Genomic DNA, 57671 nt, shown 5'->3' on the forward strand with positions numbered 1-57671 from the left:
GAAGCGGTTTTGCGTCGGATAATGCGAAAAGCGAAGGCCTTTTGACGCTCACTATGACAAGTGCGACTTCGGCCAAAGTTTGTCGAAACGACCAAACAGGCGGTCAAAAACGAAAAAAGCGGCTCGAAAGCCGCTTTTCCGTAACACTGTCAGGTGCCCGCAGATTAGCTGCCTGCACCGTTGAGAACGGTGACGGCGCGACGGTTCTGCGACCAGCACGAGTCGGCATCGCAAACTGCGACCGGACGTTCGTTACCGTAGGAGATGGTGCGCATACGGTTGGTCGGGACGCCACGCGAAGCGAGGAAGTCGCGGGTAGCAGCTGCACGGCGCTGGCCGAGAGCAAGGTTATATTCACGCGTACCGCGTTCGTCGGCATGGCCTTCGACCGTGATCGAGTACTGCGGATAACGCTGCAGCCACTGGGCCTGCTTGGAAAGCGTCTGCTGTGCATCGGCGCGGATCAGCGAAGAATCGAGATCGAAGAAGATGCGGTCGCCAACATTGACCGTGAAGTCCTGCGAGGAACCCGGCGTTGCAGCGCCTGCACCGAGACCCAGATCACCGGCATTGTTCGGAAGGTTCTTCTTGGACGCACAACCGGCAACGGCGAGCGACATGAAAAGGGCAATAGCGATCGGGCTACGTGCAATCGACTGGATACGGCGCATGGGCCGGAGCTCCTTAAGATTTGATGTTCCTGCGTAACCATCCAATAATCATATTGAGGTTAAGACAGGCTCAAGAAGTATGGTTAATATTTTCTTGCGGCCAGATGCAACCGGCGATTTCCGGCAGCAGTTCTGGTGTTAGCCCTTGGGGGCAAAATACGGCAGAAACACGGCTTCCTGGCAATGATTGTGGCAATTTGAGCATTTCCTGCAAAAGTGCGAAGCGGTTTTGCGTGAGGATAATGCGATAAAACAAGGAGATAGAACGGTTTCCCGTTTCCGGTTGAACCGGAACCGTTCTATCCATGAAAAAGGCGCGAAACCGGAGTTTCGCGCCTTCACTTTCCATAACTATCCGCGAATCCGCTATTCGAGCAGCGGCGACCAGGCCGGATCGGATGCGAAGTTCGGCGTCTGGATCTGGCGCTCGTTGCGACCAGTCAGGTCGATGGTGAAAAGCTTCGGACCGCCTGCACCCGCCGCCTTGCGGAAGAACATCAGCACGCGACCGTTCGGAGCCCAGGTCGGGCCTTCATTGTGGAAGCCCGAGGTCAGCAGGCGTTCGCCCGAACCGTCAGTTTTCATCACACCAATGGAGAACTGGCCCTGCGACTGCTTGGTGAAGGCGATGAGATCACCGCGCGGAGACCAAACCGGCGTAGAATAGCTGCCGTCACCGGCCGAGATACGGCGCGGATTGGAGCCATCAGCACCCATGACATAGAGCTGCGGACGTCCACCACGGTCGGAGGAGAAAACAATCTGCGATCCGTCCGGTGAATAGGACGCGCTCGTATCGATCGCCTGACTGTTGGTCAGGCGCGTGGTCGAACGATTGCGCAGGTCCATCGTATAGATATTGGCACTGCCGTCGTCCTGAAGCAGGCTCATCACAACCTTCTGGCCATCGGGCGAGAAACGCGGAGCAATGGTCATGCCGGGGAAATTGCCGACGAGTTCACGCTGGCCGGTTTCGAGCTGTAGCAGATACACCTTCGGCGAACCGCCTTCGAACGACATATAGGTGACTTCCTGACGGTTCGGCGAGAAACGCGGCGTCAGCGAAATGGCGCGACCGTCGGAAATGTAACGCACATTGGCGCCGTCCTGATCCATGATGGCAAGACGCTTGACGCGCTTCTGTGCCGGGCCGGATTCATCGACGAAAACAACACGCGTATCGAAGTAGCCCTTTTCACCGGTCAGGCGTTCGTAGATCGCATCAGCGATGATATGGGCGACGCGGCGCCAGTTGTCCGGCGTGGTGAAGAACTGCTGGCCGATCATCTGCTGGCCACCGAACGTATCCCACAGGCGGAACTCAGCCTTGAGACGGCCATCCGGCTGTTTGGTGATGCGGCCCGTGACAAGCGCCTGCGCATTGATGACCTTCCAGTCCTCGAAACGCGGAGCCGCGTCCGGATTGGAGATCTTCTCGATGAAGGCGCCCTTGTCGATCGGTGCAAAAAGACCAGACCGCTCAAGATCGGCCGCGATGACCGACGTGATATTCGGCCCGAGCTGATCAGCCGAAAGGAAATCGGTGATGGCGATCGGCAACGGTTCGATCACCCCCTTGTTGATGTTGATTTCCACGACGGCGCGCGCCGGCATGGTGCAGACAAGGCTTGCGGCAATCATACACGCGAAAGCCGAAAAGACCGTCCGGATCTTTGTATTGATGATGCCGATTTTCATGTCTTCTGGGACCTCTTTGTCCTTGCAGTAAGTTGGTTGGCGACCGGAAACCCGGTCAGAACATTTCGCTCGGGTCGAAGTTGACGATCACTTCCGACCATGAATCATATTTGTCGACTGGCAGATTGTACGGCGCGCAGCGTGCGACAGCGCGCTTGGCGCTCTCGGCTGCTGCACGACCAACACCGTCACCGCCGCCGCCCGATGTCACTTCAGGGACACCCTGAATGGAGCCATCCTGATTCAGCTTCATCTTGACGGTCACGACCAGTCCCGGCGCGTCGGCCACACCGGCAGGCACGTTCCAGCATTTGGAAATCGCACCGCGCAACGCATCCATTTCGCTCTGGCTGAGCTTGGAGCCGCCAGTATTCTTCTTGCCGCCCAGCGATGCCTGATCGGTGGAACGCTTGGCTCCTCCGCCTGCCGCCTTCTGCTTATTCAGAAGGGCAGCAACCTCATCGGCAATCGCATCATTCTTCGATTTCGAAGTCTGAGCGGCGTTCTGCGTCGGCTTCTTATCTTCCGTCGGTTTGCGGTCCGGCGTCTTTGCTGTCTGCGCCTGCGGCGGCTTCGGCTTGGCGTCGGGCGCTGGCACCTTGTCCGGCAGCTTCGGCGTTTCAGCGTCAGGGGTTTCCGCCTGTTTCTCAATGGCTTCCGCCACCGGATCAGGCTTCACTTCCTGCTTTTCTTCCGGCTTAGCCTGAACTTCCGTCGCCGGAACCGGCGTCGGCTTGGTCTCAGGCTTCTGTTCCGGTTTCGGATCAGGCTTCGGTTCCGGCTTTTTTACCGGTTCCGGTTGCGCCTTGGGTTCTTCCGCCGCCTCGATTGGCTTCGCCTTTGCATCGGGCTTTGGCGGCGTCTGGGTATCGATATCCTGATCGCCAAAATTCTCGGCGTTTGGAACAGTCTGCGGTTTGGTTGTCGGCACAGGAGCCGACTTTTCCTTCATGGGCGCAGTCTTTTCGCCCTGCTGGATTTGCGTCATCGACTCGATCGGTACGATATCAACCGGGAACGATTCCGAATCCTGCACGTCGAAAGCCTTCGGCGAGGAAAACGAAACCACTGCCAGCGCGACCGCAACGGCATGCAAGGCAACAGAAGATGTCAGGCCAGCCTTCATGATGGCGTCAGCTATCCTGCTCCTGGAGGGTCACAAGGCCGATATTTTTGAAACCGGCGGCGGAAATGCGGGCCATGACTTTCATGACGGTGCCGTAATCGGCAGCCTTGTCACCACGCACGAAAATGCGCTCTTCATAGCCCGTCTTGGCGATAGCCTGGAGTTTCGGCACCACTTCATCGATCGGAATTTCGGTTTCCTGCAGGAAGATCTTGCCTTCGCTGTTAACCGAAACAGTGATCGGCTGCGTATCGGCATTCATCGCCTTGGCCTGCGTATCGGGCAGGTCAATCGGCACGCCAACCGTCAGCAGCGGCGCGGAGACCATGAAGATGATGAGGAGAACGAGCATCACGTCGACGAATGGCGTCACGTTGATTTCGCTCATCAATGCCTTCTTGCGGCCGCGCCTGCGGCGCCCGCCCGACTGCATTCCCTGATTTCCTACCGACATGCCCATTGCAAGATTCCCGAAGGCTGAAACTACTCTCGATGCTTGAAGCCGCTTAATTACGCGGCGTCAGCTTCTCATCAATTTGGCGCGACAGTATGGCGGAGAATTCATCCGCAAAACCTTCCAGCCGTCCGCCGATCTTGCCCGCATCCGCCGACAGCTTGTTGTAGGCAATAACGGCAGGAATAGCGGCGAGAAGACCGATTGCCGTTGCCAGAAGCGCTTCGGCGATACCCGGCGCCACAACGGCAAGGCTGGTGTTCTTGGAAGCGGCGATTGCCTGGAACGAGGTCATGATACCGACAACCGTACCGAACAGACCGATGAAGGGGGCTGCAGAGCCGATGGTCGCCAGAAAGCCCAGACGCGAGTCGAGCTTTTCACTTTCGCGCGCCAGCGCGACATCCATGGCCTTGTCGATACGCATCTGCAGGCCAATGGGCGAGCGAGCGCCCTTCTCGAATGATTTCTTCCATTCACGCATCGCGGCCATGAAGATGGACGCCATGCCGGTGGTACGGCGTTCGCCAAGATTGCGATAGAGTTCCTCCAGCGACTGGCCGGACCAGAACGTCTGCTCGAAGCGATCAATCGCGCGCCGTGCCCGTCCGTAAGCAATCGTCTTGTCCACGATGATAGCCCAAGTCCAGATCGAGGCGAACAGCAGGCCAAGCATAACCAGCTTGACGACCCAGTTCGCCTGCATGAACAGGCCCCAGAGGGTAACATCGGCGGCGGGGGCCGCTAACGCAACATTTTCCATCGATCTACCGTCCTCGAATCCAAACGCCCGGCCACATGACCGGGCGGTATCGCAAATCCGTTACTCAACGTCTGAAAACAGACGCTCCAAACCTGCGCAGCTTTTCAACTTGAAGCCGTACCTGCCCGACGAGCGGCCGACACTTCGCACCGCAACCGCCATTCCGGATTTCAACTTTAAATCCATCACGCGCTTGTTACGGTTAATTTTGGTGAAAGGAAGGCGCTGCGCTTCAAGCCTGCCTCTCCACCGATTCCGTCAGGGTGATTAATGGAATATTATGGTTAAAGATGCGTTAGCATTCGCCCAAATAGGTATATTTGCCGCTAGCGCATCGAATTCCGCACGAACATGCCAGTGAAGACAGTCATTGGAGCGGTCCTGGGACTCAGTTCTTGCGGTTGTTGGTGAAGGCTTCCCGCCATTCGTCGGGAATGCGGCGCGGATGACCTTCTTTGGTTATCATCACGGCCTCTACCTTCGCCTCCGACAGCAGACGCTCACCGCAGGTAATTTTCTGCGCCATGATGACCCGCGCGCCGCGAATTTCGCTGACGCGGGTTTCAATCAGAATAAGGTCATCCATCTTCGCGGGCGATTTGTAATCGATCTCCATGCGGCGAACGACCCAGACCATTTCTTCACCAAGCGCGCCCTCAGCCAATTCGATATGATGAACGTCCTGCAAACGCAGGAAATCCGTGCGTCCACGTTCGTAGAATTCCAGATAGCGACCGTGATAAACGAAGCCGGAAAAATCCGTATCGGCATAATAGATGCGCGCATAGAGCAGATGCGCGCCGTCTTTCAGTTCGCCAGACACAGCAGCCTGCGCCAATTGTTCCTGTCGTTCCATCATTCGTCTTCCATGAAGAGGCCGTATTGCGACTGCTGGATGATTTCAGCAGGCGCGGGCAATCCGAGATGCTGCCAGGCGACAGCCGTCAAGACGCGACCGCGTGGCGTGCGCTGCAGGAAACCCTGCTGGATCAGATAGGGTTCGATAATGTCTTCAATTGCGTCACGCGGCTCAGACAGGCCGGCGGCAATGGTTTCGATCCCCACCGGACCGCCGCCGAAATTGCGTGCGATAATATTGAGGTAACGCCGGTCGAGTTGATCCAGCCCGCGGTTGTCCACTTCAAGGCGTGACAGCGCCTCATCAGCGATCTTGCGATCGATGACATCGGCGCCGGCGACCAGCGCGAAATCGCGCACACGGCGCAACAACCGTCCGGCGATACGTGGTGTGCCGCGCGAACGGCGGGCGACTTCCAGCGCACCATCCGGCGAAATACCCATCTGCATGATGCGCGCACCACGCCGCACGATATATTCCAGTTCCTCAACCGTATAGAAATTGAGCCGTGTCGGAATACCGAAGCGGTCCCGCAACGGCGTCGTCAGAAGCCCGAGACGGGTCGTTGCCGCAACCAGCGTGAACTTGGCAAGATCGATCTTCACCGAGCGCGCGGCAGGCCCCTCGCCGATGATCAAGTCGAGCTGGAAATCCTCCATGGCCGGATAGAGGATTTCCTCCACTGCCGGGCTGAGACGATGGATTTCGTCGATGAACAGAACGTCGCGCTCTTCCAGATTGGTCAGCAGAGCCGCAAGATCGCCCGCCTTGGCAATAACCGGGCCGGATGTGGAACGGAAATTGACGCCCAGCTCCTTGGCCATGATCTGCGCCAGCGTCGTCTTGCCTAGACCCGGAGGGCCAACGAACAGGACGTGGTCAAGCGCCTCGCCACGCACTTTGGCGGCCTCGATAAAGACTTTCAGATTTGCGCGCGCTGCCGCTTGGCCGACAAAATCGTCAAGCGTCTGCGGGCGCAGCGTATTGTCTTCGTCTACGCGTCTGTCAGCATCAATGAGAGGGTTGCGGTCGCTCATGCCATCCTCCTCGCATGAACATATCGCTCAGGCAAGTAAATCACCGCGACAATTCCTTCAGACCCAGGCGGATGAGCTTGGCCGAATCGGCATTCTCCCCCGCTTCCTTCAAGGCCGCGGCGACGGCATTGGCGGCCTGATCACGCGAGTAGCCGAGATTGGAAAGCGCCGACACCGCATCGGCAACCGGCGCCGGAGCAGCGCCCGCGCCAAGTTCCTGCTTGAGTCCGATCGTGCCGCTCGCATCACCAGCGAAGGCAGGCGCCTTGTTCTTGAGTTCGGTCACGATGCGCTCAGCAACCTTCTTGCCGACACCCGGCGCGCGCGAAACCATAGCGATGTCGCGTAGTGCAATTGCATTGGCGAGTTCCGACGGCGACAACGTGCCGAGCACGGCGAGAGCCACCTTGGCGCCAACGCCCTGCACATTCTGCAACAGGCGGAACCATTCGCGCTCAAGCTGATTGGCAAAGCCATAAAGGCGGATCATGTCTTCGCGAACATAGGTTTCGATAAACAGGATGGCCGCCTCGCCCGCACCGCCCAGATTGCCGAGCGTGCGCGCCGAACAAAACACAACATAGCCAACACCATGCACGTCGATGACGGCATGATCCTCGGCAATTTCATCGATCACACCCTTGAGCTTACCGATCATGGCCACCTACGCGATAAGTTGTTGCAACCGGCGCGCACTTGCGATGCTTTGCCGGTGATGCGCATGACAAATGGCAATGGCAAGCGCATCGGCGGCATCGCTCGTATCGAACGATGCGCGCGGCATCAGCACTTTCACCATCATATGGATTTGCTGTTTTTCACCGTGTCCAACGCCGATTACAGCCTTCTTCACAGCATTCGGCGCATATTCGGCAACGGGCAGTCCAGCCTGCGCGGGCGCCAGCAAGGCAATGCCGCGCGCCTGACCAAGCTTGAGCGTCGCCGTTGCGTCCTTGTTGACGAAGGTGTGTTCGACCGCCGCCTCGTGCGGCATATATTCATGCAGGACTTTAGAAAGTCCTTCATGCAACTGGCAGAGGCGCGATGCGAGATCCATCTCGGCATTCGAGGTCACAGTCCCCGAACCGATGAAATGCAGTGAATTGCCCAACGATTCGACAATGCCCCAGCCGGTACGGCGCAGGCCCGGATCGATACCAATGATGCGAATCGTTTCTTTCATAAGCGAACCCTATCCTCAGACGGATTCACTTGACAGCAGAAAAGTGAACAAAAGAGAAACATGCGCCACGAAGGGCGCACATGATCAATCGTTATGAAGCGCCAAAAGCAGTTTTGAGCAATACGATCTGTTCGGAAACCGGATTGCCACGTGGAACGCCCTGCAGCGAAACCACTTCACCGTAAACTTCGCGATCCATACGGCGCACACGCGCCTGAAGGCGCATGGAACGTTCGACCAGCTCCATGAATGCTGCAGGCAGTTCGGACCAGCCTTGCGCGATTTCACCCGCCGATGGCGTATCAAGACGCACCTTGGCTTTCTCGGCTGCAACCTGCTGACGGGTCATTTCACCGTTGCGCGCCGCGCGCTGGAGCAGCAACCACGAAGCAACCTGCATCAGGCGCGTGGTCAGACGCATCGATTCGGCGGCATAGAGCGTCGCAGCCACACGCGAAAGATTGCGCGCATCCTCACGGCCTTCGCCGTCGAGATAGCTTGCCGCTTCCTCGACCATATCCATGCCTTCTGCATAGATCGGCTTGAACGAATCCGAGAAAACCATGCGCTCTGCGAGGCTGATCATATTGCTCGGCATCTGGCTCTGTTCGCTAATCACTGCTCTGCCACCTTGCATGACCGCCTGTATCGGCGGCCCATTCCGTTGCCGTATTCGTCCAGTGGGATATGCCAGACGGATACGAATGAAACCATTGAACCGCTGTTCGACCATGGGGGAGGCTGAGACGGAACAGCTGTGCTAAACAAGTCCACGATAAACTGCACCTTCATACACCGTCGCGCAAGTTTATGTTTAACATTCGGTTAACATTTTCAGAGGCTTTTGACGAAAGCTTGTAAATAGAACGGATTGGGCAGTTGTTCCGTTCCGCGCGCCTGCATGTGGAAATCGATATTCCCCCGATATGCAGCAAAAAGCGCACAAAAAAAGAGCCGCAATGGCGGCTCTCAGGAGTTTAACAGGGAGGCGTCAAACAGAGTGGCTAAACCACTCGGTAAGAATCCAGCCGAACTGGATGTAAACCATTTAACATTCTTAAGATTAATGAATGGTTAATTTCTGCGTAGCGCTGTGGATAATCTCACGCAATCCGGCACTTTTCACTCAAAGAAAAGCCGCCCGAAATGGGCGGCTGATCAGTAGTGGTTAATAGCGCTGCATCGCGGGTTTGGAGTTTGACGCAACCTGCATCTTGACGGGTTCGGCAGCAGGAACAGCGGGCTTTGCCGAAACGGGAGCCCCCTTCTTGCCCCAACCGATGGTTGGCAGCCATTCCAGATAATAGGCCAGTGCGAACTGCATCACGATGCCGGTTGCGATCAGCAAAGTGTCATAAGGCAGGCCGCCCGGGTTCACGAGCTTCATCACCTGCGCAACCATTGCCAGCAGCGTACCGGCAATGAAGACCGGCAGCGAATGCTTGCCGAGAACGGCGAGAGGATTATCCGGCGCAGTCCGGGCGATATTGTTCAGCGTCGGAACGACGGCGATGAGATAAGCAATCGCCAGCACGTGCAGCAGACGCGGACCCGACAGGAAAGTCTTGTCGAAGCCGGTAAGAACCATGGGCAAGCCCATCGACGCATCGATGCCCCAAAGCGGAATACGCACCCATGCCAGCGCCAGCACCAGATAGCCAACGGCAAGGCCGATCAGCAGCGGATGCTTCGGCAGCTCGCCACCGCGACGCACATGAATCACGCCTGCAATACCGATTGCAAACAGGAACTGCCACGACAGCGGATTGAGGAACCAGACGCCTTCGGTCGGATAATTTACCGGCGCAACGTGATAGAGGCCTGACAGGAACCAGACCGTGCCGGAAACACCGAGCATGAGCGGCAGACTGATGCGCGCCAGCAGAAGCAGGATCGGAGTCAAAACCAGCATCACGGCATACATCGACAAAATGTTGTTATAGCCGAGCTGGTGACCCATCGTGACGATGCCGAACAGCGCTTCGACCGGGTGCTTGACCAGCGGCGCGATGTTGATCTGCGTAAGCAACTCCGAACGCTTCAGGAAGATAGCGGCAGCGGCGAAAATGGCGATGGTCGCCATGGTCGTCATGATGTGCGTCGTATAGAGCACACCAGCGCGGCGCCACATTTTCAGCGACAGAAGCAGGCGATTGCCGGGAGCGAATTTAGATCCATAGGCAAGCGCCACGGCCATGCCGGAAATCAGCACGAAAGCTTCAGCCGAATCGGAGAAGCCCAGATTCTTGTGCGTGAAATGCTCGTAGATCGTGCCGGGCACATGGTTGATGAAGATCGTTAGCAGCGCGAGCGCACGAAACACGTCGATGCGCGTGTCGCGCATTTTCGTCGGTTGTGCGGGCATCGCTTCTCTAGCGGTCGCAATATTCATTTACCAGCCTGCCTATCTTTGAAGGAAAGTGCCTGCACTTGGGATTGCGAGCCTTTCCACTTTTCTTCGTGTCATTCCGGATGGGTGCCGGAACAGTTTCACACGTTCTGCCGGAGCGTTCAGCGCCCGGTCTTGGTGTGGCTTATATACGCGTTAATCCCGGCAGAACCGGGTTGGTTCCGATCAACTTTCGTTCCAGTGGATAACATTATGCCAGCCCGGACAGGCGCGGGCCCGAGAAGGTTTCGCCAATGAATACTTGCCGAAGCCCGGTTGCGTCGCATAAATGCGACAAAACAAATAGATAGAGCCCCGCTTCCGTTTCCGGTAAACAGAACGCCTCTATTGCCCGAATTCCATCACGTTTTTCCCGTTAGGCTTGGCTCATGAACACGCCCGCTCACCAGACTGAAACCGAACGCTGCCGCATCGTGCTGGTTGCGCCTCCACTTGCCGACGGCGCGGCCCTCGCAAAGCTTTTGATGGCTGCACTCTCGGGCGGTGACGTTGCAAGCGTCATTCTCGACACCGGCGATCTCGACGAAGCCACTTTTCAGGCCACGGCTGAAAAGGTCATCCCCGTCATTCAGGAAAAAGGCGCCGCCGCGCTTATCCTGAACGATACGCGCATCGCGGGTCGCGTCGGTGCAGATGGCGTTCATATCGAAGGCAAGGCTGCCGATCTGGCAGATGCGATCGAAAAACATACGCCGAAGATGATCGTCGGCACCGGCAATCTGCGCGACCGCCATGGCGCAATGGAAATCGGCGAGTTGCAGCCCGATTATGTTTTCTTCGGCAAGATCGGTGCGGATAACAAGCCGGATGCCCATCCGCGCAACCTGTCGCTGGCCGAATGGTGGTCGCAGATGGTGGAAATTCCCAGCATCGCGCAAGCCGGAAGCACACTGGAAAGCATCATCCCCGCAGCCGAAACCGGCGCGGATTTCGTTGCGCTCGGTCGGGCGGTCTTCGACGCCGAAGACCCTGCAAAAGCTGTCGCGGAAGCCAACCGGCTTCTCGATGAGAACGCGCCACGCTTTGAAAACTGATCCCTTCATCAAGGTCTTGCCGATGCCCATGAAGAACAAACTTCTTCTCGCTGCCATTTTGACAATCGCGCTGCCGGTCCTGCCTGCTCTGGCAGCGGGCGAGCCGGTGCACGGTCAAAAGAACAGCCATCAGGGTGATCGTCAGGATAAGAAAGCCGACAAGCCTGCCAAGCCGGTGATGCTGCCGCAACCGGCAACGACCGAACCGATGCCCCACATCGACCCAAGCCGTTTCGGCGACAAACCGGCAGACGAGGCTTTCGGTGCATTTCAGCGTGGCCTTTATCTGACCGCTTTCAATCTGGCCAAGCCACAGGCTGAAAAGGGCGACCCAGCATCGCAGACACTCATTGCAGAAATTTATGCGCGCGGCCTTGGCATCCCCGCCAACCAGAAACTGGCGGCGGAATGGTACGAGAAAGCAGCCAATAACGGTGTTGTAGAAGCGCAGTTCCGCTATGCCGCACTTCTGCTTCAGGGCACCTACGCCAGGAAAGACCCCGTCAAGGCAGAGGAACTGATGAAGAAGGCTGCCGAGGGTGGCAATGCCATGGCGCAGTTCAACTACGGCCAGATGCTGATGGAAAAAACGCCGGGCAAGCCGGGCATCGATCTCGCCTTCCCGTGGTTCGAGAAGGCGGCCGGGGCCACGCTGGCCGATGCACAATATGCACTCAGCCAGATTTATGCCAACGGTACCCCGACCATCCCCCGCGACGACAAGAAAGCGCGCGTCTATCTCCTGCTTGCTGCCGCACAGGGTTATGATACGGCGCAGTTCGATCTGGGCCGCTGGCTGATTGAGGGCCGCGGTGGCGACCGCGACTACGAACAGGGGTTTGGCTGGATGCGTCTTGGCGCACAGCGCGGCATGGTGATGGCACAGGCCTGGCTCGCCCGCCTCTATCGCGATGGCATTGGCACAGAAGGCGATCTCGTCAAAGCAGCGGCCTGGTATATTGTTGCCCAGCGCGCCGGTTTTCGCTCACCAGACCTCAACGACATGATGGACGGACTGGCTGATGACCAGATTAAACAGGCCATAGAAACCGCCAACAATCTGCGCGTCCGCTGATTTTTGGGCGAATTTTGAGGCTGGATTGGCTCTCTTTTCGCGCTCAGGCTTGCGCCAAGCGCCTTTTTATGGTCTTGAGACGCCGATTATCGTGGTTCGAGTATAAGGCAGGTGCGCAATCTCCGGAATAATGCCGGACGGTTGCCTTTTCGTCGTCATGCGTCGAACCGCACATGGTTTCACATTTTCATTCCGGATCAAGCTCATGAAGATCAATGGTAACGAAATCCGCCCCGGCAATGTCATCGAACATGCTGGCGGCTTGTGGGTTGCGGTCAAGACCAACGCCGTCAAGCCTGGCAAGGGCGGCGCTTATAATCAGGTCGAACTGAAGAACCTCATCAACGGCACCAAGCTCAACGAACGTTTCCGCGCTGCAGAAACCGTCGAGCGCGTTCGTCTGGAACAGAAGGATTTCTCGTTCCTCTACGAACAGGGCGAAGCGCTGATCTTCATGGACACCGAATCCTACGAACAGCTTGAGCTGGCCAAGGATTTCGTCGGTGACCGTGCCGCTTTCCTTCAGGACGGCATGATGGTTACTGTCGAACTCTATGAAGAAAAGCCAATCGGTATCCGCCTTCCGGATCAGGTCACGCTTGCCATCACCGAAGCCGATCCGGTCGTCAAGGGCCAGACCGCTGCTTCGTCCTACAAGCCGGCTGTGCTTGAAAACGGTATCCGCATCCTCGTTCCGCCGTTCATCGCATCCGGCGAACGCGTGATCGTTGATACCAACGAACTGACCTACGTCAGCCGCGCTTAATACGAAAAACGAGATTTGTGGTGCCTGAATCAGGCACCACTTTATCCATGTCGCAAAGTTTGCGACCGTTCTTTCTCAGATCGCTCAATTCCTCGACCTCCACCGAATGTGTTTCGGTTCGGATGTTCGACATTCTGTTTATGATTAACTGCTTGATCCCTTTCAAAATCCACGCTTCGGGATCGTGCTTACAAGGACAATGAAATGGCCCGCTCAGCCCTTCTCAACGTTATGGTACAGGCCGCTATGAAGGCCGGCCGCAGCCTCGCTCGCGATTTTGGTGAAGTCCAGAATCTTCAGGTTTCTCTCAAGGGCCCCGGCGACTATGTCAGCCAAGCAGACCGCCGCGCCGAACAGATCATCTATACGGAATTGAGCCGCGCCCGCCCGGATTATGGCTTCCTGATGGAAGAATCCGGCGAGGTTGAATCCAAGGACGGACAGCACCGCTGGCTGATCGATCCTCTCGACGGCACCACAAATTTCCTGCACGGCATTCCAGTTTTCGCAGTCTCCATCGCTCTCGAGCGTCAGGGGCAGATCGTCGCCGGCGTCATCTACAATCCGGCCATGGATGAGCTTTACACCGCAGAACGCGGCGGTGGCGCATTCCTCAATGACCGTCGCCTGCGCGTCGCATCACGCAACAAGCTGGTCGATTCCGTTATCGGCACGGGTATCCCGCATCTGGGTCGCGGCCATCACGGGCATTATCTGGTCGAACTGCGCAATGTCATGGCCGAAACCGCAGGCATTCGCCGCATGGGCGCTGTTGCACTCGACCTCGCCTATGTTGCAGGCGGCCGTCTGGATGGTTTCTGGGAAGATGGCATGCATCCGTGGGATCTCGGCGCAGGCATTCTTATGATCCGCGAAGCCGGTGGTTTCGTCTCGGACAAGAATGGCGGTCAGGACATTTTCGGCACCAAGACCATCGTTGCAGGCAATGAAATCATTCAGAAGGCATTGCTGAAAACGATCAACAAACCGATCTAAAAAAGACCTGCTGCTTTGTCGATCCAATGGTTTGTTTCACCTGGGTCATCTCCAGCAATCTAAAAACAAGGCCGAGCGCTTAAATGGCTCGGCCTTTTTATTAATTTAGAGCGTATCTATAGAAAATTATGCTACAGTTGGCCGAGAAACTTTCCCAGAGCCTCAAGTATATTCCCAAGAATATTCCACCAATTCATGCTTAGTCCCTCTCACAAAGTTGAGTGTACGAAGCAATAATTATCAAAATTAGAAAACTTAAAAATAGCAACTTATAATTTATTTATTACCATCAATTATATAGGTATATATAAGAAATAAATTATATTAAGATCACGGGATTTAATATTATAAACTTTTTGCTCTACGATATTCAGACCATCCCGCGAGCCTGACAGCACACTCCACAAATCCGCGTAATTTTCTTGTTCCAATGATTCCGCTTCACGAATTAATGAAGTAGGCTTCTTTTCAAACACGCGACCATGGAGCGGAACGCATGAGCGATTTGAGAGTTTCCCGGGACCGTCTGGACGAGGGACGCGATTACGACCCCTACCGCCTGTCGAGCCCGCGCATTGTCATTCTCTCCATGGCGATCTTCCTTATTATCGTGGCTTTTCTGGCCGCGATCCTGATGCGGCAGATCCATACGTTCTTCGTCACCAATCCCGGCCTTAACGGGCTCATTCTCGGCGTTCTTCTGGTCGGTATTCTGCTGGCCTTCGGACAGGTGTTGCGACTTCTGCCAGAGATTCGCTGGGTCAACTCATTCCGCGACGGTGACCGCGACGGCACCACGCGACCGCCCGTCCTGCTTGCACCGATGCGGGCTTTGATCGGCCGCCGCCAGTCGATGGCGCTTTCCACTGCCTCCATGCGTTCGATCCTCGATTCCATCGCGACACGTCTTGATGAAAGCCGGGATATATCGCGCTATCTGATCGGACTTCTGGTCTTTCTTGGTCTGCTCGGAACATTCTGGGGCCTTCTCGAAACGGTCGGCTCCATCGGGCGCACTATTCAGACCCTCGACCCGAATTCAGGAAGCACCGGCGATGTGCTGGATGCGTTGAAGGCAGGCTTGCAAGCTCCGCTTTCCGGCATGGGCACAGCCTTCTCGTCTTCGCTGTTCGGTCTTTCCGGCTCGCTGATTCTCGGCTTCCTCGACCTTCAGGCGGGCCGCGCGCAAAATCGTTTCTATACAGAACTGGAAAACTGGCTTTCCTCCGTCACCGATCTCGGTTCCGATATCGGTGCCGACCAGAACGGAGGCACGGAAGAAATCCGCGTTCTGGCCGACCGATTGCAGAACCTGCATGGCGGCGACGCATCCACGCAGCGCACCACGGCAGCGCTGGCCAATCTTGCCGAAGGCATACAGGGCCTCGTCAAGAACATGCGCAGCGAGCAGCAGATCATGCGCGACTGGGTGGAAAAACAAGCGGACGAGCAGAAGGCTATCCGCCAGACGCTTGATCGTCTCACCAAGGCCATCGGCGAGCGCTCGCACGACCGCAAATCCGATCGCACGGACAAGGCGGAGTAAGCAGCCATGTCCCTCGCCCGCAACCGCCGCTCCCAGAGGCATGTCGATTACTGGCCGGGCTTCGTCGATGCCCTGACGACGCTGCTGCTCGCAATCATGTTCCTGCTTACCGTCTTCGTGCTGGCGCAATTCCTGCTCAGCCGCGAGGTGAACAACAAGGATAGCGTTCTCGCACGGCTCAATAGCCAGATACAGGAACTGACACAGCTTCTGTCGCTGGAGCGCAGCAATTCGCAGGACATGCAGGACACCATCGCCAATCTGCAGGCTTCGCTGTCCAGCACGGAAAGCGAGCGTTCACGTCTGCAAAGCCTTTTGAACGAAGGCAGCGGCGCAGGTGCTGCCGCTGAAAAGCGCGCTGGCGAACTGTCCGAAAGCCTTGATGCCGAAAAGCAGGTCAGCGCTCGTGCACTCAGTCAGGTGGAACTGCTGAACCAGCAGATTTCAGCCCTTCGCCGCCAGATCGCAGCACTTGAAGATGCGCTCAACGCTTCAGAAAGTCGCGACCGCGAATCGAACGCCAAGATCGCCGATCTCGGTCGCCGCCTGAATGTCGCATTGGCGCAGCGTGTGCAGGAGCTGAACCGCTATCGTTCCGACTTCTTCGGACGCCTGCGTGAAATCCTGTCGGACAAGGAGAATATCCGTATCGTCGGCGACCGCTTCGTCTTCCAGTCGGAAGTTCTTTTCCCGACAGGCTCGGCGGATATCAATCCTGCCGGTCAGGACGAGATGAAGAAACTTGCCGACGCGGTGATCCAGCTCAATCAGGAAATCCCGGATGACATCAACTGGGTACTGCGTGTCGACGGTCACACGGATAATGTGCCTCTGACTGGCACGGGACGCTTCCGCGACAACTGGGAGCTTTCGTCAGCCCGCGCAACCGCAGTGGTCAAATTCCTGATCGCCAATGGCGTCCCCGCCAATAGGCTCGTTGCAGCAGGTTTCGGGGAATATCAACCGCTCGACGCCTCCGACACAGCCGATGCCCGATCTAAGAACCGGCGCATCGAGCTGAAGCTGACCGAACGATAAGAAGAAATAACGGGGGCAACGCCCCCCGTTTCACTTCGCAGCGAAGGCTCCAGCACCTGCCTCGAATTGCAGCTTGGCGAGACGGGCATAGATGCCGCCCTTCTCGACAAGGCTTTGATGTGTGCCTTCTTCGACAATATGGCCATGGTCGAGCACCAGAATGCGGTCGGCCTTGAGCACGGTGGCAAGCCGGTGCGCGACGACAAGCGTCGTGCGATCAGCCATCAGACTGTCCAGAGCCTTTTGCACAAGCATCTCGCTTTCAGCATCAAGCGCCGATGTCGCTTCATCAAGAAGAAGGATGGGCGCAGCACGCAAGATTGCCCGCGCAATGGCGATGCGCTGGCGCTGCCCCCCTGAAAGCGTCACACCGCGTTCGCCGACTTCCGTGTCATAGCCCTTGTCGAGCGCCATGATGAAATCATGCGCAAGGGCTGCCTTTGCCGCTGCCACAATCTCCTCGTCGCTCGCTCCGGGTCTACCGAAGGCGATGTTTTCGCGCACGCTGGTGGCGAAAATCGCCACATCCTGCGGCACGGTTGAGATGCGCGCCCGAACGGCCTGCGGGTCAGCATCAGGCAAAGCCACGCCGTCGATCAGGATCTTGCCTGACTGCGGATCGTAATAGCGCATGACGAGCGCGAAGATCGTGCTCTTGCCTGCACCCGAGGGACCGACAATCGCAACAGTCTCGCCGGGCTTCACAGTGAAGCTGACGCCATTGAGCGACGGTGCATCCGGACGCGTCGGATAGGAAAAATGCACGGAATCGAACACGACCTCACCGCGTGGCGGCACCGGCATGGCAACAGGTTTCAAAGGCGCGGCAATACCCGGCTGCTCGTCCAGAATTTCGACAAGCCGCTCCGTAGCCCCTGCCGCCTGCGCCAGTTCCCCACCCACTTCCGACAAGGCGCCGAAGGAGCTGCCTGCGAACACGGCATAAAGCACGAATTGACCGAGCGTACCGGCAGACATCGTGCCGGCCAGCACATCACGCGAACCGAACCAGAGCACCGCAACAATGCTGGAGAAGATCAGGAAAATGGCAAAGGCCGTTAGGATCGCACGCGCCTGAATGGAGGAACGCGCCGCCTGAAAGGCTTTTTCTACCGCGCTGCCAAAACGCCCGACCACCATATTCTCGTTGGTGAAGGCCTGCAGCGTGCGCATCGCGCCGATCTGTTCGCTGGCATAGGCATTGGCCTTCGCCAGCATGTCCTGCGTCATACGGGAACGGCGACGCACCGAGCGTCCGAAGGCGATCAGGGGCACAACGATGATCGGGATGGCAGCAATGACCAGCGCAGAAAGCTTCGGGCTGGTCACGACCATCATCGCCAGCGCGCCGACACCCAGAATCATGTTGCGCAGCGCGACAGAGGCCGTAGCGCCCACCACCGACTTGATCTGCGTCGTGTCCGACGACAGGCGCGAAACGATTTCACCCGACTGTGACCGGTCGAAGAATTCCGGCGAAAGCGCCGTCACATGCGAAAAGACCGCATTGCGCAAATCCGCGACCACTCGCTCGCCGAGCGAGATCACGAAGAAATAACGCAGGCCCGACGCCAGCGCGAGAATGAGCGCCAGCAACACGAGCATGCCGAAGTAATTATTGACGAAGATCGCATTCGAACCCGTAAAGCCATGGTCGATCATGCGACGCAGCGCGACGGGCACGGCAAGGGTCGTTACAGCGGCCAGCACCAGCGAAAAGAGCGCGCCTGCAACCAGGACCTTATAGGGTGCCAGAAACGGCAAAACTCTCTTCAGCGGCTTCAGCGTGCGGCGTTTGCGGCCATCTTCTGCAGTCAATTCGTGATTCATATCAATTTCAGTATCCCGGTCGGCCATTCTTGTGTTTGCGCCCTTGTTATTGCCGTGCGCCTGATGTATAGGCTCGCCAACCCTTTTGGAAGCCGTTGCCTGTAGGTAATGGGTCTTCATATCTGCCATTGGGCGAAAGTGCCGCAGTTTCGATAGTCAAGGCTGCGCTTTTCACCCCAGACTTTCAGGATTGAGAAGATGAAAGCCAATATCCATCCCGACTACCACACCATCAAGGTCGTGATGACCGATGGCACCGAATACATGACCCGTTCGACCTGGGGCAAAGAAGGCGATACGATGAACCTCGATATCGACCCGACCACCCATCCAGCCTGGACGGGCGGTTCGCAGACCCTGCTCGATCGCGGCGGTCGCGTTACGAAGTTCAAGAACCGTTTCGGCAATCTCGGCATCTAATCTGATATTGCATCTGGTTGAAAAGCCCCGCCTCGGCGGGGTTTTTTTATGCCTGAATTTCATTCATCAGGGCACAAAAAAACTCCCGGATAACCGGGAGTTTTGCATCATTGTTGTGAGCACGAGAAATCAGGCGCTCAGCTTTTCCATCACTTCGTCGCTGACTTCGAAGTTCGTGTAAACGTTCTGCACGTCGTCATCGTCTTCGAGCACGTTGAGAAGCTTGAGAACCGAACGCGCCTTTTCCTCATCCAGCTCGGTATTGGTCTGCGGCTTCCAGATCGTCTTGATCGATTCGGCTTCACCGAGAGCAGCTTCCAGAGCCTTGGACACTTCGCCGATATCTTCGAACGCGCAGATGATGACGTGTTCTTCTTCACCGGACTGCACATCGTCAGCACCGGCTTCGATGGCCGCTTCCATAACCTTGTCGGCGTCGCCGACGGAGGACTTGTAGACGATTTCGCCAACACGGTCGAACATGAAGGACACCGAACCGGTTTCGCCCAGCGCACCGCCCGACTTCGTGAAGGCTGCACGCACATTCGATGCCGTGCGGTTACGATTGTCCGTCAGTGCTTCCACGATAACCGATACGCCGCCGGGGCCACGGCCCTCGTAGCGCACTTCATCATAATTCTCGCCGTCGTTACCCGCGGCCTTCTTGATGGCGCGCTCGATATTGTCTTTCGGCATGGACTGCGCCTTGGCGTTCTGGATCGCCAGACGCAGGCGCGGGTTCATCGTGGGGTCAGGCAGACCCTGCTTGGCAGCGACGGTGATTTCGCGTCCGAGCTTGGAAAACATTTTCGACCGCACCGCATCCTGACGGCCCTTGCGGTGCATGATATTCTTAAACTGTGAATGGCCGGCCATGGCACCCCTGTTCTGTTTAAAATGCTGTGCACGGAGAAAGCGTCACGCATGAAACAGAGATCAAGCAGAGAAGGGCCACATGCCGGGCCACAGTGCTTTCCGTGCAGAATGGCGGCGTTATAAGGAATTCAGGCCCATTCGTCCAGCAAAAGCGCCGGTGCCCCCCGAATCTCTGTCAACAAAAGCAATATTGCTCGACCCGCCAGGCAAAGCGGATTATCTATAAATTCATGATTCAGCCCGCCCAGAACACCCCCAGCGAAACCATCGCAGCCCGTATCAGCCGCATTCTTGCCGACCGCATCATCGCCGGTGAGATCGAGCCCGGCACGAAACTGCGACAGGATCACATTGCCGAAGAGTTCGAGACCAGCCATGTGCCGGTGCGCGAAGCATTCCGGCGACTGGAGGCTCAGGGGCTTGCTGTTTCCGAACCTCGGCGTGGCGTTCGGGTTGCATCGTTCGACATCGGCGAAATCAGGGAAGTGGCGGAAATGCGGGCCGCTCTGGAAGTCCTGGCGCTGCGCCATGCAGCCCCGCACATCACGCAGGCAACGCTTGATGCCGCCGAACAGGCCACACTGGAAGGCGACAAGTCACGCGATGTCAGAAGCTGGGAAGACGCCAATCGCCGCTTCCATCGGCTCATCCTCGAACCATGCAAGATGCCGCGCCTGCTTGCAGCCATCGATGATCTTCACGCTGCCAGCGCCCGGTTTCTCTTCGCGACCTGGCGGTCGGAATGGGAAACCCGCACCGACCACGACCATCGCGCCATATTGCAGGCGCTGCGCCAGAACGATGTCGAGAGCGCAGTGACCATTCTCGCTCGTCATGTACAATGGATTGGACACCGTCCGGTCAAGACCGCATCGGGCAAGACGCGCGATTCGTTTGCGATTGTCGGTTGATCAGGCGCTTGCACAGATAAGCACCTCTTTTTCATCGTCGCCATTCTGGTCACTCGTGCAGATTTTCGTCTGCGCGACAGAGTCTCGGCGCGCGTCTCCCACAACCACGCGCCGTTCTCTTTGCACCACCTCTTGCGTTTATCGTCAGGAGCTTTAAGAAGATATAGATCGAATCTCAATTTTATCTATAATTTGAGGAAGCTATGACGACCATCACCCAGACGCGCCCATCCTTCAGCCCGCTCAATCTGGAATCCCGCTCCCCTGCGATGCGCCTTGCGGCCGTTGCGCTTGGTACGCTGGTTCTCGCCATCTCGTCGCAGATCGAAGTTCCGATGATTCCGGTTCCGATCACGCTGCAGACCCTGATCGTTCCGCTGATCGGCGCGCTTTATGGCTGGCGTCTTGGCATGGCCACGGTTTTGGCCTGGCTCGGCGAAGCCATGCTCGGACTTCCGGTCCTTGCAGGCGGCGCTGGTGGTCTTCCGCATTTCGCAGGCCCGACCGCAGGCTATCTCGTTTCCTTCCCGATCATCGCCGCGCTGACCGGCTATCTGGCCGAACGCGGCTGGAACGGTAACCGCGTCGGCCTCGCCTTCGTTTCGTTCCTTGCCGCCAATGTGGTCTGCCTTGCTCTTGGCGCGGCCTGGCTGTCCAGCATCATTGGCCTTGAAAAGGCTGTTGCCTTCGGCGTGACGCCGTTCCTCGTCGGCGCCCTCATCAAGTCGGCTCTCGGCGCTGCGATCCTCAAGGCCATCGCCCGCGACGGCAAGGCCTGATCTGCCAGGTGACAGTACGCCTGCGCGGCCATCACCTCCTTTGCATGCTGACTTTTGTCGGCAAAGGCTACAGCCCGGCTTTCGTCGAGAACTACGACAGGATTGCCGGGCGGCTGAGCGAAGGAGAAGATATTCTTCTCGTCGATGGCCCGGACGACATTTGCGCGCCCCTGCTCTGCGGGGGCGATTGCCATTGTTACGAAGCGAGTGTTCGCGAGCGTGACCGGCTGGCATTGGAGGCCGTAGGCAAACTTCTCGGCCAGACGCTTTCCACGCAGAACCGTTTCGGGCTCGACGCAGAGCGGCTTGCCGTAATGCGCAGCGCTTTTGCAGAAGGCACACTACGCAAAGCCTGCGAGCGTTGCGAATGGTCGAACCTCTGCACGAGAATTGCCACAACAGACCAGTTTCACGGCGTTAAAATAACGAGGCCACCCGCCTCAGGATGAGACGGGTGGCCTTGTTGTATCTGGCTTTTACTGTTGGCTTTTGCGCTTTCGCCGGGCCATCATATTGAGCGCCTCGACCAGCGCCGAAAAGCCCATGGCGGCGTAGATATAGCCCTTGGGAACGTGGAAGCCGAAACCGTCGGCAATCAGCGTCATGCCGATCATCAGCAGGAAGCCCAGCGCCAGCATGACGATGGTTGGGTTCGCCGCGATGAACCGCGAAAGCGGATCGGCTGCAAGCAGCATGACGGTAACGGCTGCGACCACGGCAATGACCATAATGGCGATCTCATCGGTCATGCCGACGGCGGTGATGATCGAATCGACCGAGAAAACCAGATCAAGGATCAGGATCTGCACGATGGCGGCACCCATGGTGAGCTGAGCCACCTTGCCACCGATATTTTCCTTGCCATCATCGGGATCGACCGTGTGGTGAATTTCCTTGGTCGCCTTCCAGACAAGAAACAGGCCGCCAGCAATCAGGATGATGTCACGCCAGGAAAAGCCATGACCGAACGCCTCGAAGATCGGATCCTTGAGCTGGACGATGATCGAGATCGTGAAAAGAAGCGCCAGGCGCAGGATGAGCGCCGCGCCAATGCCGATGCGGCGGGCGCGCGCCTGCTGCGAGGCGGGCAGCTTGTTGGTAAGGATCGAGATGAAGATCAGATTGTCGATACCGAGGACGACTTCCATCGTCACCAGCGTAACCAGCGCGGCCCAGCCGGCAGGGGTCGAAAGAAATCCCAGATACTCGGCAAAAAAATCCATTGAGTTGCGTCCCCTTGCAAAAAAACTCGTTGCAAGGAGATAGTAGTCTGGAAAATCCATTCAACTGGCAGAAAGCTGCCGGATTAAAATAGCGGCCTAATTATAGATAACATCATACTTCAAGCTAAAATAAGACGTTATCGCCAGAATACCGGAATAGTTTCCTCCAGATGCGCACCGATGCGCAAGGGAGCGGCCTTTTCTGCAAGCCCCGTGCGATCCGAAATCTCTATGCCCACACCGCAGACGGTAGCCGGACCATTCGCCGCTTCGAACCGTCCTTTGGGCACTTTCGACAGGAAGCGGTTGAGTGGCTCCTCCTTGTCCATGCCGAGTGAGGAATCATAATCACCGCACATGCCTGCATCAGACATATAAGCTGTGCCATTGCGCAAAATCTGGCAATCGGCAGTCGGGACATGCGTGTGAGTCCCGACAACAGCGCTGGCGCGACCGTCGACAAAATGACCGAAACACTGCTTTTCGCTCGTCGCCTCAGCATGGAAATCGAAGAACACGGCATCAGCCTGCTCGCCAAGGGGACAGGCTTCCAGAATTTTCTCGGCCGCGATAAACGGATCATCGAGATCGGGATGCATGAACACCCGGCCCATGACGTTCGACACGAGAACGCGGGCGCCATTTTTGGCGATATAAAGCCCCTCGCCTTTTCCGGCTGTGCCTTTCGGGAAGTTTGCCGGGCGCAGAAAGCGGTCTTCGCGCTTGGAGAAATCCAGCGCCTCGCGTTGATCCCATACGTGATTGCCGGTCGTGACGACGTCGGCGCCAGCACGAATGGTATCGTGGAAAATCTCCTCCGTAATGCCGAAGCCGCCCGCGGCGTTTTCGCCGTTGACGATTATGAAGTCCAGCTTCAGATCGGAAATCAGCCCCGGCAGCTTTTCATAAACTGCATTCCGGCCCGACCGGCCCACCATATCACCAAGAAAAAGCAATCTCATGGGAGTGCCTTATAAACCTGCGCCAAGCGAACGCAAGCCGCTCTCCGTCAGGATCTGGTTGAGCGCGATATCATGCGGCTCATTTGGCACATGCTCGACTTCCTGGCAGTCGAAGGCCATGCCGATCAGAAGTGGCTGCAATCCGCGTTCCGTGAACCGCGCCAGCGCGCGGTCGTAGTGTCCTGCACCATAGCCAAGTCGATGCCCACGCTGATCAAAACCTGCAAGTGGCATCAACAGGATCGCAGGATCGACAATCGGCGCATCTGCTCCCGGTCCCATCGTGCCGAAACCCGTCTGACGCAATCTGGCATCAGGCAGATATTCACGAAAGGCAATCGTTTCCTTGTCCAGAACAACGGGGAGGCAAAGCCGGGCACCCTTGGCGCGAAGCGCCGATAATAATGGGCGTGGGTCGATTTCAGAACGGATCGGCCAATAACCAGCAATCAAGGTGCCTTTGGGAACGTCAATTGCAGCTTCACCTTTTTTGGCTGCCGCCAGCGAAGCCTCGTAATGAAAGCGCGGATCAAGCGCATCACGGACCGCCAGAACCTTGCGTCTAAGCTCCTGCTTTTCCAGACCGGGGCTGCGCTCCGTTGCCGTCATTCCAAGCCACTCCCTGCTGCCGTTTTTCACCATGCAGTGGAACCGCAAAGAGCCAATCCGTCAAGTGACCCCGCCCGCGCCATACGCGACCTTCTCCGAGCGGTCACGAATGACCTTCAAAACAACGCCGTGGAAGTCATTGAGGAACAGTTTGCCCCACAGGTCACAGTAAAAATCGATCGGCGTGGCGATCTGATAATGGGTCGTCAGCGTGAGACGCGTGTGACCATTCGTGAGAGGCTCAAGACGATAATCACCCTGCGCAAGCTTCAGATAGGTGCTGTCGACCTTGATATGCGCTTCCACCTCGGGCGGTATGGAGCCAGGGCCGAAGCGGAAATCCCACGCCAGAAGCCGATTTTCTTCCCATTGCGTGACGATTTCCTGAAAATTGACGCCATGCGTCCACTGCAAGTCGCGTACCGCTCCAACACCAGTACCGTTCAGCCTTGCATCCACCGGCTGCGGCACGCCAAGAATGCCATGGCTGAATGTCCACGACAGTTCGTCCGGGCGCACATTGCGGATTTCAACCGTCTGCTGCCAGACGACTTCCGGCGGCGCTGCGATCTCGATCACCGTGGTTACAGCGCCATCATGCGGGATGTAGGACATCTGAAGTTCGGCTGGCAGAACGAGCAGCGGCAGCGCAATCACCAGCGTCGTGGTGCGACGCGAACGAAATTGCCGGATGATCCACAAGGTCACCGTCGAACCGAGCGCCGAGAACACCATGAAAAACGGAGCGGCCATGGCCACGCAAATTCCTGCTTCATGGAAAAAGACCATGCTGATAACGACAAGCCCGGCGATGATAGCCCATCCCATACGGACATGCCGCCACAGGCTTTTTTGCGCACGCGGGTCGGAAAGGCTCGAAGCAAGGCTGGCAACAGCCATCGGTAACAGCATCAGGCCCGCAATGACGGGCATCGCATCCGCATATTGGCCCGACCAGATCATGACATAGAGCAGAAGGCCGTAGACGAATGCGATGGGTACCGCGACGGCCAGTCTTTCCGATGAATCGGGCGATGCTGTTTCAGGAGATTTCATCAAGATGCGCAAATCGTTGGAGCTTTGCGCATGTTTACGAACAAATTGTCCGTTAGATCAAGCTCATAGCTATCCTGCGACAGCCAGAGGAAAAGAAAGCGGCGACCACGACGACCGATGGTAGTGATTGATCCCGGGAACCTACAAAGTAGGTGGGCGCCATATGCGAAAGCCCGCAAGCCTTCACAGGGACAGCTCCCTTAGAGATCAATAAGGCCCCGGGGATGCTGTTACACCTGTCGGGAAGCGCAGTTCGCCAAGGCCCAATATAGTACCTGCCCGATGGGAACGCCAGTGGCTTACACCGGCTTAACAGGAAAACTTTTCAGAAAAATCTGAACGAAGTTCAGCTGTTCCGTGGTGCGATGCGCGAAGCCACCTGCTCGATGCGCGACGCCACATCCGACAGCATGCCTGTCAAGGCAGCATCGTTGCTATCAGCGCGACCAAGCGCTTCATCACGTGCACGGCGCAGCGTTTCAACTTCGCTTTCCAGACCGTTGATACGTTTCTGCATCTCGGCCATTTCGTCCATCACCATGATCCCGGCCATGACGGTCAGGCGCAGATCGCCTATCTCCCCGAAGGACGTTTTGAGATGCGTGACATATTGATCGAAACGGTCGGCAAGCCCGGACAGGTGTTCTTCCTGTCCTTCGTCGCAGGCCATGCGGTAGGCCTTGCCATCAATGGTAACGGTTACGGTCGCTATGGTAGCCTCCTATCGGTCCAGAACGGCGCGGATTGTCTCCATCGCAGTCACAAGGCGGCGTGAAACCTCGCGATTAGCAGCTTCCAGCCGCTCGGCGCGCGCTTCCGACTGATCGAGTTCCTGGGCGAGACGGCTGCGATCCGCATTCATACGCTGCACCTCCTCCTCGGCCTCGGCGAAGTCGCCTTCTTTGTCCAGCCGCAGATCGACCGCTTGTTCAAGCGTATTGAGTGCCTTTTCCAGCCGTTCCAAGACTTGCCTGAGGGTCGTTTCGGGTGCCATCCATATCCTTTCCAATGCCAATTCGCGGGCCAACTTATGGGGATCGAATCGCGCCTGCGGGACGGGCATCTTTGAAAAGATTGTAATAATCACCCGCCCGATAAGCAACAAATGAGGGGCGCATCTAAACGTTCATGCACCGTTATCGGTGCAAAAACGGCTTTTCGGTGATTGTTCTACAGCTTTCCACACAACTCAATCGATTAGTCGCGGACAGTTTATTGCCCAAAAGTCATCGGTTTATTGACTCCTTATACGCAGGTGCTATGTGTCCCGATGCCTTCTGGAGCGTGATCCCGAAACGCATGAAGCCGTTTTGGACACGGATCGTGCTCAGGCAAAAGGCATCGCCGCAACCCCGTTAACCCCTCCCAAGGAAAGACGGCTGAGACCATGACCAATTCCGACAAACAAAACCAGATGGCCAACGCGATCCGCTTCCTCTCTATGGACGCGGTAGAGAAAGCCAATTCGGGCCATCCCGGCCTGCCGATGGGTGCAGCCGATATAGCGACGACGCTTTATACCCGTTTTCTCTCGCACGACCCGCAGAACCCGCACTGGCCGGATCGCGACCGTTTCGTGCTCTCCGCAGGCCACGGCTCGATGCTGCTCTATTCGCTGCTCTATCTTTCGGGCTACGAAGACATCACCATCGACGAGATCAAGAATTTCCGTCAGCTCGGTTCGCGCACAGCAGGCCATCCGGAATATGGTCACGCCGCCGGTATCGAGACGACGACCGGCCCGCTCGGACAGGGTATCGCCAATGCCGTCGGCATGGCACTTTCCGAACGTATCCTCAATGCACAGTTCGGCGACAGCCTCGTCAACCATTACACCTATGTGATTGCCGGTGACGGCTGCCTCATGGAAGGCATCAGTCAGGAAGCCATCGCGCTTGCCGGTCATCTGAAGCTGAACAAGCTGATCGTGTTCTGGGATGACAACAACATCTCGATCGACGGCCCGGTCACGCTTTCCGACAATACCAATCAGCCAGCCCGTTTCGCCGCTTCCGGCTGGAACACCATGGCTGTTGATGGTCACGATCAGGATGCGATTGCCAAGGCAATCGAACTGGCCAAGGTTTCCGACAAGCCGACGCTCATCGCCTGCAAGACGACCATCGGCTTCGGCGCACCAAACAAGGCTGGCACCAACAAGGTGCATGGCTCGCCGCTCGGTGCTGAAGAAATCGCTGCAACCCGCAAGGCGCTCGGCTGGAATGCTGAACCCTTCGTCGTTCCGGCAGAAGTGCTGGACGGCTGGCGCGTTGCCGGTCTGAATGCCGCCAGGAAGCGTCAGGAATGGGAAAAGCGCTTTGCTGCCGTCGAAGCGGACACCCGCGCTGAATTCGAGCGCCGGATGCGTGGCGACCTGCCTTCCAACTTCGATGCAACCATCATCGAATACAAGAAGAAGCTGTCCGCGGACAAGCCGAAGGTCGCAACCCGCAAGTCTTCGGAAATGGCACTGGAAGTCATCAATGGTGTCGTGCCGGAAACCATCGGCGGCTCCGCCGATCTCACCGGTTCGAACAACACCAAGACGAGCCAGACCAAGGCCATAACGCCGGAAGACTACGGCCAGCGTTACGTCCATTACGGTATCCGTGAGCACGGCATGGCAGCAGCCATGAACGGCATGACGCTGCATGGCGGGCTGATCCCTTACGGCGGCACCTTCCTGACCTTCTCGGATTATTGCCGTCCGGCTATGCGCCTTTCCTCGCTGATGGGCATCCGCGTCGTTTACGTGATGACGCATGACTCCATCGGTCTTGGTGAAGACGGCCCGACCCACCAGCCGGTAGAACAGCTTGCCGCCTTGCGCGCCATTCCGAACCACAATGTGTTCCGCCCTGCCGACGCTGTCGAAGCGGCTGAATGCTGGCAGATTGCCCTGCAATCGAAGAAGACGCCATCGACGATGGCTCTGACTCGCCAGAACCTGCCAACGGTCCGTACCGAGCATCGCGACGAAAACCTTTCGGCTTTCGGCGCCTATGAACTTGCTGCGGCAAGCAAGGATGCCAAGGTGACGATCTTCGCGACCGGTTCGGAAGTGGAAATCGCACTCAAGGCCCGCGACCTGCTGGAAGGCAAAGGCATTGCCACCCGTGTCGTTTCGGTTCCTTGCTTCGAGCTTTTCGAACAGCAGAGCGATGCCTACAAGACCGCGACCATCGGCAATGCGCCGGTCAAGGTGGCGATCGAAGCGGCAATCTCACTCGGCTGGGAACGCTTCATCGGCGAGAACGGCATATTCATCGGCATGAAGGGCTTCGGCGCTTCGGGCGAGATCAACGATCTCTACAAGCATTTCGGCATCACGGCAGAACATGCCGCTGAAGCTGCGGAGAAGAAGCTCAACGCCGCATGATTTTAAGAACGCCGGCGTCGTAAAAACGCCGGCGTTTGAGTTTCCATTCCAGTCCGGCCGGACGAATCCTGTTCGATTTGTCCGTTCCGACGGAGTTTTGAAGCACTGCATGTGCAGTACCCTATCGGGAGATTAAGAGAAAATGGCAGTTCGCGTCGCAATTAACGGTTTTGGCCGCATCGGCCGCAACATCCTTCGCGCCATCGTCGAGTCGGGCCGCACCGATATTCAGGTCGTGGCCATCAACGACCTCGGCCCGGTCGAAACCAACGCACATCTTCTGCGTTATGACAGCGTTCATGGCCGTTTCCCCAAGGAAGTTAAGGTTGCAGGCGACACCATCGACGTCGGCTACGGCCCGATCAAGGTTCATGCCGTTCGCAACCCGGCTGAACTGCCGTGGAAGGAAGAAGGCGTCGATATCGCTCTGGAATGCACCGGCATCTTCACCTCGCGCGACAAGGCTGCGCTTCATCTTGAAGCTGGTGCAAAGCGCGTCATCGTTTCGGCTCCTGCCGACGGCGCGGACCTGACTGTCGTCTATGGCGTCAACCATGACAAGCTGACCAAGGACCATCTGGTCATTTCGAACGCTTCGTGCACCACCAACTGCCTTGCCCCCGTGGCTCAGGTTCTCAACGATGCTATCGGCATCGAAAAGGGCTTCATGACCACGATCCACTCCTATACGGGCGACCAGCCGACGCTGGACACCATGCATAAGGATCTCTACCGCGCGCGCGCAGCAGCTCTTTCGATGATCCCGACCTCGACGGGCGCAGCCAAGGCTGTCGGCCTCGTTCTGCCGGAACTGAAGGGCAAGCTCGACGGCGTTGCCATCCGCGTTCCGACCCCGAACGTCTCGGTTGTCGACCTGACCTTCATCGCCAAGCGCGCAACGACCGTCGATGAAGTCAACAACGCGATCCGTGAAGCCGCCAATGGCCGCCTCAAGGGTATCCTCGGCTACACAGATGAGCCACTCGTCTCGCACGACTTCAACCACGACTCCCATTCCTCGGTCTTCCACACGGACCAGACCAAGGTTATGGAAGGCACCATGGTGCGCATCCTGTCGTGGTACGACAATGAATGGGGCTTCTCCAGCCGCATGGGCGATACCGCTGTCGCCTTTGGCAAGCTGATCTAAGCCTCCGACCATGTTTCGCGCCCTTCTCCCCACCGTTGCGCGCTGGCGTCCGCTGGAAGGAGAAGGGCTCGAACATCTCAATATCGGCCCCGCAGGCCGCACGATCCGTGCTGAAAGCGTGGTGATTGGCGACCGCGGAGACAATCCCTACGGCGTGCGCTACAGCATCGACTGCAACAGCGTCTGGCATGTCCTCCATTTCCTGATCGAAACTACAGCCGGGCACCGGCTGGAGCTTGTTTCCGACGGCGACGGTCGCTGGAGCACGATGGCTGGCGATGCATTGCCGGAGTTCGATGGCTGCATCGATATCGATCTGGCAGGAACGCCCTTCACCAACACGCTGCCCATCCGCCGCCTTGGCCTCACACCGGAAAGCGGCACCGTTCAGCTCGACATGCTTTACGTGCCGTTCGACAGTTTCCGTCCGCTGCGCGACCAGCAGCGTTATACCTGCCTTGAGGAAGGGCGGCGCTATCGCTACGAGGCCGCCGACCGCACCTTCACCGCCGAATTGCCCGTCGACGAGGACGGGCTTGTCACCGACTATCCAACCCTTTTCCGGCGCCTGCCTGTTTGAGCTCTCCTGCTCCACCGGCACCCGAAAGACAGTTCTGGGAGAAAGATCATGAGTTTCCGCACTCTCGACGATGCTGACGTCAAGTCCAAGCGCGTACTGGTCCGCGTTGACCTCAACGTGCCGATGGCGAATGGCGAAGTCACCGACCTGACCCGTATCGAGCGTATCGTTCCGACCATTGCCGAGCTTTCCAGGAAAGGCGCAAAGGTAGTTCTGCTCGCCCATTTCGGTCGCCCCAAGGGCGTTGCTTCGGACGAAAATTCGCTGAAGCATGTCGTGAAGCCGCTCTCCAAGGTGCTGGGACCCCATATTTCTGGCCGGAGTGTCCATTTTGCCGAAGACTGCATCGGCGAACACGCCAAGGCCGCCGTTGATGCACTGAAGGACGGCGATGTCCTGCTTCTGGAAAACACCCGTTTCCACAAGGGCGAGGAAAAGAACGATCCGGAATTCGTCGCGGCTCTGGCAGCCAATGGCGATCTTTATGTGAACGACGCGTTTTCGGCTGCCCACCGCGCCCATGCTTCGACCGAAGGCCTCGCACACGTCCTGCCCGCCTATGCGGGACGCGGCATGCAGGCCGAGCTTGAAGCGCTGGAAAAGGGCCTTGGCAATCCGGCTCGTCCGGTTGTCGCCATCGTCGGCGGCGCAAAGGTTTCGACCAAGCTCGACCTCTTGTCCAACCTGATCGAAAAGGTTGATGCGCTCGTTATCGGCGGCGGCATGGCCAATACTTTCCTGGCAGCGCAGGGACACGATGTCGGCAAATCGCTCTGCGAGCACGAGCTGGCCCACACCGCCCGCGAAATCATGGCCAAGGCCGAAACCACCAAATGCGCGATCATCCTTCCGGTCGATGCTGTCGTGGGCTGGCACTTTGCAGCCGATACGCCGAACAAGACCTATGGAGTCGATGCAGTTCCAAGCGACGGCATGATTCTCGATGCCGGGGCACTCTCGACCGATCTGATCGCCTCGGCCATCGATGATGCGGCCACGCTTGTCTGGAACGGTCCGCTCGGTGCGTTCGAACTGCGTCCGTTCGACACCGCGACGGTCAAGACCGCAAAACACGTCGCCGCCCGCACCAAGGCTGGCAAGCTGGTTTCGGTCGGCGGCGGCGGCGATACGGTCGCAGCCCTCAATCATGCTGGCGTAGCCGACGACTTCACCTATATCTCGACCGCAGGCGGCGCCTTCCTCGAATGGATGGAAGGCAAGCCCCTCCCCGGCGTTGATGTGCTGAAGAAGTAGAGCATTTCCAGCAAAAGCGTGAAGCGGTTTTGCGCGGAAGAATGTATAAGAACAAATAAAGCCCCGGAAATCCGGGGCTTTTTCTTCATGCTTTGGGGGTCAGCTTCAGGAGACGTCCCGGATTGTCATCCTCGATCAGCCAGATGGCCCCGTCGGGACCGACAGCCACATCGCGGATACGGTTTTCCATTTCAAAGCGCTCGGCTTCGTCCGCCTTGCCATCCTTGTCGATCACGACACGCACCAGCGACATGACCGAAAGCCCTCCGATCAAAGCCGAGCCGCGCCATTCGGGGAACATGTCTCCCTCGTAAAAGGCAAGCCCGGCCGGAGCGATAACCGGCGTCCAGTACACCAATGGCGGCTCGAATTCCGGACGTGTGCTATGGCGCGGGATCGGCCTGCCGCTATAATTGTCGCCATTGGAAACAACAGGCCAGCCATAATTAAGACCGGGCTTGATGAGATTGAACTCGTCACCGCCACGCGGGCCCATCTCGTGCTCCCAGAGCTTTCCATCGGGGCCGAAGGCCAGTCCGTACGGGTTGCGATGGCCGGTTGACCAGGTCAATGCCCTTACACCTCCCGCATCCGCATGCGGATTATCCTTCGGCACGGAACCATCGAGATTCATGCGGAGAATTTTCCCCATGGGAGCCTCATCGTCCTGCGCGGTTGCAGGCAACATGCGGTCGCCGACGGAAAGGAACAGATGTTTGCCATCCGGCTCGAATGCAATAATGCCGCCCGGCTGTCCGCCGCGAGCCACCGCATCCTGTTTCCAGATCGTGGTCTTGTCCTGCAGCGCTGCCTTGCCGTCACCTTCATCCAGCACAGCGCGCACCAGAACGACGCTGCTGCCGTTCTTCGCCGGTTCGTTATAGGAGAAGTAGACTGCCTTGCCCTTTTCGAAATCCGGAGCAGGCGCAATATCGAGCAGGCCGTTCTGGCCACTGAATGCCACTTCCGGCACACCATCGACAGCAGTTTTGTCACCCGATTGCGTGACGATGAAAATCTTGCCGCCCTTCTCCGTCAATAAAAGTCTGCCATCGGGCAGAAAGGCGATAGCCCAGGGCGTATCGAATTCGGCAACCGACGTTGCAGTAAACGGAGCACTTGCTTCGGCCTTCCTGCCACCGGCATTGATGCTCTCAGCCGAAACATCCAGCACCGGCAGGACAACCATTGATGCTGCCAGAACAAACGGCAGGCTCAAAAGGGCGCGTCGCATATCTCCTCCTCAAATCTGGACAATGGAAAACGGGCGAGGTTTTTCTCACTGGTTTCTTACATGGGGGTTGAGAGGCGGATATCAAAACGAGTTTCGGGAAAAACCTGAGATAACCAATCTGACGGCGTTTAGGAAAACTTGCTTCACCTAAACCGTTTGAATTTTTTTCAACCGTTTCAATGGCTTGCGCTCGCCATAGTTTTAACCAACACTCCCTCATCGCTTTGATAGAAGGAGCATTGCATATGACTGAACGTCTTGAAGACATTGCGATTGCACTGGTGGCAGCAGGAAAAGGTATTCTCGCCGCCGATGAAAGCTCGGGCACCATCAAGAAGCGCTTTGACTCGATTCATCTCGCCTCGACGGAAGAAACGCGCCGCGACTATCGCGAAATGCTGTTCCGCTCGGACGAAGCGATGAAGAACTATATTTCTGGCGTCATTCTCTATGATGAAACCATAAGGCAGAAGGCCAAGGATGATACACCGCTTGTCGAAATCATCCGCAAGGCGGGTTCTATTCCGGGCATCAAGGTCGATGCTGGTGCCAAGCCGCTTGCTGGTTTCGACGGTGAAACCATCACAGAGGGGTTGGACGGTCTGCGCGAACGGCTCAATGAATATTACGCACTTGGAGCCCGTTTCGCCAAATGGCGCGCAGTGATCTCGATTTCCGATGGCCTGCCCAGCTGGGGCGCGGTGAAACAGAATGCACAGGCGCTCGCCCGCTATGCAGCGCTTTGCCAGGAAGCAAACATCGTCCCGATTGTCGAACCCGAAGTGTTGATGGACGGCCGACCGGGCGATCATACCATCGACCGTTGTTACGAAGTGACGGAATGGGTTCTGAAGACAGTGTTTACGGAACTTTACGATGCTCGCGTCAGGCTCGAAGGTATGATCCTGAAGCCGAATATGGTCATCGACGGCAAGAAAACGCGCAAGGCTTCCGTCGAGGAAGTGGCGGAGAAAACTGTCCGCTGTTTCCGCAACACAGTTCCGGCAGCAGTGCCCGGCATCGCCTTCCTTTCCGGCGGCCAGACAGGCGAGGAAGCGACCGCCCACCTTTCTGCGATGAATGCGGGCTTTGACATGCCGTGGAAAATGACTTTCTCCTATGGCCGTGCCCTGCAGGCGGCAGCGCTGGACGCCTGGGGCGGCAAGGATGAAAACATCGCTGCTGGTCAGCGGGCTTTCGCACATCGGGCAAAGATGAACGGTCTGGCTGCCACCGGCGGCTGGAAAAAAGATCTTGAAAAAGCAGCCTGACTTGTCTTGAGAAACAAGAGCCCGGCCATGTCAGCCGGGCTTTTCTTCAGCCTTCGTGCAAGTGGAACCCCACCGCCAGTGCCATGATCAATATGGCGATGACTGCGATCTTCCAGAAATCGCCGCGCTGCTTCAGGCCCGGCAGGCCAAGCGGTTTGATGATGTGCAGCCCCATCAGAAGAACAAGCAGCACAGGCAGAATTTTGGTCACAAATCACCTCTCTGCCTCCTTGTGACGCAGACAGGCCGTCGCTGCAAGATGCGTGTAACAGACACAACCCTTTTACCGACAAGGTTCCATCTTCATCTTAAGTTTCATGGACGAGCCGCCGCCGGGCGGCGTAAACTGCATGCGGAGGTGATGAAAAGCGCATGGAGGAGATAGACCAGAACAGGTCGATCTTGCGCTTTCGTCAGCAGACTAATCAGGAAGCGACAACCGCCCGACGGGTGGCGTTGCGCATGCTTCTGGGAGGAAGAGCATGACTTCGAAATATGCCGAAACCTATGCCGCATGGCAGGCCGATCCTGAACGTTTCTGGGCTGAAGCGGCGCAGGCAATCGACTGGTTCAAGCCATGGGACCAGGTTTTTGCGGGCGACGAAGGTGTCTATGGACGTTGGTTCAAGGGTGCGCAGTGCAACACCTGCTATAATGCGCTCGACCGCCATGTCGCCAAAGGGCGCGGTGAACAGGTTGCGCTCATCTATGAAAGCCCCGTCACCGGCACGATGCGCAAATTCACTTATCGCGAACTGCTGGAAGAAGTGGAAGCGCTGTCCGCCGTCATGCTCGACAATGGTGTATCGAAAGGCGACCGCGTTCTGATCTATATGCCGATGGTCCCCGAAGCGGCTGTCGCCATGCTGGCATCGGCCCGTATCGGTGCAGTCCATTCCGTCGTCTTCGGCGGATTTGCCGCCACTGAACTCGCAACCCGTATTGACGACGCCAAGCCAGTCATGATCATCACCAGTTCCTGCGGTATCGAGCCTACCCGCATCGTGCCCTATCAGGCCATGCTCGATAAGGCGATTTCACTTGCGCAGCACAAAGTCGATCATTGCATCATATTGCAGCGCGAGCAGCACCGGCACGAACCGGTAGCAGGACGTGACCTCGACTATCGCGAGGCCGTTGATGCCGCGCGCGGTCGTCATGTTCCCTGCACGCCGGTTGATGCTACCGACCCGCTTTACGTACTCTACACGTCCGGCACGACCGGTGAGCCGAAAGGCGTCGTGCGCGACAACGGCGGACACATGGTGGCGCTTGACTGGTCCATGAAGAATGTCTTCGGCGTGAAACCGGGACAAGTATGGTGGGCCGCATCCGATGTGGGTTGGGTGGTTGGCCATTCCTACATCGTTTATGCCCCGTTGATCCATGGCGCGACCAGCATCCTGTTCGAAGGCAAGCCTATCGGCACACCCGATGCTGGCACCTACTGGCGCATCATCGCCGAACATGGCGTTGAAGTAATGTTCACCGCACCGACGGCGCTGCGTGCAATCAAGAAAGACGACGCGGACGGCAATTTCGTGCGTCGCTACGACCTTTCAAAGTTCCGCGCCCTCTATCTCGCTGGCGAACGCGCCGATCCCGACACGATTCACTGGGCAGAAAATCTGCTGGGCTGCCCGGTGATCGATCACTGGTGGCAGACGGAAAGCGGCTGGCCGATGGTCGCCAATCCGCTCGGCCTCGGTCTTCTGGAAACCAAATACGGCTCACCCGCTGTCTGTCTTCCGGGTTACGATATCCGCGTGCTGGACGATGAAGGCCACGAAGTCGAGCGCGGCCAGCTCGGGAATGTTCTCATCAAGCTGCCCCTGCCGCCCGGTTGCCTGCCAACACTCTGGAACGCCGATGAGCGTTTCCGCAAAGCCTATCTGAACGAGTTCCCCGGCTACTATAAAACCGCCGATGCCGGCTACATGGATGAAGATGGCTATCTCTACATCATGAGCCGCACTGACGACATCATCAATGTCGCTGGCCATCGCCTGTCGACCGGGGCGATGGAGGAGGTACTTTCCAGCCATCCCGATGTTGCCGAATGCGCTGTGCTTGGTATTTCGGACCCGGTTAAAGGTCAGGTGCCTTGCGGCTTCCTCGTGCTGAAATCCAACATCGACCGCGATCCGCAAGAGGTCGAGAAGGAATGCGTCAGCATGGTGCGTGACGTCATCGGACCTGTTGCAGCCTTCCGGCTGGCGCTGACCGTAAAGCGTCTGCCCAAGACGCGGTCTGGCAAGATTCTACGGTCAACCATTCAGAAGATTGCCGACGGCGAAGAATGGAAGATGCCGGCCACAATCGATGATCCGGCTATTCTGGACGAAATCAGCACCGTTCTGCGCGAGCGTCACACCGGTCTCGCCTTCGCCTGATCTTAACCGTCCCGACTATTGACCGGCGGTTTCCGCCGGTCCACTCTCCATGCAAATTGGAGATCGATCATGCAATTAGAAGGCAAGGTGGCAATCGTCACCGGCGCTGCCCGCGGTATTGGCTATGCCATAGCAAAGCGCTTCCTGATGGATGGCGCAAGCGTAGTCCTGTCCGACATCGACAACGCCGCCGCCATGCGCGCAGCCAAGGATCTGGAGCAATTCGGCCCGGTTCGCCATATGGCGGCGGATGTGGGGGACAAGCTCGATGTCCACAATCTCCTGACCTTCACCATCACCAATCTGGGTGAGGTTGATATTCTCGTCAACAACGCGGGTATCGTGCATCAGGCGGATTTCCTTGACCTCAAGGAAGAGGATTTTGACCGTGTCATGCGTGTCAATCTCAAAGGCGCGTTTCTGTGCGGACAGGCCGTGGCAAAACGCATGGTGGAGCGAGTCGAATCGGGCGGTGATCCAGGCACGATCATCAACATGTCATCGGTCAACGCAATCTTCGGTTTGCCGGAGCAGCTCGCCTATTCCGTTTCCAAGGGCGGATTGAACCAGCTGACACGTACCATGGCAGTAGCGCTCGCCCGTTGGGGGATTCGCGTCAATGCCATCGGCCCCGGCTCCATCGAGACCGACATGCTTTCCGCCGTGAACACAGACGCCGATGCCCGCAACAGGATTCTATCAAGAACACCACTGGGTCGCATAGGCCAAGCCTCTGAAATTGCTTCGATAGCGTCTTTTCTTGCATCGCGGGATGCGAGCTATGTAACAGGCCAGACCATCTATGCGGATGGTGGGCGTCTGCCCCTCAGCTATACAGCAGCACCACGCTATAAGGCATGATGTTGCGGCCCCGCTATATTAGGAAGATAATGAAATAAGGATTTGCTCCTGACAGAAAGCTGTCAGGAGGGGTGTGCGATACTGCGTATCCAAGGATGAGGGAGATTTCACCATGGCACTCGCAATCGCACCATTGATCGCAGTTTTGAAGGAATACAGGCGCAGGCATGATGAACGCCGTCGTTTCATTCGCACCGAGCGTGTGATCGATGGACTGCCGAAAGACCTGCGCAAGGATCTGGGCTGGCCGGATCGCTATCTGGAACAGCGCAACACCAAATACTGCAACGGAGAATAAAACGGAATGCGCCGTGCAGACCGCCTTTTCCAGATTGTTCAGCACCTGCGCGGTGGCAGGCTCGTCACCGCGCGCCAGCTGGCCGAGCGGCTGGAAGTCTCCGAACGCACCATCTATCGCGATATTTCCGATCTGCAGTCGACTGGCGTCCCCATCGATGGCGAAGCCGGTGTCGGCTATATTCTGCGGCAAGGCTTCGAACTCCCGCCGCTTATGTTCACGCGCGATGAAATCGTCGCTCTGGTTGCCGGGGCGCGCCTCATCCGCGCCTGGGGCGGCGTTTCCATGGCGCGTGGTGCAGAAGAGGCTCTGGTCAAGATCGAAGCCGTTCTGCCCAAGGAAGAACGCGCTCGTATCACAAGTACTCAGATACATGCGCCCACGGCCCGCATCAGCATGGACGAACGCCGTATCATCGACGCGGTGGAACGCGCCGTCGATCAGGGCAATGTACTCAATATCCGCTATCGAGATCTGGAATCGCGCGAAAGCGAGCGTGATATTCGCCCGCTTGGTCTGTGGTTCTGGGGCAAGGTCTGGACGGTTATCGGCTGGTGCGAATTGCGCAATGCTTTCCGCACATTCCGGACCGACCGTATCGTTGAGGCCAGCGACGCAGGCCGCCTCTTCCGGGCCGAACGCGGCAAGACGCTGGGCGATTTCTACCGCCTCATGGAACTGAGCGAATATAACGCTTTTAAAGACTGATCATTGCCTTCCAAGCCCAAGATGACCGCTAAGCCGTTCTGGGACTGGCTCTTCTATCGCTTTCCGAGCAGAATGAATTGTATGAACTTTCAAATGAGTTCGGTTCTGACGCGATCTGGCTAACGTTGACGGTCGACAGATATGGCAAAATGCCCGTTCGGTTGATCTTTGAACCCGCGTCCTTGCTGCTGTTTCTGCCGGTGTCACACTCAGAATATGTGGAACGGCTCTGCTTCGCACGCCGATATGCTTGAAGCAGATCGACGCGCGAAACTAGAGAGGAATTTTTGAACCCGGCTTATTTCGTCAGAGCGGCAATGCGATCAAGAGCGCTTCCAAAACCTTTGAGCGAGACCTTGAAAGCAACTGGCTGGCTGGGTTCAAGTGCGGTGGCAGTGATATTGAGATTGGCTGCCGTCTTGAGCTTACCGACTTGCTTGGCATCGAAAGAAAGTGGCGCCAGACAACCCTGCGGCAGGCAGGTCGAGAAGGTGAGCGCGGGTGCTTCTCCCTCGTCGATCTTCAATGTGGCGCCCTTCGCCAGATTCAACCCAAACGGCATCAAAAGCACGCCTTCAACCTTGCCGCCAGCGACATTGCGCAGTTCGACCGTCAGGACACGCTGGCCAGTCTGGGAGGAGTTCTGCATCTGGTTCATGATGCAGTTTGTGCTCTCTTTCTGCGCCTGGCAGGAGATGGACCAGTCCTGATAGGTTTCTGTGAGGGTGCTGGCGCCTCCGGGTAACGGCGCTGCCGAAGCTGTTGCCGTGAGAGCCAAGAATGCGGCGGCGGAGAGGAACGAATAACGATAGTTCATAGAAATGCCCTTGTGAAAATATTGTTTTGATGCGCCCCTGTAATGAATGCCAGGGACACTTGATCGTTTTCATCGCCTACAGACGATGGTGGAAGTTCCATGCGACTGGCGAATGCGTTAGGGCGCGTTTCGATTTGATCGATTCAGATCGACGCTTTGTTTGTTTTAAAGCGCATCTTGTCCGAAAGCCGCTTCACACTTTTCGGAATACGCTCTAATTGACGGTAGCTTTCGTTTGTCCGCGCAGTTGCTCAATCTGGGCCGTGATCTTGCTTAAATCCTCGTTGAGGAAGTCCTGCTCACGCTGGCGCAGCCATTGGTCCAGTTCCGGCTTGGTCGCTTGAGACGGCGCATTAGCGGCATTCAGCAGAAGAAGCGGAAAGGTTTCCTTGAGGAACTTTTCCCGGGCGCCACCCTTCTTTTCATCTATGGCGCAAACCATGGAGATCGCCGCATTGGCTATCGCCTCGGTTGCTTGCAGACGCGCTGCAAGGTTCAGGATCAATTGATGAAGGTGTTCAATATCGGTCATGGTTTTATCCTGACTGGCTGGTGTTGTATTCTGGTATGGAAATCAGTTCGTGGCCCGGCGCAACCTTGTCCGTTACGATGAGCACGCTCTCAACACAGTCGCCGCGTGGCTACACGATGCTAACGATGCCGGCCGTGCTGATGCCTGCGAACCACAGCAGAGCTTTCGGCGTAGGCAACTGTCCAGAAATATCCTCGACCAGAGGGGCAAATGCCCGCAGTACAAATCTTGGATATGGTCAGGCGCGTGCCAGGCCGCCACCTCAGATCGATGAACGGCTCGGACCGGACAAGGTCACCACCCGCGTCAACAAAGGCCGCCATCGGTCTTTCCTTTCTCGCATTCAAAGTGAGGCTCCCGGTCCTCCATTGGAGTTTCGGGAGCCTCAGATTGCAGAGCTCATAGCCCAGGCCTGGGTCTTACCACTTCAACTTGAAGCCGACGGTTGCCTTAAGAGCATAGCTGTCAGCGAAGTGATTGAGTGAGGTGTTGATCGAGCCCTCACCATAGACGGCGTATTTCTGGTCCGCCCAGGCATAGGTGCCACCGGCACCGATGCCTGCCCAGGTCTTGTCGTTGTCGGTGTCGATATCAACACCGGCCACGTTGATACGCATTCCGCCAAGGAAGGACTGGTAGAGGTTGGCGACACCATAGACCGAGGTGTTGACCATGAGGCCGTCTTCACCCGTCCAGTCGTTGCGGTAGTTTGCAGCAAGGCCAAGACGCGCCGTCAGGCTGTTGGAATTGTCGAGACCAACCCGGTTACCCATAATGTCCTGGAAAGCGTCCGCATCCAGCGACGACCACATCAGCTGCGCCTGCGGCGTCAGCGACCAATGATCATCGATGGCGACACGCTGGCCTGCTTCCACACTCATGGCATAACCGAAGGCCTTCGCGCCGGTAGCCAGTGCCGAATTCATATCATCGGAAGACAGGTCATTATCGAACCAGGTAAGCTGGCCCTGCGTGTCTACATAGAAGCCATTGTTGCCATACCAGGTCGCTGTTGCACCAAGGCTCCAGGCACGCGTGTCGGTATAGCCGTCACCGAAGAACGAGCTGGTATTGCCATGGGCCGTACCGTACTGCCCGGTGATGCCAGCAACCAGTTTTCCGTTGTCATCCTCGTAGAACTGACCGTCAACGCCTGCCTGCATGATGAAGGTATTGATGTCCTGCTTCATGCCGGTGACGCTTTGCGGTTCAAGCCGGTTATGCGCTCCTTCGATACGCGCCCAGATGCCATTTCCGTCGACCATGGCGCCGTTCGTCTGGCCGTCGCCATTCTCGCCCGTCCAGTACCGGTTGCCCACACGTTCCTGCAAGGTCGGCAACTTGTTCAAGGCCTGCATGTTCTGGCCGTACCCCTGATAGACCGGCACGCCAGCGCCATAACGGGGACCATTGTTGTCTGGGTTGTTTGGTTCCGTATCACCATAACGGCTCACGAGATACCAGTTACCATCCTTGTTACCACTGCCCGATCCTTGCTGCAGTGTATAGGCATAGGCGCCAGCCCAGATAGCCTTCTTGTTATCCTTGGTTGTGTAATCGCTGACAAGCGAGAAGGTACCATTGGACTGCCCGGCAACATCGACAACTTCGATACCGTTGACCGTCTGGCCACCAAGCCCACCACGATTAACTACTTGCAGATTGGTAGTGCCTGAGGTGTCACCAGCAACCTTCAATCTGTCGGTCTTGGAGTTGTCGTCACCAAGCACCGTGTTGATGACGAGGGTGCCATTGGAGCCGGTGTAGTTACCAGCTACCGTCAGAGTGGTTCCGGCTGTCATGTCACTCAGAGTAACAGTGCCACCATTGTCGAGGGAGGCCACAGTCGTATCGTACCCGCCAATATCCAGCGTCCCGTTGCGCGTCGTCGTATAGGCCGATGCCGAACTGAATGCACCTTGGCTTCCCTGCGCCAGCGTCCCCTGCTTGACAAGCGTTGCACCGGTATACTGGTTGGAACCAGTGAGCGTCAGGTCAGCCGCACCGGATTTGGTGAAGCTGCCAGTGCCGGACAATACGCCGCTATAGGTCGAGTCCGCAGCTTCATTGACGGTGAAGGTTCCTGAGCCAATGTTGACCGTTCCGGCCCCACTGAGACCGCCAACCGTGTTGCTGGTACTTCCGAGATCTACTTTGCCATTATCCCCGACAGTCAGGACCCCGGTGCCGAAAGCATTGTCACTGCCCGCCTTTACGGTACCGCTGTTGACCGTCAGCCCGCCGCTGAAGCTGTTGTTTCCGCTCAACGTCAGAATTGTATTCGCACCGTCCTGAGTGACCTTGCCACCGCCGGCAATATTTCCGGCGAAATTGTAGTCCCCCCCCTGCTTGAAGGACAACGTTCCCTCTCCGTTAACATCATTGGCAACTGTCACGTCACCTTTTATGTCACCCGAGTTGGTTCCGTCACCAAGCTGGAGCACACCGTTGCTGACGGTTGTTCCGCCGGTATAGGTGTTCTGTCCGGTAAGGACCAGTTTGCCGAGTTCGGTTTTATCGAGACCCTGGTTGCCGGTAAGCACGGACCCGATGGTTGCAGTCATCGCGGCGCCATCGACGGTTCCATCGCCAACCGCAATGATCGGCGCTCCCGTCGTGCTCGTCAGGTTGAGAGAGCCGCCATTAATCACATAACCATCGACAACGAAGCGCATACCGGCCGCATTAACCTGTCCAGCAGTGTCATCGACAGTGACATTACCCTTTTTGCCACCGAAGAAAGCGAATGAGCCATCATCGAAAGGCGCAAGCACACTGGCCTTATCGTCGGACCAGTTTTTATTGGTCGCGCTCCAGGTACCATCACCTCCGACAATGTTACCACTTTCGATATCGGCGATAGTCCCTTCCCCGTTCCAGTACTGAACCTTTGCGCCATAGGTGTTCACGATATAGACTGAGCCGGTATAGGCGGTCACGACCGACATACGGTCCTTCGCCGCCTGTCCTCCCGGTACGGTACCGAACGAAAGGCCATCATCCGTCAGTGTGCCATCATAGGTGAACAGTTTGTAGGTCCCTGAACCGAAACCGCCAGTATCGACCACATTGAGGGTACCATCCATCGTCAGACTGCCATCCACATGGAAAGCAGCCTGCTGGGACACGCTGCCCCACTGGACGCTGGTTGTGCTATTAGCGGCGAGGGTCAGATCACCTCCGATAGTCAGCGTCTGCCCGCCTTTACCGTAGAGAGTTCCGCTTGCCACATCGACATTGCCGTCGATCTTGCCAGCACCGCCAACTCCGGCTGTGCTGTTGACGAGATTTACATTGCCGCCCAGTTCATTGTCGACCTGCAGATAGCCGTTGTTGACAGACGCGGTCCCGGTAGCGGCACTTGCGTCACCGTTGATGATCAGCTTGCCGCTTCCATCCTTCGACCAATCCGTGGTTCCGGTCATATTGCCAGCCAATGTCAGGTCGGCATCGTTCTGGAATGTCGCTCCGGCATCGCCAACAACCACATCACGGTCCATCGTGAACTGCGCGGTATTCTGCAACGTGCCATTCTTGATTGTCAGAGAACCGCTTGTGTCGCCCATATTGGCGTCAGCCGAAACAGCCAGCGTTCCGCTGTTGATTGTGGTGCCACCGCTATAGGTGTTGGTGCCCTTCAATGTCAGCGCGTCACTGCCGGACTGTTCGACATTGCCGAAACCACTGATCGTTCCCGCAAAGACCGGATTGCTCGACATGTCGAAGACAAGCGTGCCGTTATTGTTTGCATCTGCACCGGTATTGACATTGCCCAGGATTTTTCCGGTTGTCCCGCCATTACCAAGCTGGAGCGTGCCGCCAGCTATTGTTGTATCGCCAACATAAGTGTTGTCCTTGGCCAGAACCAGTGTTCCAGCTCCGCTCTTCGTCAGGCCGCCATTACCTGAGACAACGCCGTCAACAATCGTGTCATTGACCGTGTCATCCGTTTCGATCGTACCGTTGCCTGCTCCGAGAGCAAAGGCGCGGGCACTGGCAAAGCCTTGACTGTATTTGAGAGTCCCACCGTCAATACTAACCTGACCGCTAACATTGCCGAGGTTGTTCTCGTTGCTTACGGAAAGCGTTCCGGCCGTGATCGATGTGCCGCCGCTGTAAGTGTTGTTCCCAGTGAGGATCGTTTCGCCGGTACCCTTCTGCGCAAACTGACCGGCCCCTGAGATCACGCCACCGAAGGTAAATGTTCCAGTTTTGTTAATAGCGAATGTTGCTATCTGCGGCCCTTGGGCATCGACGGAAATTCCATCAGCTTCATTGATCGTGCCGCCGTCGCCGAGTTCAAGCGAACCCTGCAGAACATCCGTTCCACCAGTATAGGTGTTGGCACCTGTTAGAACCAGAGTGCCATAATCGGTTTTCTGCAGGCCTTCCGTACCAGCAATCGGCGCTGCGATCGTGGCCGTCATGGCCTTGCCGGCATCGGTTGTATCCCCTACACGAATGATGGGTTTATCAGTTGAGGGAGTGTTTGGGTCATGAGCAAGTGTGATGGGATTGTTACCGGTCAGACTATATCCGTCCGCTTGGAACGCCATACCGGACGCTTGAATACCCGTATCAACGGCTACTGTTCCAGCCGGCCCGTTAAAGAGAGCAAACTCATAGTTGTTCCAGAGACCTGTAATGCCTAGATCGTTTGAGTCATGCCAGCTCGGATCAGTCTGGTTCCAAGTGCCGTCGCCACCCTTCCAGGTATTCAGAACAACACCAGCAGAGTTCATAATGTTTATTTGCTTGTTAACATCATCATAGACAATATAGGCATCAGATGATTGGCCGCCCGGTACGGTACCTATCTTCAAGTTTGCGGGATCGGTTCCGGTAGCTGTGCCCTGATAATCAAACAGGCGATAGGCTCCGGGGCCGAAACCGCCAAAATCCTGAATATTCACGGTACTGCCTTGGAAGCTCAGCGCACCTTGAACATTAAACAGACCTGTGCTGTTCGGAGCTCCGTAAGCAACCTGTATCGTGCTGCCTGCCTGCATAGTCAGGCTACCACCGAAGGTCAGTGTCGCGCCATCCTGGCCCTTCAGCATTCCGGCAACCGTGGTATTGCCTCCGATTGTGCCGCTACCACCAAGGGTTCCACCGGCTGCCACACTCATTGATGATGCTGCGCTGCCAAGGGTGCCATTCACATAGAGACTTCCTGCGGTGACATTCGTTGTTCCTTCGAAGGCACTGCTATCAGCCGTGAACGTCGACGATCCCTGCCCGTTCTGCTCCAGAATGCCGCTACCGCTTAAGACATCATCAAAATTAATGTTGGTATCTGCAGCAGCATCAAAAGCGAGCGTGCCATCGTTCAACACATCGCCTGCGAGAGAACCATTATTCGATCCATCACCGATCTGTAACTTTCCACCACTATCGATGGTCGTACCGCCGTCGATAACCGCAGAACCTGTCAGAATCGTCGTGCCTGCACCAGTCTGCTCCAGTTTTCCGCTTCCGGCGATATCACCTCCATAGGTCAGTGTGTCCCGGTTGAAGATCAGAGTGCCATTGTTCTCGATATTGCCCGTCAGACTCCCGCGCAAACCGTCATCGCTGCCGATCTGCAGTATTCCCTGCTCAATGGACGTTCCGCCACTATAGGTATTGGTTCCCGAAAGCGTAAGCTTGCCTAGGCCAATTTTAGTCAGTCCGCCCGTACCGGTAATATCGCCCGCCAGTTCTGGACTGTTCATCAAGGTGTCGATTGTGCCGCCCGCGGCCTGAAGCGCAATCTCACGGTTCGACTTGAAATCGCTGCCAGTGATCTGGAGCTCGCCGCCATTGAAGGAGAGGTTGCCTGTCGAAGCTCCCAGATTGTCATCGCTGCCGACCTGCAGCACACCGTCATTTATAGACGTACCGCCCTTATAGGTGTTGACACCTTCGAGTACGAGCGCGCCTTCACCAGCTTTCGTGAGACCGCCATCACCGCTGATCACCTTGCTGATCGTCGATGTTCCCTCATCAGTCTGGATCGTCGCATCCCCGTTCAGCGTGAAGGTGCGGTCCATTGTAACGCCATTTGCCAACTCAAGCGTGGTGCCACCAGCCATGGTGACGGAACCACTCGCCTCGCCAAGATTGGCATCGGCACTGATCTGCAGAATACCGCCGTTGATCGTCGTGCCGCCAGCATAGGTGTTGGTCCCCGACAGCGTAAGCAAGCCGCTACCTGTCTTCGTCAGACCACCGGTACCGGATACAACAGCAGCAAGCGTGTTGCTGTTCGTTCCGGTGTCGACAACACCACCATCATTGAGAGTAACAGCGTGGCTGAACGCAAAAGAATTTGTCAGCTTAAGGGTCGCACCGTTGGCGATACTTAGCGCACCGGTGCCCAGATTGTCGTCTTCGCTGATAGCAAGTGTTCCAGCCGTGATCGAGGTGCCGCCACTATAGGCGTTTTGACCGGAAAGGGTGATGGTGGTACCCGTTCCCGATTGAACGACCGACCCCGTTCCGGAAATGACCCCGGTAAACTCCTGATCTGCACTGCTGCTAAATTCGAGAGTACCATCATTGGTCACATCACCTGTTATCCAGCCAGCACCGCTGAGACGAAGCGTACCCTCCTTGATGAAGGTATTGCCGCTGTAGGAATTGCCGGCATTTGTCAAAACCAGTGTTCCAGTGCCGTCTTTCGTCAATTCGCCAGTGCCGGAGAGAATACCACCAAGTGTGCCCGTATTGCCCTGGGTGTCGATCAGACCTCCCGCATCGTTGATTGTCATGGCTCTTGCAGTCGTGACATCAGCGGACAACTGTAGTGTTCCACCGTTGAAAGTGACCGCACCGCTGGTTGCACCAAGATTTTCATCTTTGCTGATCTGAACGATACCGCCGTCAAGGAACGTGCCTTTGTAGGTATTGGTCCCTGCAAGAACGAGTGTACCCACGCCGGACTTGTGCAATTCACCACCACCGACGACACCGCTCAGTGTGCTGGTACCCGCCATGGTATCAATAGTGGAACCCGTCGTTCCCAGCGTAATGCCTCTGGCGCTCGTCACGCCCTGGCTGAACTGCAGTTCGGCTTCACCGTCAATCGTGACGGCTCCCGTAGCTATACCAAGATTGGTATCGTCCGAAATCTGCAGGATACCCGCCTTGATATCGGTTCCACCTTGATAGTCATTTGTTCCGCTAAGAACCAGGGTACCCGTTCCAGCCTTGTTCAACGCACCGGTTCCGGTCAGCTTGCCGGTGAGTGTGTTGACGCCATCATCAAAAACATCAATCGTGCTATTGGCATTGGTGAGTTTGATGCCACGCGTGGTATCAAAACTTTCATCCAGACGCAGGGTCGCATCACCGATGATAATGCTGTTGCTGACATCCTGGCCAAAGTTCGCATCTTCAAAAACCGCCAGCGTACCGCCATCAATTTCGGTATCGCCGGTATAGGTGTTGATACCGGTCAGGGTAAGTGTGCCGGAACCTGTCTTGGTAAGGTTGCCTCCGTCGATCACGCCTGAAATCGAATTGTCATTCCCATTCGTATCAATTGTCGCCCCGGTGCCGTCAAGCGTCAGGTCATGCGTCATGATGAAAGCATCACCAAACTGCAACGTCGCATCCTTGACATACAAATGGCTCGTGGGATTTCCCAGATTGCTATTGTCGCTGATCTGCAAGGTGCCAGCATTCACATGCAAATTGCCGGTGAACGTATTGTCACCGCCCAGAACAAGCGTTCCCGTGCCCGACTTGTTGAATTGCCCGGTGCCATCAATGACACCTGTAATCGTATCGTTGTAAGTGCCTGTATCGATGGTACCGCCAGAGGCGCCAATCGAATAACCTCGCGTCGATGACAGATCAGCAGCAAACTGAAGTGCACCGCCATCGATATCGACGACGCCTGCAACATTGCCAAGATTATTGTCGGCAGCAACGATCAGGCTGCCGCCCAGAATATCCGTGCCGCCACTATAGCTATTGGCTCCGGCAAGCGTCGTCGCGCCAGTGCCCTTCTGAACCAGCGTTCCGCGACCATCAATTATGTTGCCCAGCGTGAAATTGTCGGAACGATCGATCGCCAGAACTGGAATATATTCCTCATCTGATTTTCCCAACGTGATGCCGCCGGTGACGCTGCCGGTCGTTCCGCCGTCCCCAAGCTGAAGCGTACCAGCCTGAACGGTGGTCTGGCCCGTGTAATCATTGGCTGCAGTGAGTATCAGGGTACCAAGATCGGTTTTTTCCATACCGTCTGTACCGGATAGTACCGCGTTAATGGTAGCCGAGAAGTCTGACGATCCGGCATCACCCACACGTATGATAGGCGCATCTGTAGAACCACTTGCTAGCGTCAGTGGATCCCCGTTAATTATATAACCATCAGTATAAAAATTCATACCTGCAGTAGTAACCGGACCGCTAACCGTAACCGTACCGGCTTGGCCGCTAAACATCGCATATTGAGTAGCAACCCAACTTGCATGCAGACCGCCATCTACATCTGTCCAGTTTGTTGTCGCCGCGTCCCAGGTACCGTCGCCCCCCGTCACCGATGAACCAGAGCTGGTTACAGAACCATCCCAATATCCGAGAACCATTCCCTGATGATTTGTGAGATAGAAATCATTGCCATCGCTATGGAGATCAATATCTCCAGCAACTACACCTTGTGGAAGAGTGCCTACTTGCAATGTACCAGAAACCGTTCCGCCAAAATGGAACAGGTTGTACTGACCCGGGCCAAAACCACCGAGAGAACTGATATTCACTGTATTGTTGTTTAAGTTCAGATTGCCACTAACGTTGAACAGCGTACCCGCACTGGCATCGAATGCACCGTAGGACACATTCAGCACACCTCCCGAAGCAAGCGTCAGGTTGCTTCCGAAGTTAAGCGTTGAACCTTGTGCTCCTATAAGTATGCCACCGCTGTTGATCGTCGTATCGCCGCCGATAGTACCTTCACTACCATTACCGCTAAGCGATGCACCGCTCGCAACCGTAACAGTTCCGGTACCAAGCTTCCCGTCGACGACAAGCCCCCCCGCGCTCACCGTCGTGGCACCGGAGAAGGCCGAGTTGTCTCCGCTTACAGTGAGGCTGCCCGTGCCCTGCTTTTCCAGCGTACCAGTGCCGCTGAGAACATGGGTGAAATCAATATTATTGCTGCGATCGACAATCAATTTACTGTTGTTGACGATATCGCCGTTGATAGAGCCAGTGCCGCCGCCATTGCCGATCTGAAGCGTACCTGCCGAGATGGTGGTCGTACCTGCATAATCATTGTTGCCGGTGACTGTCAGCTTGCCCGCACCGCGTTTTTCAAATGTACCCGAGCCACTGATCTTCTTGTCATAAGAAAGATCGTCCGAACGGTCCACGATAAGCGCCGCATTGTTTACAATATCGCTGTTGAGTTTTCCGCTGGTGCCGCCGGCGCCCAGCTGAAGCGTACCGCTGTCAATCGTCGTAAGACCAGTATAGGTGCTATCACCCGTCAGAATGAGCGTGCCCGTACCAATTTGCTTCAACGAACCTGTGCCGGTGATTGTGCCAGAGTACGTGTAGGAATCGGAACGATTGAACGCCAGAGTGCCGCTGTTGGTGACACTACCAGATATGGCGCCGGTAGCTGCGCCGTTACCAACCTGCAGCACACCACGCTCAATCACAGTATTGCCGGTATAGGTGTTTGCACCAGTCAGAATCGTAGTACCAGTGCCGCTTTGTTTCAGTACACCGGAACCACTGACCACTCCTGAGAATGTACTTGAGTCACTGCGGTTGAACGCCAGCGTTGCGTTGTTGACAACATTTCCCGTAATCGATCCAGCAGCCGCCCCGCTACCGAGCTGCAATGTACCTGCGGAAATTGTCGTGCCACCACTGTAAGTATTGGCGCCCGTCAGAACCAGCGTTCCGCTACCCGTTTTGGTCAGCTTGCCTGCGCCGCTTACAACACCACTGAGCGTATCCGCATCAGTGCCCGTATCGATTGTGCCGTTCTTGTTGGTAATACTGAATGCACGCCCGGACGTGATCGTACCTGCAAGGCTGAGCGTGCCGCCATCCAGTGTCACGTTGCCGGTTGTCGCACCAAGCTTGGCATCGCTGGCGACCTGCAGTGTGCCACCGCTGATGGTCGTCCCGCCGGAATAGCTGTTCGTACCGTCGAGAATGAGCGTACCGGTTCCACTCTTGACCACCGAGCCAGTACCGCTGATGCTACCGGAATAGGTCTTGTTGTCGCTGCGGTTAAAGTTCAATGCACCGTTGTTCGTGACCGCGTTGCTGGCAAGCCAGCCAGTCGTACCGCCATTGCCGACTTGCAGGGTTCCGGCGGAAATCGTTGTTGCGCCCGTATAGGTGCTGTCGCCCGTAAGCGTCAGCGTTCCGGCACCCAACTTGGTGAGACTACCGCCACCGCTGATGACGCCAGCATAAGCCAAGTCATTGGAACGATTGAAAACCACCGAACCACTATTGGCTATATTGCTTACAATCGAACCCGTTGTGCTGCCATTGCCGATCTGCAACACGCCTGCTGCAACCGTCGTCGGCCCCGTCGCGCTGTCGGCGCCGGTCAGAATCATCGTGCCCGCGCCCGTCTTGGTCAGCGCACCCGCGCCACTGATGGCGCCTGAAAAAATGCTGCTGCCAGTGACCGTTTCGATCGTGCCGCCGCCTGCGCCAAGCGTCACGGCGCGCGCATTGTCGAAGGCAGACGAAAGACGCAGCGTGCCGCCGTTGAGGTTCAGACCGCCAGAGGTGGCGCCAAGATTGCCATTCGAACCGGCAACCAGCGTGCCGCCATTGATATTCGTGCCACCCGTATATTGATTGGTTCCAGACAGAACCAATGTGCCAGCACCAATCTTGGTCAGAGCACCGCCCGCGCCAAGATTCTGGGCAACAGTGAAAGTATTGCCCGCTGTGCTCACATCGAACGTGCCGCCACCCGCACCCCACGTGATCGCGCGGCTCGTTGAGGTGTAAGTCGTTCCCGTAATCTGAAGCGTGCCACCATTGAACGTCAGCCCACCTGTCATCGCCCCGAGGGCAGAGTCGGCAGCAACGGAGAGAACACCACCCTTTAAAGTCGTTCCGCCTGAATAGGTATTTGCACCCGTCAGCGTGATCGTGCCAGTGCCGGCGCGGGTCAATCCACCTGTGCCGGAAATAATGCCAGCGTAGCTTGTGGATGTTGCACCGTCGATCGTGAGCATATTCGCGCCCAAGACGACCTTGCCGCTTGTTCCTTCCAGCGAGCCTATCGAAAAATCGGTAGTACGCGTACTGCCGCTTATATCAAACGCACTACCGGCTCCGTCAGTCTTGACCCGGGCACCGGCTGCCGTAGCCGCCCCGGTGAATGAAAGCGTGCCTGAACCTTGTGCAAGCAGCCTGGTGTTGGTTGCAGCGGTGGCGCCCTTGAATTCAACGACACCGCTCGTGCTGGCTGAAATCACCGTCCATGCCCCATCTCCGAGCGTGATGGTCGACGCGGTGGCGAAGTCTATTCCGTCAAAAATAATATTAGCATCTGACCCAACGGTCCCGAACGCAGCCGCATTATTGCCCAAAATCGACATTGTTCCCGGCAAGGCATCGGCACTATTTCCGCTCGTGAACGTTTTGGTGGCGCCATTTTGAACGAGAACACCATATGCAGTCGCCCCCGTCGTGGATATTGAAGTCCCCGCATTCATCCGAACATCTGAACCGGCGCCCTGTATCCAGACACCATGTCCATTCGCGGAAACAGTCGAGATACCGACGTTTTTAAGAGTAATGCTGGCCCCATAGTTAACCACGACTGCTTGTGCCCTGGCTGCCCCCGTCGCCTTTGTTTCAATCTGTGTTCCAGTGGCCGTAATTGAGCTGCCCGCTCCAGTCGCATAAAGGCCAAGGCCGCCCGAGCCTTCCGTCGAGACATTCGCACTACCGATTGTCAGCTGCCCACCGCCGCTTACTAAAACACCTCTTCTGTCGTCAGATTTGGCCGTGATCGTGACGCCATCACCGATTGTTGCAGCTTTTCCGCCTGCAATAACCACAGCATCCCCCCCGGTGGCCGTAATCTGAGTAGTGGCGCCCGTGATCGAAAGGGAGGAGCCCGCATTCTTGCCAGTATAATAGACTGCGGTTGCAGCACCTGTGGTGATGGTGCTGTCTTGAATTGTCAGAACCCCTTCTTCACCATAAGCACCATAGGCACCTGCTGTCGTGATAGAGCTGCCATTGGATAAAGTCAGGCTACCGGCCGTATTCACAAGGACACCGTAGGCTGTATTGCCAGTTGTACTGATGGTAACCTTATTTAAGTTGGCTACCCCCGTCGCTCCAGCAGACAATACCCCTCCGCCACCCGTAGTACTCTGAGAATTAATCACAACATTCGTTAAGTTTACGGTGCCGCTATCGGCGTACCCCCCGTAGGCGTTATCTCCAGAGACAGTAAATGTACCGCCATTAACGGTCACCTTACCTCCAGAACGCCCTCCCGCAGCCGTACCTGTCGAACCCGTCGTTATGACAGTGACGTCAGTGGCATTCAGAACGGAATTGGCACCCTTTGCAAACAAGCCCCAGGCATCGACCCCGCTTGTCGTGATTTTGTTATTGCCAAGAGCAGTGATCGTAGTCCCATTATCAACTCGAAACCCATCGGCACTGTCAGCCGTCGTAGTGACAGTGTCACCTGCATTCAGGTTCGTATTCTTCACCTGGGTCGTATAGTCCGTCGCTGCCGCCCGATGACTGCTTAGCGCCAGACCGGAAACAGAGAGCGCCAGCACCAGCGCCACCTGCGCCAAAAGACTGCCGCCACGCTCTAGCCTGCCTTCGACAGCTCCGCTCGCCTGCCCCAAGGTAAAAGCGCGCGCCCAAGGAGCACGTTCAATTCCACGCATCGACATCTCGATCCGACCTTCCCGAGAAACGCGGGTCTGGGTGTTCTCGTCGCGGAATTTTCCAGCAAAGCAGCAGTCGTTCATGCCGTAAGGCCCCTTGGCAAAAGCGCGTTGCAACGCGCAAAAAAGACATCTCTAATCAACATTATAGTGAAACATCATTTTCCATCTCGTAATAAAAGGTGGAATCAAGGCCACTATTTTTAAAATAATTCCGTTATTTCATCAAAATATGCTAGCAGTCAATGCCTTAACAAGACGTATAAGCTCTATTATATTTTAGTTATACTTATATAATGTCTAAGTATATTATTATATTCTTTTAAATCGCGCAGATTTTGGGATCAGGGCATATCTCGAAAAGAAAGCATTGCGATCTGAGCAACGCCGCTCATAATTGCAGTGACGGCAGAAAATGTTCGTGATGATTGACCTGTTCGCACCGGTGCATAGAGTGGCAAATTCCAGCACTGCCAGCCCACACGGAACCCTTGGCGCTCTACGCCGCCGACACGCTTTCGATCGAAGCGCTTGAGAGGGTGGCCAACTGCTATGCCGATGTGCTGAAAGCACTGGATTGCCACGACGCCTGTTCCCGCAAGTGAGAAAGCAGCTTGAGCCAACAAAAAAGCCCAGCTGATGAAGCCGGGCTTTTTGGCAGTTCGGTAAAACGATTTCCCGTCCCGACTATTCTTCTTCGTCTTCGTCCGGCGTCGAGCTCTTGAGCGAAGAGAGCTTGGCAAAGACCTTGTCTGCGTCGAGCTCTTCTTCTGCAGGCTGCTCGTCACGATAATCGAAATTCTCGGTCGCAGAAGCTGGCAGCAAGGTGCTATCCGATTCCGGTGTCGCCGGACGGTTGCGCGAGGCGCGTTCGACTTCGATGTCGAGATCGATCTGCGAGCAGAGGCCAAGCGTAACCGGGTCCATCGCCGTCAGATTTGCCGAGTTCCAGTGCGAACGATTGCGAATCTGTTCGATGGTCGACTTGGTCGTACCAATCAGGCGGGAAATCTGCGCATCTTTCAGCTCAGGGTGATTGCGAACCAGCCAGAGAATCGCATTCGGACGATCCTGACGCTTGGAAAGCGGCGTGTAACGCGGGCCCTTGCGCTTGGCTTCCGGAACGCGAACCTTCGGTTCAGAAAGCTTCAGGCGATAGTATGGGTCTTTTTCGCCCTTCGCGATCTCTTCACGCGAAATCTGACCCGTGATGACCGGGTCCAGACCCTTGATGCCCTGAGAGGCTTCACCGTCGGCAATAGCCTTCACTTCCAGCGGGTGCAGCTTGCAGAAAGCGGCAATCTGGTCAAAAGACAGAGCCGTATTATCGACAAGCCAAACGGCCGTTGCCTTCGGCATAAGAAGCTGGGTGGCCATTAGATATAATCCTTCTGTTCGTCCGCTCCGGTGGCGCGGGACGTGGGCAAAACCACAATTTCCGGGAAATCACGGCCTATATATCGTTTTTTTATCGCCAGAGCAAGAATGGCTCTGAAGCTTAAGCGATATCGAGCACAATCTTGCCAATATGCCTGCCCTCCTCCATGCGTTCATGCGCACGCCAGGCATCTTTCAGCGAAAAGATCATGTCCATCACCGGCGCGACGCGTCGTTGCGCCAGAAGCGGCCAGACTTTTGTCTCCAGTTCCCGCGCAATGCCAGCCTTGAAGTCAACTGGTCGCGGACGCAGCGTGGAGCCGGTATGGGTCAGACGCTTGCTCATCAATATTGCGAAATTGGCCGTGGCTTTCGCACCGTTGAGAAAAGCAATCTGCACGATGCGGCCATCCTCGGCTGCAGCCTTGTAATTGCGGTCAACATAATCGCCGCCGACCATATCGAGAATCACATTGGCGCCTTTGCCCCTGGTCACTTCCTTTACGACCTCGACAAAATCCTCTTGCCCGTAATTGACGGCGCGATCTGCTCCGAGTTTCAGGCACGCTTCGCATTTTTCTTTCGAGCCCGCCGTTGCAATGACGGTCGCACCAAATGCCTTTGCAAGCTGGATAGCCGTCGTGCCGATACCGGACGAGCCGCCGTGAACCAGAAAAACCTCGCCCTTCCTCAGCCCGCCGCGCTCGAACACATTGTGCCAGACGGTGAAGAAAGTTTCAGGGATCGCCGCCGCTTCGATGTAGCCATAGCCGGCAGGCAAGGGCAGTGCGTTGGTTTCATGCGCGACGGCATATTCAGCGTAGCCGCCGCCCGCCAGCAGTGCGACCACCTGATCGCCGGTCTTGAACCGCTTGACGTCGCTGCCCACGGCAACAATGTCACCGGCAATCTCCAGTCCCGGAATATCCGATGCGCCGGGTGGCGGCGCATATTGTCCCTGTCGCTGCAGGACGTCCGGTCGGTTAACCCCGGCGGCGCGTACCCGCACCAGAATTTCACCTTCCTTGGGTTCAGGCACCGAGCGCTGAACAGGTCGAAGCATATGGGCTCCGCCCGGTTCGGAGATTTCGATAGCAGTCATCTGGGAAGGCAAGTCGGCCATCATATTCAAAACTCCATTCAGATTTCTGGCCCTAAGCATCGTCGCAGAAATGCCGCACGGCGGACGCAAGACGTCACGTTAGGGAAATCGTCATCGATTTTCTCAAATATATATGCGACGATTCAAGGTGTTAAATCTTTTCTGAGCCATCATTGACCACGGAGGACGGCTATGAGCGGTTTCGATGAGGATGTGGTAAAGCCCCGCAACAGCGTGGCGCTAAGCGAAGAGGAGCTATCGCTGCTTTCGGTCATCGAGATTGACCAGCGCATAGCCCTGCTGCAATCCGAAATAGAGCGATTGAAGACAGAACGCCTTAAGAAGGACGATAGCCGCGCTGCGGCAGAAGCATTGTTTCGATAGGAATGGGGTCGTCAACGGAAATGGATACCGGAGCAAAGCAACCGGAACCATTTCCGAGCGACGCGCTTTAGGAACAACAATCATTGATCGCAGCGATCGCTCATCAGCCTCAGCACTGACAGTTCGGCTTCAGACTTCGGGAATAGAGTTTTGCGCATTTACATTCAGGTTCTGGCCCTTCTCTGCGGAACAGCCTTCCTTCTCATAGCTTCGGGACTTCACGGTCTTCTATTGCCGCTGCGCGGCGGTGTGGAAGGTTTCTCAGTGGCATCGCTCGGCATGCTCGGCACGACCTGGGCAGGCGGCTTCGTTGCCGGCTGTCTGTTTGCACCGCGCCTTGTGCGCCGTGTCGGTCATGTGCGGGCATTCGGTTGCTTTGCCGCATCGGCTGCGGTTATCGCTCTGCTTTCCGGCATCTTCGTAGATGCCACGATTTGGGTGATCCTGCGCGCCTTCACCGGCTTTTCGATGGCTGGCGCCTTCATGGTCATTGAAAGCTGGTTGAATGAGCGTGCGACCAACGAATCGCGCGGCAAGATTTTCGGCATGTATATGATGGTCAATTACGGGGCCACCATGTCCGGCCAGATGTTGGTAGCGGCAGGCGACGTACGCTCCGATCATCTGTTCATGATAAGCGGCATATTCTTCTGCCTGGCTCTCATCCCGACCGCGATCTCCACAGCCGTCAGCCCCAAGCCACTGACGGAAGTGCAGCTTGATCTCAAGGCGCTCTACAATAACTCACCTGCAGCTTTCGTAGGTTGCATCCTGATCGGCATCGCCAATGGCGCCTGGGGTACGCTCGGAGCTGTCTTCGGTGCGAAGTCCGGCATTTCGACCACCGAAATCGCCTTGATGGTCAGTGTCACCATTGCAGCTGGTGCCTTGATGCAGATTCCGATCGGACGCATTTCCGATCTGGTCGACCGGCGTTTCGTTCTGGCAAGCGTTGCGGCGCTGGCGGCACTGGTTGGCCTCATAGCCTTCCTCGTCGCTCCATCCAGCGGCCCGGTCATCATTACGATGACCGGATGCTATGGCGCACTTGCCTATGCACTCTATCCCGTTGCCGTCGCCCACGCCAACGATCATGCGACATCGGAAAGCTTTGTGAAAGTATCGAGCGGGCTTCTGCTGCTTTACGGCTTCGGCACGATGCTCGGGCCACTGCTGGCAGCAGCGGCCATGGATATTTTCTGGCCGTCCGGCCTCTTCGCCATCACCATGCTCGCGCATATTTCCATCACCGGCTATGCGTTGTTCCGTTCACGCAAGCGTGCATCCGTCCCGAAAGAAGAGAAAGACCAGTTCAAGAGCATGCCTTCCGAACGTGGGGCAACACCGGAAGCGCTGAACCTCGATCCAAGAGCTGAGACGGAAGGGTGACGGGCGCTGAAAATGACCGTCGATAAATAGAGCCGGTTAAATAGTTGAATCAATATGTTCGGCGGCTGTGTCACAGCCGCCAATACTGAATTTTGGCATCTTCGCTTGGGAATGCAAACTGCATTCACGACAAAGAAATACCAGCTCGTCAGAGCCGTTCGGTCTCCAATGTCGATGGCTTGAGACGCCTTATCAAACCGCGATCTAAGCGCGGCTTCCCTGTTAGTGACGTGTTACCTGGGATCTCAGTTTTTCGATCTGGTCCTTGAGCATAAGCTTCTTGCGCTTGAGAGATGCAACGTGCAGGTCGTCCATTGCCGGTGACGCTATGGCTTCGGAAATTTCCTGCTCCAGAGCGCCGTGCTTTTTTTCGAGCGTGGCAAGATGGGACTCGATAGCCATCATCAGATCTCCTTTGGTTGATTTCCCTTATTTACGGAACAGCGCAGACCTCGTTTGTCCGTTTACCCGCTATCCCGTCATTCAACCTGCATGAACGCCCGGCAAACCTCCTGTATTCCGGTCCAAACACGCAGTCCCGGCTGCCTTGGATGCGGTATTGCTTGTCGCCTTCGACAGCCGCCGTCCATGACAGAACCATGACAGTTTGGCATGAGTTTGGTGCAAAGTCGATTTTGTCGTGGTAGCATTTTCCTGACGCGAAAAATGTGATAAGGGCTTCGCCGGAAACGGGCTGACGCCGCACCTTTTATGGTTTGGCGCGGCC

Annotated in this window: 49 protein-coding genes and 1 other RNA gene; 21 read left to right on the plus strand and 29 right to left on the minus strand. The window is 56.6% G+C overall.

The window, feature by feature from the left end:
• Nucleotides 1–164: 164 nt before the first annotated feature.
• The 12 genes from pal to KWJ32_RS18830 all read right to left on the minus strand — a co-directional run bounded on the left by pal (nucleotide 165) and on the right by KWJ32_RS18830 (nucleotide 10183).
• The gene (pal, locus tag KWJ32_RS18775; RefSeq protein ID WP_010661371.1) at nucleotides 165–671 is read right to left on the minus strand and encodes a peptidoglycan-associated lipoprotein Pal; all 507 of its coding nucleotides are present in this window, start codon (nucleotides 669–671) and stop codon (nucleotides 165–167) included.
• Between the two features lie 70 nt (nucleotides 672–741).
• Nucleotides 742–1020: a hypothetical protein gene (locus KWJ32_RS18780; protein WP_125300915.1), complete on the minus strand. Its 279-nt coding sequence runs from the start codon at nucleotides 1018–1020 to the stop codon at nucleotides 742–744.
• A gap of 17 nt (nucleotides 1021–1037) precedes the next feature.
• On the minus strand, nucleotides 1038–2369 hold the full coding sequence (tolB, locus tag KWJ32_RS18785; RefSeq protein WP_010661373.1) for a Tol-Pal system beta propeller repeat protein TolB: 1332 nt from the start codon (nucleotides 2367–2369) through the stop codon (nucleotides 1038–1040).
• A gap of 55 nt (nucleotides 2370–2424) precedes the next feature.
• Nucleotides 2425–3495, minus strand: a complete 1071-nt coding sequence (locus tag KWJ32_RS18790) for a hypothetical protein (RefSeq protein ID WP_012091337.1) — start codon at nucleotides 3493–3495, stop codon at nucleotides 2425–2427.
• A gap of 7 nt (nucleotides 3496–3502) precedes the next feature.
• Nucleotides 3503–3955 carry a protein TolR gene (gene tolR, locus KWJ32_RS18795; RefSeq protein ID WP_010661375.1) on the minus strand — a complete coding sequence of 151 codons (453 nt, stop codon included), beginning with the start codon at nucleotides 3953–3955 and terminating at the stop codon, nucleotides 3503–3505.
• A gap of 46 nt (nucleotides 3956–4001) precedes the next feature.
• On the minus strand, nucleotides 4002–4712 hold the full coding sequence (gene tolQ, locus KWJ32_RS18800; RefSeq protein ID WP_010661376.1) for a protein TolQ: 711 nt from the start codon (nucleotides 4710–4712) through the stop codon (nucleotides 4002–4004).
• Nucleotides 4713–5100: 388 nt separating this feature from the next.
• Entirely contained in the window at nucleotides 5101–5571 is a 471-nt protein-coding gene (locus KWJ32_RS18805; protein WP_151610307.1) for a YbgC/FadM family acyl-CoA thioesterase, read from the minus strand.
• A complete protein-coding gene (gene ruvB, locus KWJ32_RS18810) occupies nucleotides 5568–6608 on the minus strand; it encodes a Holliday junction branch migration DNA helicase RuvB (RefSeq protein WP_012091335.1) in 1041 nt (346 codons plus the stop codon). Before ruvB ends, KWJ32_RS18805 begins: the two co-directional genes overlap by 4 nt.
• A 40-nt stretch (nucleotides 6609–6648) precedes the next feature.
• The gene (ruvA, locus tag KWJ32_RS18815; RefSeq protein WP_125300913.1) at nucleotides 6649–7266 is read right to left on the minus strand and encodes a Holliday junction branch migration protein RuvA; all 618 of its coding nucleotides are present in this window, start codon (nucleotides 7264–7266) and stop codon (nucleotides 6649–6651) included.
• A 6-nt stretch (nucleotides 7267–7272) separates the two neighbouring features.
• Nucleotides 7273–7791, minus strand: a complete 519-nt coding sequence (gene ruvC, locus KWJ32_RS18820) for a crossover junction endodeoxyribonuclease RuvC (RefSeq protein ID WP_010661380.1) — start codon at nucleotides 7789–7791, stop codon at nucleotides 7273–7275.
• A gap of 91 nt (nucleotides 7792–7882) precedes the next feature.
• Complete coding sequence (locus KWJ32_RS18825; protein WP_010661381.1) at nucleotides 7883–8389, minus strand: DUF1465 family protein; 507 nt, start codon at nucleotides 8387–8389, stop codon at nucleotides 7883–7885.
• 570 nt (nucleotides 8390–8959) lie between these two features.
• On the minus strand, nucleotides 8960–10183 hold the full coding sequence (locus tag KWJ32_RS18830) for an OpgC family protein (protein WP_085982332.1): 1224 nt from the start codon (nucleotides 10181–10183) through the stop codon (nucleotides 8960–8962).
• 386 nt (nucleotides 10184–10569) lie between these two features.
• On the opposite strand from KWJ32_RS18830, the gene KWJ32_RS18835 reads away from it, so the two are divergent.
• The 6 genes from KWJ32_RS18835 to KWJ32_RS18860 all read left to right on the plus strand — a co-directional run bounded on the left by KWJ32_RS18835 (nucleotide 10570) and on the right by KWJ32_RS18860 (nucleotide 16656).
• Complete coding sequence (locus KWJ32_RS18835; RefSeq protein ID WP_151610308.1) at nucleotides 10570–11235, plus strand: thiamine phosphate synthase; 666 nt, start codon at nucleotides 10570–10572, stop codon at nucleotides 11233–11235.
• A 28-nt stretch (nucleotides 11236–11263) separates the two neighbouring features.
• Nucleotides 11264–12310: a tetratricopeptide repeat protein gene (locus tag KWJ32_RS18840; protein ID WP_040130061.1), complete on the plus strand. Its 1047-nt coding sequence runs from the start codon at nucleotides 11264–11266 to the stop codon at nucleotides 12308–12310.
• 205 nt (nucleotides 12311–12515) lie between these two features.
• Nucleotides 12516–13076, plus strand: a complete 561-nt coding sequence (efp, locus tag KWJ32_RS18845; protein ID WP_010661385.1) for an elongation factor P — start codon at nucleotides 12516–12518, stop codon at nucleotides 13074–13076.
• A gap of 204 nt (nucleotides 13077–13280) precedes the next feature.
• Nucleotides 13281–14072, plus strand: a complete 792-nt coding sequence (locus tag KWJ32_RS18850) for an inositol monophosphatase family protein (RefSeq protein ID WP_010661386.1) — start codon at nucleotides 13281–13283, stop codon at nucleotides 14070–14072.
• Between the two features lie 496 nt (nucleotides 14073–14568).
• Nucleotides 14569–15618 carry a MotA/TolQ/ExbB proton channel family protein gene (locus KWJ32_RS18855; protein WP_012091329.1) on the plus strand — a complete coding sequence of 350 codons (1050 nt, stop codon included), beginning with the start codon at nucleotides 14569–14571 and terminating at the stop codon, nucleotides 15616–15618.
• A 6-nt stretch (nucleotides 15619–15624) separates the two neighbouring features.
• Nucleotides 15625–16656 (plus strand): peptidoglycan -binding protein, encoded by a 1032-nt coding sequence (locus KWJ32_RS18860; protein ID WP_010661388.1) that lies wholly within the window; start codon nucleotides 15625–15627, stop codon nucleotides 16654–16656.
• 30 nt (nucleotides 16657–16686) lie between these two features.
• Here the strand turns inward: KWJ32_RS18860 and KWJ32_RS18865 are convergent, their stop codons facing one another.
• Nucleotides 16687–18615: an ABC transporter transmembrane domain-containing protein gene (locus KWJ32_RS18865; protein ID WP_029376274.1), complete on the minus strand. Its 1929-nt coding sequence runs from the start codon at nucleotides 18613–18615 to the stop codon at nucleotides 16687–16689.
• Between the two features lie 69 nt (nucleotides 18616–18684).
• Here KWJ32_RS18865 and rpmE point away from each other — a divergent pair, with 69 nt between their 5' ends.
• A complete protein-coding gene (gene rpmE / locus KWJ32_RS18870) occupies nucleotides 18685–18906 on the plus strand; it encodes a 50S ribosomal protein L31 (protein WP_002964804.1) in 222 nt (73 codons plus the stop codon).
• Nucleotides 18907–19035: 129 nt separating this feature from the next.
• On the opposite strand, the gene KWJ32_RS18875 is transcribed toward rpmE, so the two are convergent.
• Entirely contained in the window at nucleotides 19036–19782 is a 747-nt protein-coding gene (locus tag KWJ32_RS18875) for a YebC/PmpR family DNA-binding transcriptional regulator (protein ID WP_010661390.1), read from the minus strand.
• 230 nt (nucleotides 19783–20012) lie between these two features.
• Between KWJ32_RS18875 and KWJ32_RS18880 the strand changes: the two genes are divergently transcribed.
• The 3 genes from KWJ32_RS18880 to KWJ32_RS18890 all read left to right on the plus strand — a co-directional run bounded on the left by KWJ32_RS18880 (nucleotide 20013) and on the right by KWJ32_RS18890 (nucleotide 21921).
• Nucleotides 20013–20693, plus strand: a complete 681-nt coding sequence (locus tag KWJ32_RS18880) for a GntR family transcriptional regulator (RefSeq protein WP_012091328.1) — start codon at nucleotides 20013–20015, stop codon at nucleotides 20691–20693.
• A gap of 203 nt (nucleotides 20694–20896) precedes the next feature.
• Nucleotides 20897–21472: a biotin transporter BioY gene (locus KWJ32_RS18885; protein ID WP_012091327.1), complete on the plus strand. Its 576-nt coding sequence runs from the start codon at nucleotides 20897–20899 to the stop codon at nucleotides 21470–21472.
• Between the two features lie 8 nt (nucleotides 21473–21480).
• Nucleotides 21481–21921: a DUF1284 domain-containing protein gene (locus tag KWJ32_RS18890; RefSeq protein WP_012091326.1), complete on the plus strand. Its 441-nt coding sequence runs from the start codon at nucleotides 21481–21483 to the stop codon at nucleotides 21919–21921.
• Nucleotides 21922–21948: 27 nt separating this feature from the next.
• Here the strand turns inward: KWJ32_RS18890 and KWJ32_RS18895 are convergent, their stop codons facing one another.
• From KWJ32_RS18895 to KWJ32_RS18925, 7 genes are all read right to left on the minus strand, one after another.
• Complete coding sequence (locus tag KWJ32_RS18895; RefSeq protein ID WP_012091325.1) at nucleotides 21949–22695, minus strand: TerC family protein; 747 nt, start codon at nucleotides 22693–22695, stop codon at nucleotides 21949–21951.
• A gap of 137 nt (nucleotides 22696–22832) precedes the next feature.
• Entirely contained in the window at nucleotides 22833–23657 is an 825-nt protein-coding gene (locus KWJ32_RS18900; protein ID WP_012091324.1) for a TIGR00282 family metallophosphoesterase, read from the minus strand.
• A gap of 9 nt (nucleotides 23658–23666) precedes the next feature.
• The gene (locus KWJ32_RS18905) at nucleotides 23667–24266 is read right to left on the minus strand and encodes a 5-formyltetrahydrofolate cyclo-ligase (protein WP_012091323.1); all 600 of its coding nucleotides are present in this window, start codon (nucleotides 24264–24266) and stop codon (nucleotides 23667–23669) included.
• A gap of 60 nt (nucleotides 24267–24326) precedes the next feature.
• Complete coding sequence (locus KWJ32_RS18910; protein ID WP_012091322.1) at nucleotides 24327–25322, minus strand: SRPBCC family protein; 996 nt, start codon at nucleotides 25320–25322, stop codon at nucleotides 24327–24329.
• A 99-nt stretch (nucleotides 25323–25421) separates the two neighbouring features.
• Nucleotides 25422–25580: non-coding RNA, 6S RNA (gene ssrS / locus KWJ32_RS18915), on the minus strand.
• 88 nt (nucleotides 25581–25668) lie between these two features.
• Nucleotides 25669–26034, minus strand: a complete 366-nt coding sequence (locus KWJ32_RS18920; RefSeq protein ID WP_029376275.1) for a cell division protein ZapA — start codon at nucleotides 26032–26034, stop codon at nucleotides 25669–25671.
• Between the two features lie 9 nt (nucleotides 26035–26043).
• Entirely contained in the window at nucleotides 26044–26316 is a 273-nt protein-coding gene (locus tag KWJ32_RS18925; RefSeq protein ID WP_010661399.1) for a DUF4164 domain-containing protein, read from the minus strand.
• 393 nt (nucleotides 26317–26709) lie between these two features.
• On the opposite strand from KWJ32_RS18925, the gene tkt reads away from it, so the two are divergent.
• From tkt to KWJ32_RS18945, 4 genes are all read left to right on the plus strand, one after another.
• A complete protein-coding gene (gene tkt / locus KWJ32_RS18930) occupies nucleotides 26710–28701 on the plus strand; it encodes a transketolase (protein WP_012091321.1) in 1992 nt (663 codons plus the stop codon).
• A 142-nt stretch (nucleotides 28702–28843) separates the two neighbouring features.
• Nucleotides 28844–29851: a type I glyceraldehyde-3-phosphate dehydrogenase gene (gene gap, locus KWJ32_RS18935; protein ID WP_010661401.1), complete on the plus strand. Its 1008-nt coding sequence runs from the start codon at nucleotides 28844–28846 to the stop codon at nucleotides 29849–29851.
• A gap of 10 nt (nucleotides 29852–29861) precedes the next feature.
• Nucleotides 29862–30431, plus strand: coding sequence for a putative glycolipid-binding domain-containing protein (locus KWJ32_RS18940; RefSeq protein ID WP_010661402.1), 570 nt, complete (start codon nucleotides 29862–29864; stop codon nucleotides 30429–30431).
• Nucleotides 30432–30479: 48 nt separating this feature from the next.
• Nucleotides 30480–31685 (plus strand): phosphoglycerate kinase, encoded by a 1206-nt coding sequence (locus KWJ32_RS18945; protein ID WP_012091320.1) that lies wholly within the window; start codon nucleotides 30480–30482, stop codon nucleotides 31683–31685.
• Nucleotides 31686–31770: 85 nt separating this feature from the next.
• Here KWJ32_RS18945 and KWJ32_RS18950 read toward each other — a convergent pair whose 3' ends face one another.
• Nucleotides 31771–32919, minus strand: coding sequence for a PQQ-dependent sugar dehydrogenase (locus tag KWJ32_RS18950; RefSeq protein ID WP_012091319.1), 1149 nt, complete (start codon nucleotides 32917–32919; stop codon nucleotides 31771–31773).
• Nucleotides 32920–33164: 245 nt separating this feature from the next.
• Here KWJ32_RS18950 and KWJ32_RS18955 point away from each other — a divergent pair, with 245 nt between their 5' ends.
• A complete protein-coding gene (locus tag KWJ32_RS18955) occupies nucleotides 33165–34190 on the plus strand; it encodes a class I fructose-bisphosphate aldolase (RefSeq protein ID WP_012091318.1) in 1026 nt (341 codons plus the stop codon).
• A gap of 46 nt (nucleotides 34191–34236) precedes the next feature.
• On the opposite strand, the gene KWJ32_RS18960 is transcribed toward KWJ32_RS18955, so the two are convergent.
• Complete coding sequence (locus tag KWJ32_RS18960) at nucleotides 34237–34401, minus strand: hypothetical protein (RefSeq protein WP_012091317.1); 165 nt, start codon at nucleotides 34399–34401, stop codon at nucleotides 34237–34239.
• A gap of 271 nt (nucleotides 34402–34672) precedes the next feature.
• On the opposite strand from KWJ32_RS18960, the gene KWJ32_RS18965 reads away from it, so the two are divergent.
• From KWJ32_RS18965 to KWJ32_RS18980, 4 genes are all read left to right on the plus strand, one after another.
• A complete protein-coding gene (locus tag KWJ32_RS18965) occupies nucleotides 34673–36583 on the plus strand; it encodes a propionyl-CoA synthetase (protein WP_012091316.1) in 1911 nt (636 codons plus the stop codon).
• Between the two features lie 69 nt (nucleotides 36584–36652).
• Nucleotides 36653–37444, plus strand: a complete 792-nt coding sequence (locus KWJ32_RS18970) for a glucose 1-dehydrogenase (RefSeq protein WP_010661409.1) — start codon at nucleotides 36653–36655, stop codon at nucleotides 37442–37444.
• A 112-nt stretch (nucleotides 37445–37556) separates the two neighbouring features.
• A complete protein-coding gene (locus KWJ32_RS18975) occupies nucleotides 37557–37742 on the plus strand; it encodes a hypothetical protein (protein ID WP_012091315.1) in 186 nt (61 codons plus the stop codon).
• 6 nt (nucleotides 37743–37748) lie between these two features.
• Nucleotides 37749–38450 carry a YafY family protein gene (locus KWJ32_RS18980; RefSeq protein ID WP_010661411.1) on the plus strand — a complete coding sequence of 234 codons (702 nt, stop codon included), beginning with the start codon at nucleotides 37749–37751 and terminating at the stop codon, nucleotides 38448–38450.
• 298 nt (nucleotides 38451–38748) lie between these two features.
• On the opposite strand, the gene KWJ32_RS18985 is transcribed toward KWJ32_RS18980, so the two are convergent.
• The 5 genes from KWJ32_RS18985 to KWJ32_RS19005 all read right to left on the minus strand — a co-directional run bounded on the left by KWJ32_RS18985 (nucleotide 38749) and on the right by KWJ32_RS19005 (nucleotide 55195).
• Nucleotides 38749–39267 carry an invasion associated locus B family protein gene (locus KWJ32_RS18985; protein WP_012091314.1) on the minus strand — a complete coding sequence of 173 codons (519 nt, stop codon included), beginning with the start codon at nucleotides 39265–39267 and terminating at the stop codon, nucleotides 38749–38751.
• Between the two features lie 214 nt (nucleotides 39268–39481).
• Complete coding sequence (locus KWJ32_RS18990) at nucleotides 39482–39799, minus strand: hypothetical protein (RefSeq protein WP_010661413.1); 318 nt, start codon at nucleotides 39797–39799, stop codon at nucleotides 39482–39484.
• A gap of 419 nt (nucleotides 39800–40218) precedes the next feature.
• A complete protein-coding gene (locus KWJ32_RS18995; RefSeq protein WP_151610309.1) occupies nucleotides 40219–52776 on the minus strand; it encodes an autotransporter-associated beta strand repeat-containing protein in 12558 nt (4185 codons plus the stop codon).
• A gap of 603 nt (nucleotides 52777–53379) precedes the next feature.
• Entirely contained in the window at nucleotides 53380–54069 is a 690-nt protein-coding gene (locus KWJ32_RS19000) for a DUF1013 domain-containing protein (RefSeq protein WP_012091312.1), read from the minus strand.
• 121 nt (nucleotides 54070–54190) lie between these two features.
• Complete coding sequence (locus KWJ32_RS19005; RefSeq protein ID WP_094514190.1) at nucleotides 54191–55195, minus strand: NAD(P)H-quinone oxidoreductase; 1005 nt, start codon at nucleotides 55193–55195, stop codon at nucleotides 54191–54193.
• 168 nt (nucleotides 55196–55363) lie between these two features.
• Between KWJ32_RS19005 and KWJ32_RS19010 the strand changes: the two genes are divergently transcribed.
• Nucleotides 55364–55555 (plus strand): DUF1192 family protein, encoded by a 192-nt coding sequence (locus KWJ32_RS19010; RefSeq protein WP_125335378.1) that lies wholly within the window; start codon nucleotides 55364–55366, stop codon nucleotides 55553–55555.
• Nucleotides 55556–55705: 150 nt separating this feature from the next.
• Complete coding sequence (locus tag KWJ32_RS19015; protein WP_012091309.1) at nucleotides 55706–56944, plus strand: MFS transporter; 1239 nt, start codon at nucleotides 55706–55708, stop codon at nucleotides 56942–56944.
• Nucleotides 56945–57166: 222 nt separating this feature from the next.
• Here KWJ32_RS19015 and KWJ32_RS19020 read toward each other — a convergent pair whose 3' ends face one another.
• Complete coding sequence (locus KWJ32_RS19020; protein ID WP_012091308.1) at nucleotides 57167–57349, minus strand: YdcH family protein; 183 nt, start codon at nucleotides 57347–57349, stop codon at nucleotides 57167–57169.
• Nucleotides 57350–57671: the final 322 nt, after the last annotated feature.

It is taken from the genome of Ochrobactrum sp. BTU2 (genome assembly GCF_024539785.1).
GTDB classification, from domain to species: Bacteria; Pseudomonadota; Alphaproteobacteria; order Rhizobiales; family Rhizobiaceae; genus Brucella; species Brucella anthropi.

What these genes read in the sequence shown, in the direction of transcription:
- KWJ32_RS18895 (WP_012091325.1), bottom strand. Translation starts at nt 22,695, where the DNA reads ATGGATTTTTTTGCCGAGTATCTGGGATTTCTTTCGACCCCTGCCGGC.
- KWJ32_RS18965 (WP_012091316.1), top strand. Translation starts at nt 34,673, where the DNA reads ATGACTTCGAAATATGCCGAAACCTATGCCGCATGGCAGGCCGATCCT.
- rpmE (WP_002964804.1), top strand. Translation starts at nt 18,685, where the DNA reads ATGAAAGCCAATATCCATCCCGACTACCACACCATCAAGGTCGTGATG.
- KWJ32_RS18950 (WP_012091319.1), bottom strand. Translation starts at nt 32,919, where the DNA reads ATGCGACGCGCCCTTTTGAGCCTGCCGTTTGTTCTGGCAGCATCAATG.
- KWJ32_RS18835 (WP_151610308.1), top strand. Translation starts at nt 10,570, where the DNA reads ATGAACACGCCCGCTCACCAGACTGAAACCGAACGCTGCCGCATCGTG.
- KWJ32_RS18805 (WP_151610307.1), bottom strand. Translation starts at nt 5,571, where the DNA reads ATGATGGAACGACAGGAACAATTGGCGCAGGCTGCTGTGTCTGGCGAA.
- KWJ32_RS18830 (WP_085982332.1), bottom strand. Translation starts at nt 10,183, where the DNA reads ATGAATATTGCGACCGCTAGAGAAGCGATGCCCGCACAACCGACGAAA.
- KWJ32_RS18885 (WP_012091327.1), top strand. Translation starts at nt 20,897, where the DNA reads ATGACGACCATCACCCAGACGCGCCCATCCTTCAGCCCGCTCAATCTG.
- KWJ32_RS19020 (WP_012091308.1), bottom strand. Translation starts at nt 57,349, where the DNA reads ATGATGGCTATCGAGTCCCATCTTGCCACGCTCGAAAAAAAGCACGGC.
- ruvA (WP_125300913.1), bottom strand. Translation starts at nt 7,266, where the DNA reads ATGATCGGTAAGCTCAAGGGTGTGATCGATGAAATTGCCGAGGATCAT.
- pal (WP_010661371.1), bottom strand. Translation starts at nt 671, where the DNA reads ATGCGCCGTATCCAGTCGATTGCACGTAGCCCGATCGCTATTGCCCTT.
- KWJ32_RS18910 (WP_012091322.1), bottom strand. Translation starts at nt 25,322, where the DNA reads ATGAAATCTCCTGAAACAGCATCGCCCGATTCATCGGAAAGACTGGCC.
- KWJ32_RS18880 (WP_012091328.1), top strand. Translation starts at nt 20,013, where the DNA reads ATGATTCAGCCCGCCCAGAACACCCCCAGCGAAACCATCGCAGCCCGT.
- KWJ32_RS18850 (WP_010661386.1), top strand. Translation starts at nt 13,281, where the DNA reads ATGGCCCGCTCAGCCCTTCTCAACGTTATGGTACAGGCCGCTATGAAG.
- KWJ32_RS18865 (WP_029376274.1), bottom strand. Translation starts at nt 18,615, where the DNA reads ATGGCAGATATGAAGACCCATTACCTACAGGCAACGGCTTCCAAAAGG.
- KWJ32_RS18875 (WP_010661390.1), bottom strand. Translation starts at nt 19,782, where the DNA reads ATGGCCGGCCATTCACAGTTTAAGAATATCATGCACCGCAAGGGCCGT.
- KWJ32_RS19000 (WP_012091312.1), bottom strand. Translation starts at nt 54,069, where the DNA reads ATGGCCACCCAGCTTCTTATGCCGAAGGCAACGGCCGTTTGGCTTGTC.
- gap (WP_010661401.1), top strand. Translation starts at nt 28,844, where the DNA reads ATGGCAGTTCGCGTCGCAATTAACGGTTTTGGCCGCATCGGCCGCAAC.
- ruvC (WP_010661380.1), bottom strand. Translation starts at nt 7,791, where the DNA reads ATGAAAGAAACGATTCGCATCATTGGTATCGATCCGGGCCTGCGCCGT.
- KWJ32_RS18825 (WP_010661381.1), bottom strand. Translation starts at nt 8,389, where the DNA reads ATGCCGAGCAATATGATCAGCCTCGCAGAGCGCATGGTTTTCTCGGAT.
- efp (WP_010661385.1), top strand. Translation starts at nt 12,516, where the DNA reads ATGAAGATCAATGGTAACGAAATCCGCCCCGGCAATGTCATCGAACAT.
- KWJ32_RS18940 (WP_010661402.1), top strand. Translation starts at nt 29,862, where the DNA reads ATGTTTCGCGCCCTTCTCCCCACCGTTGCGCGCTGGCGTCCGCTGGAA.
- KWJ32_RS18840 (WP_040130061.1), top strand. Translation starts at nt 11,264, where the DNA reads ATGAAGAACAAACTTCTTCTCGCTGCCATTTTGACAATCGCGCTGCCG.
- KWJ32_RS18975 (WP_012091315.1), top strand. Translation starts at nt 37,557, where the DNA reads ATGGCACTCGCAATCGCACCATTGATCGCAGTTTTGAAGGAATACAGG.
- tolQ (WP_010661376.1), bottom strand. Translation starts at nt 4,712, where the DNA reads ATGGAAAATGTTGCGTTAGCGGCCCCCGCCGCCGATGTTACCCTCTGG.
- KWJ32_RS18905 (WP_012091323.1), bottom strand. Translation starts at nt 24,266, where the DNA reads ATGACGGCAACGGAGCGCAGCCCCGGTCTGGAAAAGCAGGAGCTTAGA.
- KWJ32_RS18985 (WP_012091314.1), bottom strand. Translation starts at nt 39,267, where the DNA reads ATGAACTATCGTTATTCGTTCCTCTCCGCCGCCGCATTCTTGGCTCTC.
- KWJ32_RS18945 (WP_012091320.1), top strand. Translation starts at nt 30,480, where the DNA reads ATGAGTTTCCGCACTCTCGACGATGCTGACGTCAAGTCCAAGCGCGTA.
- tolB (WP_010661373.1), bottom strand. Translation starts at nt 2,369, where the DNA reads ATGAAAATCGGCATCATCAATACAAAGATCCGGACGGTCTTTTCGGCT.
- tkt (WP_012091321.1), top strand. Translation starts at nt 26,710, where the DNA reads ATGACCAATTCCGACAAACAAAACCAGATGGCCAACGCGATCCGCTTC.
- KWJ32_RS18925 (WP_010661399.1), bottom strand. Translation starts at nt 26,316, where the DNA reads ATGGCACCCGAAACGACCCTCAGGCAAGTCTTGGAACGGCTGGAAAAG.
- KWJ32_RS18955 (WP_012091318.1), top strand. Translation starts at nt 33,165, where the DNA reads ATGACTGAACGTCTTGAAGACATTGCGATTGCACTGGTGGCAGCAGGA.
- KWJ32_RS18790 (WP_012091337.1), bottom strand. Translation starts at nt 3,495, where the DNA reads ATGAAGGCTGGCCTGACATCTTCTGTTGCCTTGCATGCCGTTGCGGTC.
- KWJ32_RS18780 (WP_125300915.1), bottom strand. Translation starts at nt 1,020, where the DNA reads ATGGAAAGTGAAGGCGCGAAACTCCGGTTTCGCGCCTTTTTCATGGAT.
- KWJ32_RS18995 (WP_151610309.1), bottom strand. Translation starts at nt 52,776, where the DNA reads ATGAACGACTGCTGCTTTGCTGGAAAATTCCGCGACGAGAACACCCAG.
- KWJ32_RS18990 (WP_010661413.1), bottom strand. Translation starts at nt 39,799, where the DNA reads ATGACCGATATTGAACACCTTCATCAATTGATCCTGAACCTTGCAGCG.
- KWJ32_RS18980 (WP_010661411.1), top strand. Translation starts at nt 37,749, where the DNA reads ATGCGCCGTGCAGACCGCCTTTTCCAGATTGTTCAGCACCTGCGCGGT.
- KWJ32_RS18860 (WP_010661388.1), top strand. Translation starts at nt 15,625, where the DNA reads ATGTCCCTCGCCCGCAACCGCCGCTCCCAGAGGCATGTCGATTACTGG.
- KWJ32_RS19010 (WP_125335378.1), top strand. Translation starts at nt 55,364, where the DNA reads ATGAGCGGTTTCGATGAGGATGTGGTAAAGCCCCGCAACAGCGTGGCG.
- KWJ32_RS18900 (WP_012091324.1), bottom strand. Translation starts at nt 23,657, where the DNA reads ATGAGATTGCTTTTTCTTGGTGATATGGTGGGCCGGTCGGGCCGGAAT.
- KWJ32_RS18855 (WP_012091329.1), top strand. Translation starts at nt 14,569, where the DNA reads ATGAGCGATTTGAGAGTTTCCCGGGACCGTCTGGACGAGGGACGCGAT.
- ruvB (WP_012091335.1), bottom strand. Translation starts at nt 6,608, where the DNA reads ATGAGCGACCGCAACCCTCTCATTGATGCTGACAGACGCGTAGACGAA.
- tolR (WP_010661375.1), bottom strand. Translation starts at nt 3,955, where the DNA reads ATGGGCATGTCGGTAGGAAATCAGGGAATGCAGTCGGGCGGGCGCCGC.
- KWJ32_RS19005 (WP_094514190.1), bottom strand. Translation starts at nt 55,195, where the DNA reads ATGATGGCCGACTTGCCTTCCCAGATGACTGCTATCGAAATCTCCGAA.
- KWJ32_RS18970 (WP_010661409.1), top strand. Translation starts at nt 36,653, where the DNA reads ATGCAATTAGAAGGCAAGGTGGCAATCGTCACCGGCGCTGCCCGCGGT.